The sequence below is a fragment of the Vibrio sp. Y42_MX_L11 genome (assembly GCF_024181785.1).
GTDB lineage: Bacteria > Pseudomonadota > Gammaproteobacteria > Enterobacterales > Vibrionaceae > Vibrio > Vibrio diabolicus.
The window spans coordinates 1-57,671 of the sequence record NZ_JAMZAP010000021.1 but is presented as its reverse complement, the minus strand read 5'-3'; the positions used below and the strand labels follow the sequence as shown (position 1 = coordinate 57,671).

General features: G+C 45.8%; 51 protein-coding genes and 1 pseudogene. 27 read left to right on the top strand and 25 right to left on the bottom strand.

Annotated features, from left to right (window positions below; translation table 11 throughout):
- Window positions 1–144: 144 nt before the first annotated feature.
- Window positions 145–1,412: pseudogene (locus NL643_RS18550) on the top strand (DUF2254 domain-containing protein).
- A 184-nt stretch (window positions 1,413–1,596) separates the two neighbouring features.
- Window positions 1,597–2,076 (top strand): RDD family protein, encoded by a 480-nt coding sequence (locus NL643_RS18545; protein ID WP_005397453.1) that lies wholly within the window; start codon window positions 1,597–1,599, stop codon window positions 2,074–2,076.
- Between the two features lie 87 nt (window positions 2,077–2,163).
- On the opposite strand, the gene lptG is transcribed toward NL643_RS18545, so the two are convergent.
- Window positions 2,164–3,234, bottom strand: a complete 1,071-nt coding sequence (lptG, locus tag NL643_RS18540) for an LPS export ABC transporter permease LptG (RefSeq protein ID WP_046873614.1) — start codon at window positions 3,232–3,234, stop codon at window positions 2,164–2,166.
- 3 nt (window positions 3,235–3,237) lie between these two features.
- Window positions 3,238–4,338 (bottom strand): LPS export ABC transporter permease LptF, encoded by a 1,101-nt coding sequence (gene lptF, locus NL643_RS18535; RefSeq protein WP_006742363.1) that lies wholly within the window; start codon window positions 4,336–4,338, stop codon window positions 3,238–3,240.
- A gap of 200 nt (window positions 4,339–4,538) precedes the next feature.
- Between lptF and pepA the strand changes: the two genes are divergently transcribed.
- From pepA to NL643_RS18510, 5 genes are all read left to right on the top strand, one after another.
- Window positions 4,539–6,047 carry a leucyl aminopeptidase gene (pepA, locus tag NL643_RS18530; protein ID WP_005397459.1) on the top strand — a complete coding sequence of 503 codons (1,509 nt, stop codon included), beginning with the start codon at window positions 4,539–4,541 and terminating at the stop codon, window positions 6,045–6,047.
- 115 nt (window positions 6,048–6,162) lie between these two features.
- Entirely contained in the window at window positions 6,163–6,612 is a 450-nt protein-coding gene (locus tag NL643_RS18525) for a DNA polymerase III subunit chi (protein WP_046873623.1), read from the top strand.
- Between the two features lie 96 nt (window positions 6,613–6,708).
- Window positions 6,709–9,567, top strand: a complete 2,859-nt coding sequence (locus tag NL643_RS18520) for a valine--tRNA ligase (RefSeq protein WP_253644954.1) — start codon at window positions 6,709–6,711, stop codon at window positions 9,565–9,567.
- A 202-nt stretch (window positions 9,568–9,769) separates the two neighbouring features.
- Window positions 9,770–10,174: a DUF2061 domain-containing protein gene (locus NL643_RS18515; protein ID WP_253644953.1), complete on the top strand. Its 405-nt coding sequence runs from the start codon at window positions 9,770–9,772 to the stop codon at window positions 10,172–10,174.
- A 115-nt stretch (window positions 10,175–10,289) separates the two neighbouring features.
- Window positions 10,290–11,195 carry a bifunctional helix-turn-helix transcriptional regulator/GNAT family N-acetyltransferase gene (locus tag NL643_RS18510; protein ID WP_253644952.1) on the top strand — a complete coding sequence of 302 codons (906 nt, stop codon included), beginning with the start codon at window positions 10,290–10,292 and terminating at the stop codon, window positions 11,193–11,195.
- Between the two features lie 19 nt (window positions 11,196–11,214).
- Here the strand turns inward: NL643_RS18510 and NL643_RS18505 are convergent, their stop codons facing one another.
- Entirely contained in the window at window positions 11,215–12,015 is an 801-nt protein-coding gene (locus NL643_RS18505) for a hypothetical protein (RefSeq protein WP_104974782.1), read from the bottom strand.
- Between the two features lie 166 nt (window positions 12,016–12,181).
- Window positions 12,182–12,595: a ribonuclease E inhibitor RraB gene (rraB, locus tag NL643_RS18500; protein WP_005381081.1), complete on the bottom strand. Its 414-nt coding sequence runs from the start codon at window positions 12,593–12,595 to the stop codon at window positions 12,182–12,184.
- Between the two features lie 583 nt (window positions 12,596–13,178).
- On the opposite strand from rraB, the gene arcA reads away from it, so the two are divergent.
- The 6 genes from arcA to NL643_RS18470 all read left to right on the top strand — a co-directional run bounded on the left by arcA (window position 13,179) and on the right by NL643_RS18470 (window position 17,767).
- Window positions 13,179–14,399, top strand: coding sequence for an arginine deiminase (gene arcA, locus NL643_RS18495; RefSeq protein ID WP_006742359.1), 1,221 nt, complete (start codon window positions 13,179–13,181; stop codon window positions 14,397–14,399).
- 156 nt (window positions 14,400–14,555) lie between these two features.
- Window positions 14,556–15,560 (top strand): ornithine carbamoyltransferase, encoded by a 1,005-nt coding sequence (locus tag NL643_RS18490; RefSeq protein WP_012841385.1) that lies wholly within the window; start codon window positions 14,556–14,558, stop codon window positions 15,558–15,560.
- 99 nt (window positions 15,561–15,659) lie between these two features.
- Window positions 15,660–15,755 (top strand): hypothetical protein, encoded by a 96-nt coding sequence (locus NL643_RS18485; RefSeq protein ID WP_031780631.1) that lies wholly within the window; start codon window positions 15,660–15,662, stop codon window positions 15,753–15,755.
- Window positions 15,756–15,842: 87 nt separating this feature from the next.
- Window positions 15,843–16,772 (top strand): aspartate carbamoyltransferase, encoded by a 930-nt coding sequence (pyrB, locus tag NL643_RS18480; protein WP_005397473.1) that lies wholly within the window; start codon window positions 15,843–15,845, stop codon window positions 16,770–16,772.
- Window positions 16,773–16,787: 15 nt separating this feature from the next.
- Window positions 16,788–17,249: an aspartate carbamoyltransferase regulatory subunit gene (gene pyrI, locus NL643_RS18475; RefSeq protein ID WP_005381086.1), complete on the top strand. Its 462-nt coding sequence runs from the start codon at window positions 16,788–16,790 to the stop codon at window positions 17,247–17,249.
- Between the two features lie 128 nt (window positions 17,250–17,377).
- On the top strand, window positions 17,378–17,767 hold the full coding sequence (locus NL643_RS18470; protein WP_005381087.1) for a RidA family protein: 390 nt from the start codon (window positions 17,378–17,380) through the stop codon (window positions 17,765–17,767).
- An 85-nt stretch (window positions 17,768–17,852) separates the two neighbouring features.
- Here the strand turns inward: NL643_RS18470 and NL643_RS18465 are convergent, their stop codons facing one another.
- The 8 genes from NL643_RS18465 to mlaF all read right to left on the bottom strand — a co-directional run bounded on the left by NL643_RS18465 (window position 17,853) and on the right by mlaF (window position 23,294).
- Window positions 17,853–18,578 (bottom strand): 1-acylglycerol-3-phosphate O-acyltransferase, encoded by a 726-nt coding sequence (locus NL643_RS18465; RefSeq protein WP_005381088.1) that lies wholly within the window; start codon window positions 18,576–18,578, stop codon window positions 17,853–17,855.
- A gap of 146 nt (window positions 18,579–18,724) precedes the next feature.
- Window positions 18,725–19,990, bottom strand: a complete 1,266-nt coding sequence (gene murA, locus NL643_RS18460; RefSeq protein ID WP_005396229.1) for a UDP-N-acetylglucosamine 1-carboxyvinyltransferase — start codon at window positions 19,988–19,990, stop codon at window positions 18,725–18,727.
- A 9-nt stretch (window positions 19,991–19,999) separates the two neighbouring features.
- Window positions 20,000–20,254 carry a BolA family iron metabolism protein IbaG gene (gene ibaG, locus NL643_RS18455; protein ID WP_005396230.1) on the bottom strand — a complete coding sequence of 85 codons (255 nt, stop codon included), beginning with the start codon at window positions 20,252–20,254 and terminating at the stop codon, window positions 20,000–20,002.
- A gap of 3 nt (window positions 20,255–20,257) precedes the next feature.
- Window positions 20,258–20,578, bottom strand: coding sequence for a lipid asymmetry maintenance protein MlaB (locus NL643_RS18450; RefSeq protein ID WP_005396231.1), 321 nt, complete (start codon window positions 20,576–20,578; stop codon window positions 20,258–20,260).
- On the bottom strand, window positions 20,578–21,216 hold the full coding sequence (gene mlaC / locus NL643_RS18445) for a phospholipid-binding protein MlaC (RefSeq protein ID WP_005396232.1): 639 nt from the start codon (window positions 21,214–21,216) through the stop codon (window positions 20,578–20,580). Before mlaC ends, NL643_RS18450 begins: the two co-directional genes overlap by 1 nt.
- A 2-nt stretch (window positions 21,217–21,218) precedes the next feature.
- The gene (gene mlaD, locus NL643_RS18440; RefSeq protein ID WP_012841383.1) at window positions 21,219–21,707 is read right to left on the bottom strand and encodes an outer membrane lipid asymmetry maintenance protein MlaD; all 489 of its coding nucleotides are present in this window, start codon (window positions 21,705–21,707) and stop codon (window positions 21,219–21,221) included.
- Between the two features lie 2 nt (window positions 21,708–21,709).
- Window positions 21,710–22,501 (bottom strand): lipid asymmetry maintenance ABC transporter permease subunit MlaE, encoded by a 792-nt coding sequence (gene mlaE, locus NL643_RS18435; RefSeq protein WP_253644951.1) that lies wholly within the window; start codon window positions 22,499–22,501, stop codon window positions 21,710–21,712.
- Window positions 22,491–23,294: a phospholipid ABC transporter ATP-binding protein MlaF gene (gene mlaF / locus NL643_RS18430; protein WP_005396235.1), complete on the bottom strand. Its 804-nt coding sequence runs from the start codon at window positions 23,292–23,294 to the stop codon at window positions 22,491–22,493. The genes mlaE and mlaF overlap by 11 nt, the downstream gene beginning before the upstream one ends.
- A gap of 374 nt (window positions 23,295–23,668) precedes the next feature.
- Here mlaF and NL643_RS18425 point away from each other — a divergent pair, with 374 nt between their 5' ends.
- The 11 genes from NL643_RS18425 to mgtE all read left to right on the top strand — a co-directional run bounded on the left by NL643_RS18425 (window position 23,669) and on the right by mgtE (window position 32,431).
- Window positions 23,669–24,634, top strand: a complete 966-nt coding sequence (locus NL643_RS18425) for a calcium/sodium antiporter (RefSeq protein ID WP_005396236.1) — start codon at window positions 23,669–23,671, stop codon at window positions 24,632–24,634.
- A gap of 29 nt (window positions 24,635–24,663) precedes the next feature.
- The gene (gene kdsD / locus NL643_RS18420; RefSeq protein ID WP_253644950.1) at window positions 24,664–25,635 is read left to right on the top strand and encodes an arabinose-5-phosphate isomerase KdsD; all 972 of its coding nucleotides are present in this window, start codon (window positions 24,664–24,666) and stop codon (window positions 25,633–25,635) included.
- Between the two features lie 86 nt (window positions 25,636–25,721).
- On the top strand, window positions 25,722–26,285 hold the full coding sequence (gene lptC / locus NL643_RS18415; RefSeq protein WP_005396238.1) for an LPS export ABC transporter periplasmic protein LptC: 564 nt from the start codon (window positions 25,722–25,724) through the stop codon (window positions 26,283–26,285).
- Window positions 26,266–26,760 carry a lipopolysaccharide transport periplasmic protein LptA gene (gene lptA / locus NL643_RS18410; RefSeq protein ID WP_005396239.1) on the top strand — a complete coding sequence of 165 codons (495 nt, stop codon included), beginning with the start codon at window positions 26,266–26,268 and terminating at the stop codon, window positions 26,758–26,760. Before lptC ends, lptA begins: the two co-directional genes overlap by 20 nt.
- Before the next feature lies 1 nt (window position 26,761).
- Complete coding sequence (lptB, locus tag NL643_RS18405; protein WP_005396240.1) at window positions 26,762–27,487, top strand: LPS export ABC transporter ATP-binding protein; 726 nt, start codon at window positions 26,762–26,764, stop codon at window positions 27,485–27,487.
- A 50-nt stretch (window positions 27,488–27,537) separates the two neighbouring features.
- Window positions 27,538–29,007 carry an RNA polymerase factor sigma-54 gene (locus tag NL643_RS18400; RefSeq protein WP_006742354.1) on the top strand — a complete coding sequence of 490 codons (1,470 nt, stop codon included), beginning with the start codon at window positions 27,538–27,540 and terminating at the stop codon, window positions 29,005–29,007.
- Window positions 29,008–29,031: 24 nt separating this feature from the next.
- Window positions 29,032–29,319 carry a ribosome hibernation promoting factor gene (hpf, locus tag NL643_RS18395; RefSeq protein WP_005381114.1) on the top strand — a complete coding sequence of 96 codons (288 nt, stop codon included), beginning with the start codon at window positions 29,032–29,034 and terminating at the stop codon, window positions 29,317–29,319.
- Window positions 29,320–29,321: 2 nt separating this feature from the next.
- Window positions 29,322–29,768 (top strand): PTS IIA-like nitrogen regulatory protein PtsN, encoded by a 447-nt coding sequence (gene ptsN, locus NL643_RS18390; RefSeq protein WP_005381116.1) that lies wholly within the window; start codon window positions 29,322–29,324, stop codon window positions 29,766–29,768.
- A 14-nt stretch (window positions 29,769–29,782) separates the two neighbouring features.
- Window positions 29,783–30,646 carry an RNase adapter RapZ gene (gene rapZ, locus NL643_RS18385; RefSeq protein ID WP_253644949.1) on the top strand — a complete coding sequence of 288 codons (864 nt, stop codon included), beginning with the start codon at window positions 29,783–29,785 and terminating at the stop codon, window positions 30,644–30,646.
- A 2-nt stretch (window positions 30,647–30,648) separates the two neighbouring features.
- A complete protein-coding gene (locus NL643_RS18380) occupies window positions 30,649–30,924 on the top strand; it encodes an HPr family phosphocarrier protein (RefSeq protein ID WP_005396244.1) in 276 nt (91 codons plus the stop codon).
- A gap of 148 nt (window positions 30,925–31,072) precedes the next feature.
- Window positions 31,073–32,431, top strand: a complete 1,359-nt coding sequence (gene mgtE / locus NL643_RS18375; RefSeq protein ID WP_006742352.1) for a magnesium transporter — start codon at window positions 31,073–31,075, stop codon at window positions 32,429–32,431.
- A gap of 61 nt (window positions 32,432–32,492) precedes the next feature.
- On the opposite strand, the gene pmbA is transcribed toward mgtE, so the two are convergent.
- Window positions 32,493–33,836: a metalloprotease PmbA gene (gene pmbA, locus NL643_RS18370; protein WP_005396252.1), complete on the bottom strand. Its 1,344-nt coding sequence runs from the start codon at window positions 33,834–33,836 to the stop codon at window positions 32,493–32,495.
- Window positions 33,837–33,946: 110 nt separating this feature from the next.
- Between pmbA and yjgA the strand changes: the two genes are divergently transcribed.
- The gene (gene yjgA, locus NL643_RS18365) at window positions 33,947–34,474 is read left to right on the top strand and encodes a ribosome biogenesis factor YjgA (RefSeq protein WP_005396253.1); all 528 of its coding nucleotides are present in this window, start codon (window positions 33,947–33,949) and stop codon (window positions 34,472–34,474) included.
- Window positions 34,475–34,561: 87 nt separating this feature from the next.
- On the opposite strand, the gene NL643_RS18360 is transcribed toward yjgA, so the two are convergent.
- Together NL643_RS18360 and NL643_RS18355 are read right to left on the bottom strand one after the other, a co-directional pair.
- Window positions 34,562–35,524, bottom strand: coding sequence for a D-2-hydroxyacid dehydrogenase (locus NL643_RS18360; protein ID WP_253644948.1), 963 nt, complete (start codon window positions 35,522–35,524; stop codon window positions 34,562–34,564).
- A 93-nt stretch (window positions 35,525–35,617) separates the two neighbouring features.
- Window positions 35,618–36,370: a pseudouridine synthase gene (locus tag NL643_RS18355; RefSeq protein WP_048626852.1), complete on the bottom strand. Its 753-nt coding sequence runs from the start codon at window positions 36,368–36,370 to the stop codon at window positions 35,618–35,620.
- Window positions 36,371–36,712: 342 nt separating this feature from the next.
- Between NL643_RS18355 and NL643_RS18350 the strand changes: the two genes are divergently transcribed.
- Window positions 36,713–37,978, top strand: a complete 1,266-nt coding sequence (locus NL643_RS18350; protein ID WP_253644947.1) for an NRAMP family divalent metal transporter — start codon at window positions 36,713–36,715, stop codon at window positions 37,976–37,978.
- Between the two features lie 108 nt (window positions 37,979–38,086).
- Here NL643_RS18350 and rapA read toward each other — a convergent pair whose 3' ends face one another.
- Window positions 38,087–40,996 (bottom strand): RNA polymerase-associated protein RapA, encoded by a 2,910-nt coding sequence (gene rapA, locus NL643_RS18345; protein WP_006742347.1) that lies wholly within the window; start codon window positions 40,994–40,996, stop codon window positions 38,087–38,089.
- 560 nt (window positions 40,997–41,556) lie between these two features.
- Between rapA and NL643_RS18340 the strand changes: the two genes are divergently transcribed.
- Window positions 41,557–42,933 carry a PhoH family protein gene (locus NL643_RS18340; protein WP_006742346.1) on the top strand — a complete coding sequence of 459 codons (1,377 nt, stop codon included), beginning with the start codon at window positions 41,557–41,559 and terminating at the stop codon, window positions 42,931–42,933.
- A gap of 67 nt (window positions 42,934–43,000) precedes the next feature.
- On the opposite strand, the gene tldD is transcribed toward NL643_RS18340, so the two are convergent.
- From tldD to NL643_RS18295, 9 genes are all read right to left on the bottom strand, one after another.
- Window positions 43,001–44,446: a metalloprotease TldD gene (gene tldD / locus NL643_RS18335; protein ID WP_253644946.1), complete on the bottom strand. Its 1,446-nt coding sequence runs from the start codon at window positions 44,444–44,446 to the stop codon at window positions 43,001–43,003.
- 11 nt (window positions 44,447–44,457) lie between these two features.
- On the bottom strand, window positions 44,458–45,279 hold the full coding sequence (locus NL643_RS18330) for a carbon-nitrogen hydrolase family protein (RefSeq protein WP_253644945.1): 822 nt from the start codon (window positions 45,277–45,279) through the stop codon (window positions 44,458–44,460).
- A 33-nt stretch (window positions 45,280–45,312) separates the two neighbouring features.
- Window positions 45,313–49,194, bottom strand: a complete 3,882-nt coding sequence (locus NL643_RS18325) for a YhdP family protein (RefSeq protein ID WP_253644944.1) — start codon at window positions 49,192–49,194, stop codon at window positions 45,313–45,315.
- Window positions 49,195–49,206: 12 nt separating this feature from the next.
- Window positions 49,207–50,676, bottom strand: coding sequence for a ribonuclease G (gene rng / locus NL643_RS18320; protein ID WP_005381138.1), 1,470 nt, complete (start codon window positions 50,674–50,676; stop codon window positions 49,207–49,209).
- Between the two features lie 18 nt (window positions 50,677–50,694).
- On the bottom strand, window positions 50,695–51,264 hold the full coding sequence (locus NL643_RS18315) for a nucleoside triphosphate pyrophosphatase (protein ID WP_048626847.1): 570 nt from the start codon (window positions 51,262–51,264) through the stop codon (window positions 50,695–50,697).
- Between the two features lie 4 nt (window positions 51,265–51,268).
- Complete coding sequence (mreD, locus tag NL643_RS18310; RefSeq protein WP_012841380.1) at window positions 51,269–51,757, bottom strand: rod shape-determining protein MreD; 489 nt, start codon at window positions 51,755–51,757, stop codon at window positions 51,269–51,271.
- Window positions 51,747–52,646, bottom strand: a complete 900-nt coding sequence (gene mreC / locus NL643_RS18305) for a rod shape-determining protein MreC (RefSeq protein ID WP_005396268.1) — start codon at window positions 52,644–52,646, stop codon at window positions 51,747–51,749. The genes mreD and mreC overlap by 11 nt, the downstream gene beginning before the upstream one ends.
- 162 nt (window positions 52,647–52,808) lie before the next feature.
- A complete protein-coding gene (locus tag NL643_RS18300) occupies window positions 52,809–53,852 on the bottom strand; it encodes a rod shape-determining protein (protein ID WP_005381144.1) in 1,044 nt (347 codons plus the stop codon).
- A gap of 151 nt (window positions 53,853–54,003) precedes the next feature.
- Window positions 54,004–57,432 carry a DUF6701 domain-containing protein gene (locus NL643_RS18295; RefSeq protein WP_253644943.1) on the bottom strand — a complete coding sequence of 1,143 codons (3,429 nt, stop codon included), beginning with the start codon at window positions 57,430–57,432 and terminating at the stop codon, window positions 54,004–54,006.
- Window positions 57,433–57,671: the final 239 nt, after the last annotated feature.

Below are 57,671 nucleotides of genomic sequence, written 5' to 3'. Positions count from 1 at the left end.
CATTCTTTGAAGCAAGCGGCTTTCTTACTCTCATGATGCATGAAATACCAAGTAGAACGAGGAAGATTTAACCTATGCTTAAGCAAGAATAACTTTCTGAATTTTCTATCGACTTTCGAGTAAGAGCCTAATAGGAGCATACGAATGACTGGGTCAAAATGGCAATGGTTACTGAAGCAAATGACGCGCAAACCGTGGGTTCGCACGTCACTTTATGCCTTACTTGCTGTCGCCACCGCCCTAATATCCATTGTTTTAAACCAGTTCATTACTCTGCCTCCTGCAATCAACGTCAGTAAGGATTTGCTTAACAACATATTAAATATCCTCGCGACTTCCATGCTTGCGGTGACCACATTCTCGCTCAATATAATGGTCTCAGCGTACAGTGCCGCTAGTGCAGGGGTAACGCCACGGGCCACCAAACTGTTGATGGAAGACAGCACAACGCAAAATGCTTTGGCAACCTTTCTTGGCTCTTTTTTATTTAGCTTAGTAGGCATTATCGCGCTAGGCATTGGTGCCTATCATCAACAAGCACAAATTTATCTGTTCATCGTGACCATCGCCGTAATCGTGATGATCATACTCACTCTGCTACGTTGGATTCAGCACCTTTCCGTACTAGGGAGGGTCAGTGAAACCACGTCATACGTGGAGCAAGCCTTGTTAGATGCGATAAGAAAACGGGGCAAAGAGCGTTGGCTAGGTGCTCACCCGTGGAGCCACCCAGAACATAAACCCAGAGGAAGTGCACCTATTTTCAGCCAAGAAATTGGCTACTTACAGCATGTTGATATGCATCATCTCGATAGTATTGCTGAAGCAAACCAATGCACCATCTATCTTGAACGACAACCAGGAAGTTTTGTGTATGTGAGTCAACCATTGGCTTGGGTTTGTGGAGCGTTGCCAGACGAAAACGAAATAACTGCGGCCTTCACGATTCGAACGGAGCGTTCCTATGATCAAGATCCTCGTTTTGGATTGGTCGTCATGGCGGAGATCCCTCACGAGCTCTCTCCCCCGCCGTGAATGATAACGGTACCGCGATTGATGTTCTTGGGCGTTCTGTACGAGCGCTTTCATTATGGGGAGAGTTACTCAGCGAACCTCCCACCAAGACTCGATACCCTAGACTATTTGTGCCCGCATTGAGCTGCCAGGATTTGTTTGATGATGTCTTTTTGCCAATCGCGCACGATGGTGCAGCGCAACTCCAAATACAGATTCGCCTACAAAAAGCCTTGCTGGCTCTTTCTAGTATGCACCCCAAGTTGTTTTTATCACCTGCAACCAAGCTATCAGAAAAAGCTTTAGAGCTCTCCTTGAGCCAGCATTATACCGAAGATGAGAAACACCAACTCTCTCATCTGTCTAATCTAGTTACAGACCAAAAAGCTAATGGTTAGGCAAGTAAAATTCAGTTGAAATAGGTTACCGAAAGGCCTTGTACATCATGGTATATATTCATAACACACAGCAGAAAAGTCACTTCGTTTATGCATTATTAAAGACTCTGTGCGTTAGGTCTCTTTTCTCTTGGTGAGGGAATCTATATTCTGACGCACAATTTTTAAGGTAAGTGATGGAATAATGACAACGTCTACAACTCTTCCACCTGCTGGTCTCTTTCGTCGACTTGCAGCGTTGATTTACGACACATTGATTATTATCGCAATTGAAATGATGGCCGCAGGTATTGTTATGGCCGTTGTATTTGCACTAAATGCAGCAGGGCTGTTGAGCTATGGCGAGTACGCAGATGCCGCTGATATGCTCGGAAAGCACCCTGTATTAAGCCCTCTATTTACACTGTATCTTGCGGTTGTGTGGATATACTTCTTTGTCTTCTTCTGGACGCGAGCAGGACAAACACTTGGGATGCGCGCTTGGAAACTTCGAGTTCGCAATGCCAAAGACGGCGCGCCGATTACAGTCACTCAAGCCCTGATTCGTATTGCAACATCTGGCTTTGGTTTGGCAAACCTGACTGTACCGATTGATCCCAAGAAACGTGGGTTCCACGACATTTGGGCAAAAACAGAGGTTGTTGTGTTGCCTAAGGCAAACTAACTTATCCGGGACTACAAAAAAGGAAGGCATAATGCCTTCCTTTTACATTTAGTCCAATGAAACATGGTTTATTCGGTGATACTTCAGCTACAGCTTTCTTCTCAGCAGCGCAATCGCAATAGCTAAAAACACCAGGCTCGGGGCCAATGCACCAAACACAGGGGATATGCCATACACCAAGCTTAATGGGCCAAAGAACTCACTGGATATATAAAAAGTAAACCCGGCAACCACGCCCGACAATACCCTTGCCCCCATGGTCACACTTCTGAGTGGACCGAAAACAAACGATAGCGCCATCAACATCATCACGGCAATTGAAAGCGGCTGTGTCAACTTACGCCAAAACGCCAATTCATAGCGAGATGCATCTTGCTCTGATGCTTTCAGATAGGTCACGTAATCATACAAACCGCTCAGTGATAACTCTTCAGGCTTTACCGTCACCACAGCTAGCTTATCTGGAGCCAATGACGTATGCCATTCCATCTGTTCGATGTCTTGCTTCGAAATCACGTTTTCATTTTTCATATCCGTGATTTGTACGTCTCGCATCAACCAATTGTTATCTTGTTGATAGTCGACCTCTTCAGCAAAGATAACCTTTTGTAGATTCTTATCATCATCAAAACGCCACATATTTAAAGCATAAAGCTTGTCGTCTTCGACTTTACCTATAAAGATAAAGTCGTTTGCGTCACGAGCCCAAACTCCAGAACGAACTGAGACAATACTACCTCCCGATATCGCAAACGCACGTAAGTCACGCGCCATTTTTTGTGCTTCTGGAGCGCCCCATTGCCCTAACGTCATAACGATAAGCATAAGTGGCACCGCCGTTTTGAGCACCGACAACCCGATATCCAACTTTGAGAAACCAGCAGCTTGCATCACCACCAGCTCAGAGCTTGACGCCAACATACCTAAGCCGATCAGGGCGCCGAGTAATGCCGCCATTGGGAAGAACATTTCGATATCACGCGGCACACTGAGCAACACAAAATACAATGCATGAGTGAGGTCATACACGCCTCGCCCTACTTTACGTAACTGTTCTACGTATTTGATGATGCCCGATAAGCCAACAAACGTCGCTAAAACCAAGGCAGTGGTAGAGATGATGGTTCTACCGATGTAAAGGTCTAAGATTTTGAACACAGCTTACGCGAGCCTCTTCTTACGGAATTTGTCTTTTATTCGTCGAGCAGCAACGCTGTCCATCATATTGGCCATGATTGCGACAATCAGTAACATCGCATTAATAGGCCACATGCCGATTGCCGCCGGAATGTCACCATCTTCTAATGCAGATTTTGTTGCACTAATCGCCAGGAAATACGCTAGATAAATAAGAATCGCGGGCCCCATTTTGGCAAATCGTCCCTGACGCGGATTCACCGCCGACAAAGGAATAACCAGCATCGTTAAGAGTGGAATACACACAAATAACGAAATTCGCCATTGCAGCTCTGCTTGTGCTTCTGGGTCTGGGTGTCCAATCAAATCAACCGTTGGGTACGCTTCCCAATCTCGCCCTTTCTTTTTGACCTCACGCTGGCCGATAACGCCTTCGTATTCATCGAATTTTGTGATCATATATTCAACGCGAGTCGGCACACCTTCATAACGCGTGCCTTCTTTCATGGTGATGACCTGACGGCCGTCCGACAGTTCTTTTACTTCACCAGAGGACGAGAACATCACACTCGGCAATACTGAATCTCTCGGGCGCATCTGCGCGACAAAAACGTTGCTCAATGTATTGTCTTTAATGTCATCAATGAACACAACCGATGAACCATCTGGCGTGCCTTGGAATTGCCCTTTCTTTAGCAAGTCAACGCTGTTTTCTGCCGCCACTTGTTCATAAAGTTGCTCTACACGGTCTTGAGACCACGGCGATAACCACAATGCATTAAAAGCCGCCACAGCAGAAGTAATCAGCGCTAAGTACAAGGCCGCTTGTACCAGGAATTTGTTACCAATACCTGTCGCGTTCATCACGACAATTTCGCTCTCTGCATACAGACGACCAAATGTGATCAATATGCCGATATACAGACTTAAAGGCAGCATTAATAGACCCATTGCTGGCATATTCAAACCAACAATCGAGAAAATCAATCCAGCAGGAATATCCCCATCAGAAGCATCAGCAAGAACACTTATGAATTTCTGGCTTACAAACACCAAAAAAAGTACGAAAAAAATCGCAAATTGGCTCTTGAGTGTTTCGCGGATCAAATATCTAACAATAATCACGCTGAAATTACCTATACAAAACTTGTTTTTTTGGTCGAATCACTATAGTTTCCCGTTGAACCATTTATTTTTTTAAAAATTATAAACTAGATGTTAGTCGCTTAATCAGCTCTGCATGTAAGCCTGGAGCTAAAATTCAACAAGTAAGCGATCATTATCTAACATTTAGAGCAATTTGTCTTCAGGATGTAGGAGTACGCATGGAGTTCAGTGTAAAAAGTGGCAGTCCAGAGAAACAACGTAGCGCATGTATCGTTGTTGGTGTGTTTGAACCACGTCGCCTTTCTCCAGTAGCCGAACAACTTGATAAAATCAGTGACGGTTACATCAGTTCACTACTTCGCCGTGGTGATCTAGAGGGTAAACCTGGTCAGATGCTGCTACTGCATCAAGTACCAGGTGTTTTGTCAGAGCGCGTTTTACTTGTCGGTTGCGGCAAAGAGCGTGAACTTGGCGAGCGCCAGTACAAGGAAATCATTCAAAAGACGATCAGCACACTTAACGAGACAGGCTCAATGGAAGCGGTATGTTTCCTAACTGAACTGCATGTTAAGGGTCGTGATACATACTGGAAAGTGCGCCAGGCTGTAGAAGCGACTAAAGATGGTCTATACACATTTAATCAATTCAAGAGCGTTAAACCTGAGACTCGCCGCCCACTGCGCAAGCTTGTTTTCAATGTACCAACGCGTCGTGAATTAAACTTGGGTGAAAAAGCAATCACTCATGGTCTCGCTATCGCATCTGGTGTCAAAGCCTCAAAAGATCTTGGCAACATGCCACCAAACGTAGCTAACCCAGCTTACCTTGCTTCTCAAGCTCGTCGTCTGGCGGACGATTACGAAACCGTAACCACCAAAATCATTGGTGAGCAAGAGATGGAAAAACTGGGTATGACCTCTTACCTAGCAGTCGGTCGTGGTTCTAAAAACGAATCTATGATGTCTATCATCGAGTACAAAGGTAATCCTGACTCAGATGCAAAACCTATTGTGCTAGTAGGTAAAGGTCTAACCTTCGATTCAGGTGGTATCTCTCTAAAACCGGGCGAAGGTATGGATGAGATGAAGTACGACATGTGTGGTGCGGCATCGGTATTCGGTACAATGAAAGCGCTAGCGAAGCTAAACCTACCAATCAACGTTATTGGTGTTCTAGCGGGCTGTGAAAACATGCCTGGCAGCAACGCTTACCGTCCAGGTGACATCCTTACAACCATGTCTGGTCAAACTGTAGAAGTTCTGAACACGGATGCGGAAGGTCGTCTTGTTCTTTGTGACGCACTGACTTACGTAGAGCGTTTCGAACCAGACTGCGTGGTTGACGTTGCAACGCTAACCGGCGCTTGTGTTATCGCACTAGGTCACCACATCAGTGGCGTTATCTCTAACCACAACCCTCTTTCTCATGAGCTAGTTAACGCTTCAGAGCAAGCGAGTGACCGTGCATGGCGTCTACCAATGGCAGATGAGTACCACGAGCAGCTGAAGAGCCCGTTTGCGGATATGGCAAACATTGGTGGCCGCCCTGCTGGTACTATCACTGCGGGTTGCTTCTTATCTAAGTTCGCGAAGAAGTACAACTGGGCTCACGTCGATATCGCAGGTACTGCGTGGAAATCAGGCGCAGCGAAAGGCTCAACGGGCCGTCCTGTCTCAATGCTTGTCCAATTCCTTTTGAACCGCAGCGGCCAAGAGACAGAAGAGTAATTTCTGAACAAAATCTAAAAGGGCCGCAAGGCCCTTTTTTATTATCCTAATTTTCTAAAATGAAAATGGGATTTAAGATGGTCTTAGGAAGAGACCCAAGGCAAGTGAGAGAATGATGCAAACTGCAACCTTCTACATCATTAACGAAGAGAGCCCGCAAGCAACGGTGGCTGGCTTTGAAGAGTACATTGTGTTTTTGGCGCAGCACTTTGCCCGCCAAGGCGCTAAAGTGTATTTAAACTGCCAAGACAAACCACACGCCGAGCAGCTCGCTGAAGCCTTTTGGCAAGTTGATGCAGACAAGTTCATGGCACATAACCTCGTAGGCGAAGGACCGAAATACGCCACCAATATTGAGATCGGCCATAACGGTGTAAAGCCGTCTTGGAATCGTCAATTGGTAATTAATTTGGCGGAAAATGAGACAACCTTTGCGAACAAGTTTGCTCAAGTGGTAGACTTCGTGCCCTGCGAAGAAAAAGCTAAACAACTCGCAAGAGAAAGATATAAAATTTACCGTCAAGCAGGTTACCAGCTGCAAACGATCGAAATTCAATATCCTTAACGGTCAATCCTTATAGTTAAGGCGATCTTGTTAAGATCCCTCACTTATAAAGATTGACTAAGATTCAACCATCAACGTATCCATTAAAAGAGCGCTATGGAAAAGACATACAACCCAACTTCAATCGAACAAGCTCTGTATCAGACTTGGGAAGAGAAAGGCTACTTTAAGCCACACGGTGACACTACTAAAGAATCATACAGCATCATGATCCCGCCACCGAACGTCACTGGTAGCCTACACATGGGCCACGCGTTCCAAGATACGATCATGGATACGCTTATCCGTTGTGAACGTATGAAGGGTAAAAACACCCTTTGGCAAGTAGGTACTGACCACGCTGGTATCGCAACTCAGATGGTTGTTGAGCGTAAGATCGCTGCAGAAGAAGGCAAAACAAAACACGATTACGGTCGTGAAGCTTTCATCGACAAAATCTGGGAATGGAAAGGCGAATCTGGCGGCACTATCACTAAGCAGCTTCGTCGTCTTGGCGCATCTGTAGACTGGGAGCGTGAACGCTTTACGATGGACGATGGTCTATCTAACGCCGTTCAAGAAGTCTTCGTACGTCTATACGAAGACGATCTAATCTACCGCGGTAAGCGTCTAGTTAACTGGGATCCAAAGCTACACACAGCGATTTCAGATCTAGAAGTAGAGAACAAAGACACTAAAGGCCACATGTGGCACTTCCGCTACCCACTAGCAGATGGCGCTAGAACAGCGGATGGCAAAGACTACATCGTTGTTGCAACGACTCGTCCAGAGACCGTGCTAGGCGATACGGGTGTTGCAGTTAACCCAGAAGATCCACGTTACAAAGATCTTATCGGTAAAGAAATCATCCTTCCTATCGTTGATCGTCGCATCCCAATCGTGGGCGATGAGCACGCCGATATGGAAAAAGGTACTGGCTGTGTGAAAATCACACCTGCGCACGACTTCAACGACTACGAAGTTGGTAAGCGCCACCAGCTACCAATGATCAACATTCTGACTTTCGACGCGAACATCCGCGACGCAGCAGAAGTATTCAACACTAACGGCGAAGCAAGCGACGCTTACAGCACTGAGCTACCAGCTAAATACCACGGTATGGAGCGTTTTGCCGCGCGTAAAGCTATCGTTGCTGAATTCGACGAGCTAGGTCTACTTGAAGAAGTGAAAGATCACGATCTACAAGTTCCTTACGGCGACCGTGGTGGCGTGGTTATCGAACCAATGCTAACTGACCAATGGTACGTACGTACTGCGCCTCTAGCGAAAACAGCGGTTGAAGCAGTAGAAAACGGCGACATCCAATTCGTTCCTAAGCAATACGAAAACATGTACTTCTCTTGGATGCGTGACGTTCAAGACTGGTGTATCTCTCGTCAGCTATGGTGGGGTCACCGCATCCCAGCTTGGTACGACAACCAAGGTAATGTTTACGTAGGTCGCACTGAAGAAGAAGTTCGCAAGAACAACAACCTAGAGTCAGTAATTGAGCTGCACCAAGACGAAGACGTACTGGATACATGGTTCTCTTCTGCGCTATGGACGTTCGGTACTCAAGGTTGGCCAGAGCAAACTGACGATCTGAAAGTATTCCACCCTTCAGACGTTCTAGTAACTGGTTTCGACATCATCTTCTTCTGGGTTGCCCGCATGATCATGATGACCATGCACTTCGTGAAAGACGAAAATGGCAAACCACAAGTACCATTTAAGACAGTTTACGTTACCGGCCTAATTCGTGACGAAAACGGCGACAAGATGTCGAAGTCGAAAGGTAACGTACTTGACCCAATCGACATGATCGATGGTATCGACCTAGAGTCTCTAGTAGAGAAGCGTTGTGGCAACATGATGCAGCCTCAGCTAGCGAAGAAGATTGAGAAGAACACGCGTAAGACGTTTGAAAACGGTATCGAAGCATACGGTACAGACGCACTGCGTTTCACTCTTGCAGCAATGGCATCAACAGGTCGCGATATCAACTGGGATATGAAGCGTCTTGAAGGTTACCGTAACTTCTGTAACAAACTATGGAACGCAAGCCGTTACGTAATGATGAACACAGAAGAGCAAGATTGTGGTTTTGGTGAAGGTGAGATCGAGTACTCTCTAGCAGACAAGTGGATCGAGTCTCAGTTTGAACTCGCAGCGAAAGCGTTCAACAACCATATCGACAACTTCCGTCTAGATATGGCTGCAAACACACTTTACGAATTCATCTGGAACCAATTCTGTGACTGGTACCTAGAGCTAACTAAACCCGTTCTATGGAAAGGTACTGAAGCGCAACAGCGTGGTACTCGCCGTACACTAATCACGGTACTTGAGAAGACGCTACGTCTGGCTCACCCAGTGATTCCTTACATCACAGAAACTATCTGGCAAAGCATCAAGCCACTAGTTGACGGTGTTGAGGGCGAGACAATCATGCTACAAACTCTGCCTCAGTTTGACGAAGCGAACTTCCACCAAGAAGCGCTAGACGACATCGAATGGGTGAAAGCGTTCATCACTAGCATCCGCAACCTACGTGCTGAGTACGACATCAACCCTGGCAAGCCTCTAGACGTTATGCTGAAAGCAGCGAATGAGAAAGACGCCTCTCGTCTAGAAGCAAGCAAACAAGTATTGATGTCTCTAGCGAAGCTAGAAGCAGTACGCGTGCTTGAAGCTGGCGAAGAAACCCCAGCGTGTGCAACGGCACTGGTTGGCAAGTCTGAGCTGATGATCCCAATGGCGGGTTTGATCGACAAAGATGCAGAGCTTGCTCGTCTAGATGGCGAAATCAAGAAGACGCACGGCGAAATCAAGCGTATCGAAGGCAAACTGGGCAACGAAGGCTTTGTAGCGAAAGCACCTGAAGCGGTTGTTGCTAAAGAGCGTGAGAAGCTTGAAGGCTACAAAGAGACACTAGCTAAGCTAGAAGAGCAGAAGACAACGATCGCTGCACTTTAAGCCTCAGTGAAAGAGAAGAACTAACACTTCTCACTTTGAATCCAAAGGTTGGCCATCATGGTCAACCTTTTTTGTATATCTTTCACCAAAAACCATCATCAATAGCTTTCCCCTATCGCAACAATACTCATCATCCATTAGCATTAATGAGAATTATTATCAATAATAAACTCATCGAAACAAACACGATTGAGTAATTATCATGAAAAAGACACTAACTTTCGCAGCACTGCATTTTACTATCGCATTTAGTGTCGCTTACGTACTCACAGGCGACGTTTTAATTGGTAGTTTAATTGCCATGATTGAGCCTTCAGTGAACACCGTAGCCTTCTACTTTCATGAAAAGGCATGGGCAAAAGTCCCAGCACTTAAAGCTCGTCAGTGGATGACCAGATTAAAAACCGCAAGCTTTGCGACCGTGCACTTCAGCGTCGCTTTTACCGTGGTTTACTTACTAACAGGTGATGCATTTGTCGGCGGCGTAATGGCGATGCTAGAGCCGAGTTTGAATACGGTGGCTTACTACTTCCACGAGAAAGTATGGATGCGTAAATCATCAGCAAAAACTCCAGCACCGCAGTTTTGTTTACATCACCACGCTTAAACATGGAGGCTCACTACATCTCCTAACGAGCCAAATGACATTTATCATTGACAACGTTGCGCACCGCAATTAATTTAATTGCGGTGCGCAACTTTATTTTTAGAGGTAAGTGATAATGAACGCTCGTCAACTCCGACACTACTCCCGTCAAGCCGTCCGATTGCTTGGTATGCTCGATAAACAATGCGGCGATGTCGCTCTTACCCCGGTACAAGCGCACGCATTAGGTGAAATCCAATTGCAGCCATTGACCATCAACCAACTGGCGCAGCAGCTTAGTGTCGACAAGTCCAATGCAAGCCGCACCATTACTGGTTTGATTAAATTAGGTTTGGTTGAGAGCATCGAAAACCCGAAAGATAAACGAAGCCAACTCGTAGTGCTCACAATTCAAGGACAGCAGGCGTTAGCGCAACTAGACCAACAGCAAAACAGCTTTTTTGAGCAGTTGCTTACACAACTTGATGACTGTGAGCAAGAACAACTCAAACTTGGTTTAGAGACTTACCTAAAAGGGCTAACAAAAGTGTGTCAGGCTGAGGAATACGTTCTTCGACCTCTTACTAAAGCAGACAACCCGCAAGTCGCAGATGTGATTCGTAAAGTCTCTGCTGAATACGGCTTAACCGCAGACAAAGGTTATGGTGTGGCCGATCCAACGCTTGATGATATGTATTCGGTTTACAATCAATGCGGCGCCGCCTATTGGGTCATTGAACATCGCGGAGAGATCGTTGGTGGCGGTGGCTTTGCCCCTTTAGCTGGTGAGCCAAATGTGTGTGAGCTGCAAAAGATGTACTTCTTACCTCAAACACGAGGACACGGTTTAGCCAAACGCATCGTCGCATTGAGCTTACAACTGGCGAAACAGCTTGGGTATCAGCAGTGCTATTTAGAGACAACAGAATGTCTAAGAGAGGCGGTAGGCTTGTATGAAAAGCTAGGCTTTGAGCATCTCGATGCCCCGCTTGGGCAAACAGGGCATGATGCATGTGAAGTCGTAATGCTTAAGGTACTGTAATAAAAAATATTATCAGACGTTAAAGCACAACGTGGGTAACGCAAAGCTCCTGGCTCAATGCAACAGTGAAGTTTTGGCGTTGCCCATCCAATTCAACAGACAACTGATAGAGATCATTTGGATCAGGGTCATTAAGATCAGCATACTTTGGCGCTTCAATCTGAAAGAGTGCGCTGGCGTGATCTGCACGAACGTCAATTGGGATATGGTAAGTCATGCCATTAAACTTTACCGCTGCTGACACTAGCCCTGGTGCAAATGTCTGGTAATACAAATCGACCTTAAATTCACACCCGCCACCATGGTGCCAAATCTGCTCGGTTGCCACGCGCTCTAAACGCACGTTGCGAATAAACTGCAAGTACGGTTCTTGCCACACGCCCAGTCGCTCATCACTTTTCTTATATTGATGTTCAGAAAGCGGGCACAGCTCTGGCTTATCCTCATCGAATAAAAGATCTTCTTCTTCCTCTAGGAACAATATCTCAAAGCGATTACGCCCCATTTGCATGTATGGGCGAATGTCTTTCTTATACACACTTTGCGAGCCATCACAATCAAACACAGCCACGCCGTTCAAACGTACCTCCGCATGGTAATCAACACCACCCATTACCATTTCCACTGCAGGAAATGCCATCATCGCCTCATCCACTTCAATGTCATGCATCAGGTGCCATTCTTGTTGACGGATCGCTTCCTCCGTCAATTCATCAGGCAGGACCAGACTTAAAGGGGCGGGAAAAGTGATGTCATCCTGTGGAATCGAGAGGTCCGTCAGTGGAGAGACTTGCCATAAACCGGCGAGTGAGAGTTGCATATACACCTTGCGCTAGATCAATTTTCACGCATTATAGGGAGAAATCCCCTATAAACTCAATGTGAATTATTTATCACCTCCACATTCATCTGTTGTTGGATGCCATTTTCAAGGTATAAAAAAACCAGCGTTAAACGCTGGTTTTTCTAAAAGAGGTGAGCTTTGATTACTCGTCGTCTTCATCTTCTTCAGGGTAAAGCGCATCTTCGCCTTCGTAGTACGTACCCCAACCGTCATAGATGATGTCGTATTTTTCTGCCAAGTGAATCAGTTTTTCAACTTGCGCATCAATGGCTTCTGCGTCTAATGCTGATTCCATGGTTGCGTCACAGCAAAGCAACTTGTTGCCATCTTCATCTTCAGTTTCTTCCGCTTCAAGCACTTCAAAACCCATCTTGAATGCTTCAACTACCGCTTTTTCTAGCGTGTCAAAATCTTCTGCAAACAGGTGGTGCTCGATTTCGTATAGCGAATCTGGATCGCTGCCATCTTCTAGCAATGCTGCAATGATATCGCGAGTCTCTTCCTTTTGAATCTCAATTAATTCTTCTACTGATAGATATTCATCTTCGTGAGACATGTTTTGGCTCCAGATTAGTTACTTGATAGAAACACTATACCCGATACTGAGTATGCTGATCCGGTGAAATATGGCATGGATTGCGATGAAAAGCCACAAACAAACATCATACCACCGCGATTCTTATCGGTTATTTGAATATAAATATTAAACCGACCATGCAAAGAAACAAAAAATTAACAAAAAATGGCATTTTTTAATATTCAGAACATCCTAACTGACACTTAATGCGGTTATTTTCTCTTTCTGTGCGTGTTTATGGCGCTTTCTTGAATACACTCACGTGTAAAACGAAGAAGCATAACGAATAAATTTACTTCAATAATGCATAATTGAGAATAAAAATGCACGTTTTATGCACTATGCATGTATTCTTTCTCAATGGGAAAATTAGAATAAAAACGCACGCTCTCCACATTTCACAAAATAGAATTTAAACCCAAATCAAAACTTCATTAGCAAAACAAACAAAACTAAAATCTAAAAAACAATAAAAAATAAGAATATAGGCAAAGCGTAGTGATTTGCATCTTTCTAGGAAGCTTGTCATAACTAACGGCTGGAAAATTTGTAAGGATACAAAATGAGCAAGCTGTACGTTGGATCAGAAGTTGGTCAACTTCGACGAGTTCTATTAAATCGCCCAGAGCGCGCCCTAACCCACTTAACTCCATCAAACTGTCATGAATTACTGTTTGATGATGTTCTTGCTGTAGAAGCGGCAGGTGAAGAGCACGATGCGTTCGCACGCACGCTACGTGATCAAGATGTAGAAGTGCTTCTCCTCCACGATTTACTGGTCGAAACCCTCGCCGTTCCAGAAGCAAAACAGTGGCTGCTAGATACTCAGATTTCTGACTTTCGTTACGGGCCAACCTTTGCGCGAGACCTACGCCAATATTTTTCAGAAATGGATGATGAACACCTTGCCAGCATATTTTTAGGTGGCTTAGCTTACTCAGAGCTGCCGATCACCTCATCTTCTATGCTGCCAAAAATGAAGCGTCCGCTGGATTTTGTTATTGAGCCACTACCTAACCACCTATTTACGCGTGATACCTCATGCTGGGTTTATGGTGGTGTATCGCTCAACCCAATGATGATGCCTGCACGCCAACGTGAGACAAACCACTTACGTGCGATTTATCGTTGGCACCCAATTTTTGCTGGCCAAGACTTTATCAAATACTTCGGTGATGATGATCTGCATTATGATAATGCGAATGTCGAAGGCGGTGATGTGTTGGTTATTGGTAAAGGTGCAGTTCTGATCGGTATGTCTGAGCGCACGACCGCGCAAGGTGTAGAAAACCTTGCAGCGAGCCTGTTTAAGGCAGGACAAGCAACCGAAGTGATTGCGATTGATCTGCCTAAACACCGTTCATGCATGCATTTAGACACCGTTATGACCCATATGGATGTGGACACGTTCTCTGTTTACCCAGAGATCATGCGCAAAGATCTCGACACATGGCGCTTAACACCAAAAGGCAATGGTGAAATGCATGTTGAAGCATCTCATAACTACCTGCATGCGATTGAATCTGCTCTTGGCTTAGATCAGCTGAAAATCATCACCACTGGTGGTGACAGTTATGAAGCTGAGCGCGAACAATGGAATGACGCCAATAACGTTCTTACCGTAAAACCGGGCGTTGTGATTGGTTACGAACGCAATGTATACACCAACGAAAAATACGACAAAGCTGGTATCAAAGTACTGACAGTCCCAGGTAACGAGCTTGGCCGTGGCCGTGGTGGCGCCCGCTGCATGAGCTGTCCGATAGAGCGAGACGATATATAACCAATTCGTCCTTTTACATTAAATGAATAAAAACTAAGGTTGATGTGAGTGCATCAACCTTTTTTAGTTTCACACAAAAATAATTATTCACAAATAAAGCATTTATATGTTTTAATGCATTCTATTAATTCAATCACACGTACTAAGGGACGAGCTATGGCTTTCAATTTACGTAACCGCAACTTTTTGAAGCTATTGGATTTCTCAACCAAAGAAATCCAGTTCTTGCTCGAACTGTCTGCAGAGCTAAAAAAAGCAAAATATGCAGGAACAGAGCAGAAGACACTTCAAGGTAAAAACATTGCACTCATCTTTGAGAAATCTTCGACTCGTACCCGATGTGCGTTTGAAGTCGCAGCTTTTGATCAAGGCGCTCAAGTCTCTTACATCGGCCCTTCTGGTTCTCAGATTGGCCATAAAGAATCAATGAAAGACACCGCACGCGTCTTAGGTCGCATGTATGACGGCATCGAATATCGCGGCTTTGGCCAATCCATTGTTGAAGAGCTTGGCACTTATGCTGGTGTTCCAGTGTGGAATGGTTTGACTGATGAGTTCCACCCAACCCAAATCCTTGCCGATTTCCTTACCATGCAAGAGCACGGACGCGGTAAGCAGCTGCATGAAATGACCTTCGCTTACCTAGGCGATGCACGCAACAATATGGGCAACTCGCTCATGGTGGGTGCCGCTAAAATGGGCATGGATATTCGCCTTGTCGCGCCAAAAGCGTTCTGGCCTGAAGAAGATTTGGTGGCAACTTGCCAAACTATCGCGCAGCAAACTGGTGCAAAAATCACATTAACTGAAAGCGTGGAGGAAGGCGTGAAGGGTTGTGACTTCCTTTACACCGATGTTTGGGTATCTATGGGTGAATCCGCTGAGGCATGGGATGAACGTGTGGCTTTAATGACACCATATCAAATCAATATGGACGTGATTAAACAAACGGGTAATCCACATGTGAAATTCATGCACTGTCTTCCGGCTTTCCACAATGATGAGACCACCGTCGGCAAAGAAGTCGCTGAAAAATACGGCATGAAAGGCCTTGAAGTAACAGAAGAGGTATTTGAGTCAGAATACTCCATCGTATTCGACGAAGCTGAAAACCGTATGCACACTATCAAAGCCGTGATGGTAGCAACATTAGGAAGCTAAACTAGCAAGCCAAAACAGCCGCTAAAAACCATGATGTAATCGCTTGCGCTCACGAAAGTTAAGCGTATAATGCTCGGCAATTTGTCTGAGGATTAAGAAATGACCAAGCTAATTGCCGACATGAAAACGCGATTTGCTCTAGCTAAGCGACTACGCTTACGTGGTGTTATTTTCGTTAATTCTATTGAATTTTAAAACCTCCCCATTTGGGGAGGTTTTTTTATGTCCAAAATTCCTTTCGGCAATTTGGATGTAGTCATCAATGTTATAGGGAAGAAGATCATGGCGAACTCGCTTTACCAGAAGCACATCATCTCTATTCCAGAGCTTTCACGCGAAGAACTGGAACTTATCGTAGAAACAGCAGGTAGCCTTAAAAAAGCACCTCGACCAGAACTGATTAAAAACAAAGTCGTTGCAAGTTGTTTCTTTGAACCATCAACACGTACACGTTTATCGTTTGAAACAGCGATTCAACGCATTGGTGGTGATGTGATTGGCTTTGATAATGATGGTAATACCTCTCTGGCGAAAAAAGGCGAAACACTCGCAGATTCAGTACAGGTCATCTCTTCTTACGTCGATGCCTTTGTGATGCGCCATCCACAAGAAGGCGCCGCTCGCTTGGCCTCTGAATTCTCAAATGGCGTGCCAGTGATCAACGCTGGTGACGGTGCAAACCAACACCCAACTCAAACGCTACTCGACCTATACACCATCGCGGAAACACAAGGTCGTCTAGACAACTTGAACGTCGCGTTCGTCGGTGACCTAAAATATGGCCGCACGGTGCACTCTCTGACTCAAGCATTAGCGAAGTTTAATAACATCCGCTTCTTCTTTGTTGCACCAGAAGCATTGGCAATGCCAGATTACATCTGCGAAGAGCTAGACGAAGCTGGCATTCAATATAGCCTACACACGGACATGGAGAGCGTGATTCCTGAACTAGATATTCTGTACATGACACGAGTACAGAAAGAACGTTTTGACGAATCGGAGTACGCGCACATTAAATCGGCGTATATTTTGACAGCGGCATTACTCGAAGGGGCGCGCGAAAATCTAAAAGTACTCCACCCACTACCACGTGTGGATGAAATCACAACCGATGTTGATAAAACGCCTCATGCTTACTTCTTCCAGCAAGCTCAAAATGGCGTATACGCTCGCCAAGCACTGTTGGCGCTTGTTCTAAACGAAACACTGTAATCGAGGAGAAAACCCATGGCTAAAGAAACTCAATTGCAGGTAGAAGCAATCAAAAATGGCACAGTCATCGACCACATCCCTGCGCAAATCGGCATCAAAGTATTAAGACTGTTCGATATGCACAATTCATCACAGCGCGTTACGATTGGTCTGAACTTGCCATCATCGGCACTCGGTCATAAAGATCTACTGAAAATAGAAAATGTGTTTATTAATGAAGAGCAAGCGAGCAAGTTGGCTCTGTATGCTCCTCACGCGACCGTGAACCAAATCGAAAATTATGAAGTGGTGAAAAAGCTCGCGTTAGAGCTTCCAGAGCGCATTAACGATGTCTTCGAATGCCCAAATTCAAACTGTATTTCTCACAATGAGCCAGTAGAAAGCAGCTTTAGCGTATTCGAAAAGAAACAAGAAATCCGCTTAAAGTGTAAGTACTGCGAGAAAGTGTTCTCACGTGAGATCGTAACCGAACGATAAACACACCGTACGACTAGGCGTGATACGTTTAAAATACCCCGCAATGTCGGGGTATTTTACTCTTTACCTACCACGGGTTTAGAGGCAAACTGAGAATCTTTATTCCCTACAACTGATGGAAAAATCAAATGACGAAAGTACTTCACACTGAATCTGCACCAGCAGCAATCGGTCCTTACGTTCAAGGCGTAGATCTAGGTAACATGGTTCTTACTTCAGGCCAAATCCCAGTAAACCCAGCGACAGGTGAAGTGTCTGCTGATATCGCAGAGCAAGCTCGTCAGTCTCTAGAAAACGTAAAGGCTGTGGTTGAATCTTCAGGCCTTAAAGTGTCAGATATCGTGAAGCTAACGGTTTTTGTTAAAGACCTAAACGACTTTGGCACGGTGAACGAAGTTTACGGCAAGTTCTTTGATGAGCACGGCGTAGCAAACTACCCTGCACGTTCTTGTGTAGAAGTCGCTCGCCTACCGAAAGATGTTGGTATCGAGATTGAAGCAATTGCAGTTCGCAAATAATTGCACTTGCTGACAAACATAAAAAAACGGGTAGCTCAGGCTACCCGTTTTTTATTATCTTTTCGTGATGATATCGCAGTAAAACTTAAGCAGCATTACGCTGTTTGACTTCTTCATCTAACGATTCAAGCTTCTCTTTCATCTGTTCACGACAGATATTCGCTAGCTCGCGAATGCCCTCTTTACCATAGCCTTCTGTACTGATTGGAGGTAACATTTCAACAATCACATGACCATTGTTCCAACGGTTCAGCTTAATTTTATTCGTCGAGCTACATACGATAGGAATGATTGGCACGCCTGCTCCAATTGCTGCATGAAAAGCACCTGTTTTGAATGGCAGCAGACCACGCCCACGAGAACGCGTGCCTTCTGGGAACATCCACACCGAAACATCACTTTCTTTCATGCTGCTCACGACCTGATCGATAGTACCTTTTGCTTTAGAGCGATTCGCTCGGTCAATCAGAATGTTACCCGTAAGCCAGTAAAGTTGACCAAACAGTGGCATCCAAGCCAAGCTCTTTTTACCTACTGTCACAACTTTCGGAGTCACAGCAGCAGAAACAGTAAACATGTCCCAGTTGTTCTGGTGGTTAGCAATGTAAACATGTTGGCCGCGTGAATACGCATCTTCAGGAATACGCAGCTCTAACTTAATCCCAAATACACGAGACATCTTGGCAAACAAGCGGCCAAAAGTGAAAACGTGCTTAGGGTTTCGGGGGCTTAACAGGCAGTAACCACAACCACCAATAAACATAACAATCGCAAAGATAGCGACAGCAAATACACGTAACAGTGCAATCATTCTTGTTCTCCAGGAACCGGCTTTTGCCAGATACAGCTATTAATTTCTCTCTTTCCATAAAGGATAACTATGGTCATGAGAGTGATATAAAAAAGCCGAAACTCAGGTTTCGGCTCTCTTGATATCCAAGTTACCTGCGGTGCAGTTTAACTTGCCTCGCTCACTCGCTCAATATTTGCGCCAAGTGCAGCCAGTTTATTTTCGATTTTGTCGTAACCGCGGTCGATATGGTAAATACGATCAACGATGGTTTCGCCTTTAGCAATACAGCCCGCAATTACCAAACTAGCCGAAGCTCGTAGGTCGGTTGCCATCACTTGCGCACCACTTAATGACTCAACATCACCACAGATAACGGTGTTGCCTTCAATCTCGGCTTTCGCGCCCATACGCATCAATTCTGGTACGTGCATAAAGCGGTTTTCAAAGATAGTCTCAGTGATCACGCCGCCGCCTTTAGCCATCATGTTTAGTAGCGTAAATTGCGCTTGCATATCGGTCGGGAAGCCTGGATGCGGCGCTGTACGTACACTCACTGCTTTCAGCTCGCGATCAGTCATATCAACTGAAATCCAATCGTCACCCGTTTCGACAAGCGCGCCAGCTTCTTCTAGCTTGGCTAAAACCGCTTCAAGCAAATGAGCGTTAGTGTTACGACATACTACTTTACCGCCAGATACCGCAGCAGCGACAAGGAATGTTCCCGTCTCAATACGGTCGGCAACCACGTTGTGTTTACAACCACCTAGGCGCTCAACACCTTCAATCGTAATCGTATCTGTGCCTGCACCAGAAATTTTTGCTCCAAGCTTATTTAGGAAATCCGCTGTGTCTACAATTTCAGGTTCACGCGCCGCGTTGTCTAGCGTTGTAGTGCCTTCAGCAAGTGCTGCAGCACACATGATGGTGATCGTCGCGCCTACGCTGACTTTATCCATCACGATGTGCGCACCTTTTAGACGACCATCAACCTCAGCTTTAACGTAACCATCTTCAAGCGTAATCGTTGCGCCAAGCTGCTCTAGGCCAGAAATATGCAGATCAACAGGACGAGCACCGATAGCACAACCGCCAGGTAGAGAAACCTGACCTTGACCAAATCGCGCTACGAGCGGGCCCAAAGCCCAAATAGAAGCACGCATGGTTTTCACCAAATCATACGGTGCGCAGTATTCAGTAATGCTACTTGGATCGACGTGAACAGAACCATTACGGCTTACTTTCGCGCCTAAACGCTTAAGCAGTTCCATGGTTGTATCGATATCACGAAGGTGTGGCACGTTTGCCACTTCTACAGGCTCTTCCGCCAAGATAGACGCAAATAAAATCGGCAGTGCTGCGTTTTTTGCACCGGAAATGGTCACTTCACCAACGAGTGGTTTATCTGACCCAATAACTCGAAACTTTTCCATCAATAAACCTTAAAGCGACATCAGTTTCTTATCACGAGCCCACTCTTCTGGTGTGAACGCTTTAATTGATAATGCGTGAATGTCGTTACGCTGGATGTATTCCATCAGAGGACCATAAATTAACTGCTGCTTCTTAACGCGGCTCATTCCATCGAAACAAGCATCAACAGCAACCACCTCATAGTGGCTACCTTCACCTTTTACATGCACTTCTTGAAGGTTTAGTGCTTCTTCTAATAACTGTTGTACTTTTGCGCTATCCACAATTTACCCCTGATAATTCTGTATGTGTTTGGCCACTAAAGATTCAACATTGCTCAGTTGAAACAAAGTGCGCAGTTGCGCCGGCACGAAACTGAGCATTATATGACAGTTTTGCTTTTTTGCATGCTCTAATAAGTGGATTAACATCACCATTCCTGCAGAGTCGACGCGCTCTATCTCTTTTAACGAGCATTCCAGCTCAGCTTGAGCTGGTTGCCATTGCTGAGCATACGCCCACAATGAGGGCACCGTATCTCTATCAAGTGCCCCTGTTAGCTTAAGAATGTTTTGATCTAATTGCCACTGAGCGGGAGTCTGGGCCATTATTTCTTCGCCTCAAAGCGAACCGGTTCCGCAGCTAATTTTTCTAGATCTTTCGCGACAGATAGAATGCCTTCTTGACGAATTTTGCTATTCCATTCTGACTGTTTGCTAGAGAGTAAACTAATGCCTTCCGCAATCATATCGAACGCTTCCCACTCACCAGATTTGTTGTCTTTACGCAATTTGAACTCTAGCTTGATGTTTGGACGCGGCGTATCGATGATATCAACTTTAATACTGGTGATACGCTTAGAGTCATCAATGCTAGGCTCAGGACCAAATTCAATTTGTTGGTCACTGTATTGCGTTAGCACTTGGGCATAAGAAGCAATTAAGTACGCGCGAAATGCATCGATAAACTCAAGTACGTCTTCACGTTTCGCTCCTTTTAGGTTTGGACCTAGGAGCTTTAACCCAGCATAGCGGTAGTTGACGTAAGGCATTAGCTCTTCTTCAACAATCACCTTAAGTAAATCTGGGTCTTGTTTGATTTTCGGCTGCTCAGCTTTTAATCTTTCGAACGTGACTTCAGCCACTTGCTTCATCATCTTATAAGGTTCAGTTTTATCCACTTCTGCTGCACTTGTACCAAACGCGCTAAACACAGCACAAACTGAAAGTAATAATCTCGCTAACATAGTTATTCCTTACTTGAATCGTCTGAACCACCTACGCTGTAAAGCACTTGACCAATTAAGTCTTCAAGCACGAGCGCTGATTTGGTGTCTTCGATGGTATCGCCATCGACCAGCATGACTTCATCGTCAAAAACAAAGCCTGGCACTAAACCAATGTATTGCTCACCAATCAAGCCAGACGTCAAAATTTGTACGCTCGACGTTTCTGGGAATTGATTGTATTTGCTATTGATCGATAGAGTTACAACAGGTAATAAGTTATCTGGGTTAAGCGAAATATTGCTTACCCGGCCAATCACAACCCCACCCACTTTTACTGGCGAGCGAACTTTTAAACTACCAATATTATCGAACTCAGCTTTGAGGGTGTAAGTATCACCAGAGCCAATGCTTTTTACGTCAGCAACTTGAAAAATCATCACAAGAATCGCGCAAATTCCCGCTAATACAAAGCTGCCAACCCATAATTCAGTTTTACGTGTTTGTTGCATGATTAATTCCCAAACATCAATGCGGTCAGTACAAAGTCTAGTCCTAGTACTGCTAAAGAAGAATGCACAACAGTGCGCGTAGTTGCTCGGCTGATCCCTTCCGAAGTTGGAATAGCATCATAACCATTAAATAGAGCGACCCAAGTAACCGTAATTGCAAACGCAAAGCACTTGATCATACTGTTACCAATATCCTGTCCTAGTTCAACTGAGGACTGCATCGCTGACCAAAAACTGCCATGGTCAACACCTTTCCAGTCAACACCAACAAGCTGGGCGCCCCAAATACCCACTGCCATGAAAATCATAGCCAGCAATGGCATTGAAATAGCACCAGCCCAAAAACGTGGCGCGATCACTCTTTTCAAAGGATCTACCGCCATCATTTCAAGGCTAGAGAGTTGCTCCGTCGCTTTCATCAAACCTATCTCTGCAGTTAACGCAGAGCCTGCACGACCAGCAAACAGAAGTGCAGTGACAACGGGCCCTAATTCACGTAGCAATGCGAGCGCCACCATTTGACCCAAACTGCCCTCTGCGCCGTAATCCACCAGCACAACATAGCCTTGTAGGCTCAAGACCATACCAATGAACAACCCAGATACGACGATAATCGCCAGAGACTGGACGCCTACGGAATAAAGTTGTTTAACGAGCAGAGGAAAGCTTTTGAGCGGTTGTGGCTTAGTAAACAGTGCCCCAATCAGCATGAAAGTCGCACGACCAAATGCTCCGCAGATGGAGAGCGTTCGTCTACCTAGTGAGGCGACAAAATGCATAAAGTTATCGACCATCAAATAAGTCCTTTTCGATACTTTGAGAAGGAAAGCGAAACGGTACAGGACCATCTGCATCACCTTGTAAGAACTGCTGAACGCGAGGGTCAGGATTCTGATTAAGCTCTTCTGGTGTGCCAAAAGCGATAATTTTGCCATCGGCCATCAGATAAACCCAATCGGCAATACTCATCACTTCAGGCACGTCGTGAGAAACGACTATAGAAGTTAAACCTAACGCTTGATTTAGATTACTAATGAGCTCAACCAAGACACCCATGGTGATTGGGTCTTGTCCGACAAATGGTTCATCATACATGATTAAATCAGGATCCAGGGCGATCGCACGCGCCAACGCAGCGCGTCTAGCCATGCCACCCGATAGCTCGCTCGGCATCAATTGTGCCGCGCCGCGTAGACCGACGGCTTCAAGCTTAAGCAACACCATGGTACGAATCAGCTCTTCAGATAAATTCGTATGCTCTCGCAATGGGAAGGCGACGTTATCAAAGACATTCAAATCAGTGAATAAAGCTCCTGATTGAAACAACATGCTCATTTTCTTTCGAGCATGGTAGAGTTTTTTACGCGAGAGAGAGGGAATATTGTCGCCATCAAACCAGATCTCTCCTTGCTCGGGATACAACTGACCACCAATTAAACGCAGCAGTGTAGTTTTACCTATTCCCGATGGTCCCATAATGGCCGTCACTTTGCCCTCAGGAACATGCAGATCAATACCATCAAAGATCTTGCGCTCTCCCCGTGAAAAAGTGAGGTTGTTCACGGTGACTAAATCGTTGTTCGACATATCATCTCTTCTACTGTCGGAGCGTTGCAACTCACGGCATCATCAACCTGACACACAACGGAGTTGAATTTCACGTTTAATAAAGTAACGTCGGTACATTTATTAGGCTGCAATCATAAGCACATTGGCTTTGAATTTAAAGCACTGTTCAATTAAATAAAGTCGAGTATATACCTGCAATTTTTTATGGATTACGATCAAATCAGCGCAAAGTGTTTAAATCCTAGACAAGAATTGCTGATTTAAATGAACGACATTTGCATACATTTTCGTTACTAACCTTTAATTTATTCGTCGTTTATCTTCCATTTTAGGCCGCAAAAGGTCAAAATTAGCGGTTATTCATTTTACTTATTTAATACTTAGGAATTCTCATGCTCGAAGCCGTAGCGTTGCTTATAGTCGGTCTTGTTTTGCTCGTATGGAGTGCAGATAAACTTGTTTTTGGTTCTGCAGCGATAGCCCGCAACGTCGGTATTTCACCTCTTGTCATCGGCATGACGATCCTTGCGATGGGCTCTTCTGCGCCAGAGATGATGGTTTCTGCAACCGCAGCCTGGGACGGAAAAACCGATACTGCAGTGGGTAACGTTTTAGGCTCAAACATCGCGAACATCGCTTTAATCCTAGGTATTACAGCACTCATCAAGCCTCTGTCGATTAGCTCCGCGGTCATCCGCCGGGAACTGCCATTAATGATTGCAGTAACAGTACTCGCCGGTATTCTGCTTTGGAATAGCCATCTCGGTTTTTATGAAGGTGTCTTATTGTTTGTACTCTTTGGGGCATTTTTATTTGCTATGTTGCAGATCAGCCGCAAAGAACAAAAATCAGGTGATGTTTTTCTTGATGACCAAGAGTCAGAGATCCCAGAAGGCGTCAGCAACCCTAAAGCGATCATGTGGGTGGTTATTGGCCTGATACTGCTTCCTTTGGCAGCAAGCATGCTAGTGGATAACGCGGTGATTATTGCGAAGTATTTTGGCATGAGCGATCTTGTCATAGGTCTGACTATCATTGCCATCGGCACTAGTCTACCTGAGCTCGCAGCATCGCTTGCTGGTGTTTTAAAAGGTGAAGACGACATGGCCGTCGGTAACATTATTGGCTCGAATGTGTTTAATATTCTGGCCGTAATGGGCATTCCTGGCATCATTAATCCATCGGTGCTGAGTGAGTACGCGATGGGACGTGACTTCTGGGTCATGTTAGGCGTTTCACTGTTACTTGTCGCGATGTGTTTGGGTAAATCACGCAGTATTAACCGTATTGAAGGTGCAATCTTGTTTGCATGCTTCCTAGGTTATCAAGTGTACTTATTCGCAAACATGGCCGCTTAATTACCACAATAAATAAGTAGAGAACTGATATGTCCAATCAATTTGATTTTCGCGCTGCTGCTAAACAAGTTCTTGATATCGAAGTTGCTGCTCTGCAAGAGCTGGATACCTACTTTGATGATCAATTTGAGAAAGCGTGCGAACTGATCCTTTCCAACAGCGGCAAAGTAGTCGTTATGGGTATTGGCAAGTCAGGCCACATTGGTAACAAGATTGCTGCGACTCTGGCAAGCACGGGGACTTCTGCGTTTTTCGTTCACCCTGGCGAAGCAGCACATGGCGACTTGGGCATGATCAGCCCTGGAGATATTGTGCTCGCAATTTCTAACTCTGGTGAGTCAAACGAAATTCTGTCTCTATTTCCGGTATTAAAACGCCTGAACATCAAGATAATTAGCATGACAGGCAAGCCAGAATCCAATATGGCAAAACTGTCTGACTTGCACCTGCAAATCACGGTACCTCAAGAAGCTTGCCCACTAGGGTTGGCACCGACCAGCAGTACCACGGCCACATTAGTAATGGGAGACGCATTAGCCGTAGCCCTACTTCAAGCGCGTGGTTTTTCTGCCGAAGATTTTGCCCTATCTCATCCAGGTGGCGCGTTAGGGAGAAAACTGCTGCTTAAGTTGTCTGATATTATGCACTTTGGAGAAGCGTTACCTAAAGTTTCTCCAAACGCATTGATTCGCGATGCCCTGCTTGAAATTTCAGAAAAAGGGCTAGGCATGACCGCTATCGTCGATGAACACGATGCTATGCTTGGTATATTCACCGATGGTGATTTACGTCGCACCTTAGACAAACGCATTGATATTCATACGACCGAGATTGGCGAAGTCATGACGACAAATCCAACCACAGCGCACCCTGATATGCTAGCGGTTGAAGGTTTGAACTTGATGCAGAATAAAAATATTAACGCTCTGATTTTATGTAAAGACGAAAAAATTGTGGGTGCACTGAACATGCACGATTTACTAAAAGCTGGCGTGATGTAATATCAGCACAAACATTTAAATCATTTATTACACAAATAAAGGCAATGGTCAGGGAAGTACTGAGCTAAACGATAGGCCTTCATTATATGAGTTTTACTCGCCTTATTTATTTGCTCTTGATCTTCGTTGTCGCATGGTGCGGTTATTACCTACTGACCCCAAAAGGCAACGACGCAATTCAAGTAGCACCAGATTCTGAACTGCCCATGTTCAGTGGTACTGGACTGGAAAACATCACCTATGGTGAAGATGGTGTCCGCAGTTACATCATCCGCTCCACGAACTTAGACCATTATGCTAAGAGTGGAGATACCATTTTTAATAACCCGACTTTGATGGTTTACCGTGAAGGTAGCGTCATTGAATGGAAGGTGACGGCCACAAGAGCCGTGTTAGATGAAGACCAAGTCTTAACGTTATATGACAAAGTCTTAATGCAAAATCTTCTGCCGGGTGCGAGTTTTGATACCATGGCAACAGACAAGTTAGTCATTAATCTAACCAATCGTGATTTTAAAGCTGATCAACAGGTCATGTTGGTTGGGCCACAATTTGAAACTACTGGAGGCGCAATGCAAGGCAACTTAAAGCAGCATACCGCAACTCTGACAGACGAAGTTCAAGGTCGATATGAAACCGTTACACCTTAGCCTACTGGCACTGGTATTGGCGGCGCCTCAAGCGCTGGCACTTAAGTCGGATACTCAACAACCGGTTTACATTAACTCTGACACCCAACAAGTGGATATGAAGAGTAACCAGGTTATCTTTAAAGGCGATGTATCTCTTAAGCAAGGTAGCATCAATATCGATGCTGATAGAATCGTGGTAACGCGCGATCCTAAAACCGAAGCCATCAAACAGATTCAAGCATTTGGTAAACCTGCGAAGTTTTCTCAGCTGATGGACGATGGTAAGACACTGAGTGGTCAAGCTGTGGAGCTGGATTACCGTATTTCTACAGACGAATTGACCATGAAAGGTCAAGCGCAACTGGCACAAGACAACAACACCATCAAAGGTTCTTCGATTCGTTACCAAATTGGTAAACAAAAGCTAGTCGCTGATAGCTCTAAGGAAGAGCGCGTTACGACCATTTTGCAACCCAATCAGATAGAGAACTAATATGGCAGTACTGAGTGCGAAAAACTTGGCGAAAAGCTACAAAAAGCGCAAAGTCGTAACCGATGTTAGCTTGGAAGTTGAATCTGGTCAGATTGTTGGGCTGCTAGGCCCAAACGGCGCAGGTAAAACCACCTCGTTTTATATGATTGTCGGCTTGGTGCCACGAGATGAAGGCACCATCACCATTGATGATAAAGACATCAGTATTCTGCCGATGCACAGTCGTTCGCGTCTCGGGATTGGCTACCTTCCGCAAGAAGCGTCGATTTTCCGTAAGCTGTCGGTGGAAGATAACATCATGGCCGTACTCGAAACTCGTCAAGAAATGACACGTGAAGAGCGCCAAGATAAGCTGGAAGATTTGTTGGAAGAATTCCACATTCAGCACATCAGAACCAGTGCAGGTATGGCACTATCAGGGGGTGAGCGACGCAGAGTGGAGATCGCTCGCGCTTTAGCAGCCAACCCTCAATTCATTTTGTTGGATGAACCTTTCGCTGGTGTTGACCCAATCTCGGTTAATGACATCAAGAAAATCATCGAGCATCTACGCGATCGCGGCCTCGGAGTGTTAATCACTGACCATAACGTGCGTGAAACACTGGACGTATGCGAAAAAGCCTATATCGTAAGCCAAGGGCACCTAATTGCATCGGGAACTCCGGCAGAAGTTCTCAATAATGAACAGGTGAAACAAGTTTATCTCGGCGAACAATTCCGTCTATGATTATATTAGGAACGGTAAGATTCTGAGCATTACAAGGTAAGTAACACTGAATGAAACCTTCATTACAACTCAAGCTAGGTCAACAGTTAGCCATGACGCCACAGTTGCAACAAGCGATTCGCTTACTGCAACTGTCGACACTCGATCTTCAACAGGAAATCCAAGAAGCCTTGGATTCAAACCCATTATTGGAAGTTGAAGAAGGCCAAGATGAGCCTGTAGCAAACGGTGAAGATAAATCAGCGGTCGAGGCTGCTGATAGCAACAGTGCTAACGAACCAGCAGACATTGACGTTCCAGACAGTTCAGACGTAATTGAGAAGTCAGAGATCAGCTCTGAACTTGAAATCGATACCACTTGGGATGACGTCTACAGCGCGAATACCGGTAGCACTGGCTTAGCTCTTGACGATGATATGCCCGTCTACCAAGGCGAAACCACGGAATCATTGCATGACTACCTAATGTGGCAGCTTGACCTGACACCATTCAGTGAAACCGATCGTACGATTGCATTAGCGATTATTGACGCTGTTGACGACTACGGTTACCTAACCCTATCTCCTGAAGAAATTCATGAGAGCTTCGATAACGAAGAGATTGAGTTAGACGAAGTAGAAGCCGTTCGTAAACGTATTCAGCAGTTCGATCCGCTCGGTGTGGCATCACGCAACTTACAAGAGTGCCTACTGCTACAGCTGGCGACTTTCCCAGAAGACACGCCATGGCTTGCTGAAGCCAAAATGATTCTTGCGGATCATATTGATCACCTGGGGAACCGTGATTACAAGCTCGTCATCAAAGAGACTAAGCTGAAAGAAGCCGATCTCCGTGAAGTCCTCAAACTTATCCAGCAGTTAGATCCTCGTCCCGGTAGCCGTATCACACCGGATGATACCGAGTACGTAATTCCAGATGTGTCCGTTTTTAAAGACAACGGCAAATGGACTGTTTCTATCAACCCAGATAGCGTTCCAAAATTAAAAGTTAATCAACAATATGCTCAATTAGGCAAAGGCAATAGCGCGGATAGCCAGTACATCCGCAGCAATTTGCAAGAGGCAAAATGGTTAATTAAGAGCTTAGAGAGTAGAAACGAGACGCTACTCAAAGTTGCAAGATGTATTGTTGAACATCAACAAGATTTCTTCGAGTATGGTGAGGAAGCCATGAAGCCAATGGTACTAAATGATGTAGCCTTGGCAGTGGACATGCATGAATCCACGATTTCTCGTGTAACAACACAAAAATTCATGCATACACCACGTGGCATTTTTGAATTGAAGTACTTCTTCTCTAGCCATGTTAGTACTGACAACGGCGGAGAATGTTCGTCAACAGCAATTCGCGCACTCATTAAAAAACTGGTCGCAGCAGAGAATACTGCTAAGCCATTGAGTGATAGCAAGATTGCTGCTCTTCTGGCTGACCAAGGGATTCAGGTCGCAAGACGTACGATAGCCAAATATCGAGAATCCTTGGGAATTGCCCCTTCAAGTCAGCGTAAACGCCTATTATAAGGCACTAACTGAAAAGGAAAGTCTATGCAAATCAATATTCAAGGCCATCACGTTGATCTTACCGATTCAATGCAAGACTATGTAAATTCTAAGTTTCAGAAGCTCGAAAGGTTCTTCGACCATATCAATCAAGTACATGTTGTACTAAAAGTTGAAAAAATCACTCAAATCGCGGAAGCTACGCTTCATATAAATCAAGGCGAAATCCACGCATCAGCTGATGACGAAAATATGTATGCCGCGATCGATTCGCTGGTAGATAAATTGGTTCGCCAACTCAATAAGCACAAAGAAAAACTAAACAGTCATTAATCATGCAACTGAGCGAAATACTGTCATTGGACTGCACCAAGAGTGCGGTCCACTGCACGAGTAAAAAACGCGCCCTTGAAATGATCAGCCGCATCGTGGCTGATCAAACGGGCCAAGATTCTACCGAACTGTTCGAGTGCATGCTCAACAGAGAGAAAATGGGCAGTACTGGTATCGGAAACGGTATTGCGATCCCACACGCTAGAATGCAATCGAGCGACAAGGCTATTGCTGTCTTGCTGCAATGTGATGAAGCAATTGAATTCGATGCGATTGATAATCGACCTGTCGACCTTCTTTTTGCGCTCCTTGTACCAGAAGAACAGTGCAAAGAGCACCTCAAGACTCTATCCTCTATGGCAGAACGTCTGAGCGATAAGCAAGTATTGAAACTACTGCGCAATGCTCAGAGTGATGAAGAACTTTACGACATCATGATTCACCAATAAGCAGGACGGACATCATGCGACTAATCGTGGTTAGCGGGCACTCAGGTGCCGGTAAGAGTATTGCGCTGCGCGTACTGGAAGACTTAGGTTATTACTGTGTTGATAACCTCCCAGTGAATTTGCTGGACGCATTTGTTCACTCTGTTGCTGACAGCAAGCAGAATGTTGCGGTAAGCATTGATATTCGCAATATCCCTAAAAAGCTAAAAGAACTGACTGGTACACTGGAGCAGTTGAAAACAGAGCTTGATGTGACCGTGCTTTTCTTGGACGCCAATAAGGAAACGCTACTCAAACGCTACAGCGAAACACGCCGAATCCACCCTTTATCTTTAGGTGGCACCTCTCTCTCCCTTGACCAAGCCATCGAGCGTGAGAAAGAAATTTTAACACCACTTAAAGCGCATGCCGATCTTGTACTGAACAGCAGCGGACAATCTTTGCATGAGTTGAGTGAAACCGTGCGTATGCGTGTTGAAGGCAGAGATCGCAAAGGGCTTGTTATGGTATTTGAGTCTTTTGGCTTCAAATATGGCCTGCCTTCCGATGCCGATTACGTATTCGACGTTCGCTTCTTGCCCAACCCACATTGGGAACCAGCGTTGCGCCCACTTACGGGTTTGGATGCCCCTATCGCCGCATTTTTGGAGCAGCACCGATCGGTGTTAAGTTTGAAATACCAAATTGAAAACTTTATAGAGAATTGGTTACCTCTGCTCGAGAAAAATAACCGCAGCTATTTGACCGTTGCAATAGGTTGTACCGGAGGTAAACATCGTTCGGTGTACTTAACTCAGCAAATCGGTGAGTACTTCGCCAATAAAGGACACCAAGTGCAAATTCGTCATACCTCACTAGAGAAAAACACTAAGGAGTAGCTGTGGAGTTAAGTCGTAAAGTATTGATTCAAAATCGCCTTGGCTTACATGCTCGCGCAGCCGTCAAACTGGTCGAACTGGCCCAGAGCTTTGAAGCGGTCATCACTATCGACAATGAAGAAGACAAAACCGCCACAGCAGACAGCGTAATGGGTTTATTAATGCTTGAGTCTGCTCAAGGACAGTACGTCACAATCCACGCTGCGGGTGAGCAAGCAGAAGAAGCACTGGATGCCGTTTGCCACTTAATCGAAGATAAATTTGATGAAGGCGAGTAATTTACTCGCTTTTTTATTACCTCTCACTCTCCTTCCCCTCACTGCGCCAATAAATAAATTTGCTTAGTATCATAAGTTGTTATTAAAAGGCGCCTAGAATTAAGTTATTATTCAACGCATTGTAAATATCAGGAATTGGGAGGAATGAATGGCAGAGCAAATTGAATTCGACCAAGCTCACCAAGCCCTCCAAGAAGTCACAGAAGCGCTAGAAAATGGCCGCTTCGTCCATGTTCGTCGTCAGTTACAGGACATGGAACCTGAGGATATCGCTCACCTTTTAGAAGCCTCTCCACGAAAAAGCCGTGAAGTTCTCTGGCAACTCACCGACCCTGAAGACTACGGTGAAATCCTCGACGAACTGAACGAAGACGTCAAAGATAGTCTCGTATCCAAAATGGCACCAGAAGCGCTTGCAGAAGCGACAGAAGGCATGGATACCGATGACGTGGCTTATGTACTGCGTAGCTTGCCAGACAACCTGTCACGCGAAGTCCTGTCGCAAATGGACTCCTCTGACCGTCTGCGTGTCGAAACCGCCCTGTCCTACCCAGAAGACACTGCAGGTGGGCTGATGAACACCGACGTTATCACGATTCGTGGTGACGTAGATGTGGACGTGGTTTTACGTTATCTGCGTATGAAAGGTGAACTACCAGAAGCAACGGATGCACTTTATGTCATTGATGAAGAAAGCAAACTGATTGGTGAACTACCCATTACTCTACTGATCACGACCCAGCCTGATGTCAAAATTGTCGACATCATGGAAGATGCTGACGAAGCGATCACTGTCGATACCAGTGATTCAGATGTCGCTAGTCTGTTCGAACGTCGTAACTGGGTCTCTGCTCCTGTCGTAGACGAGAATCAGCATCTCGTTGGCCGTATCACTATCGATGACGTAGTTGACGTTATCCGTGAAGATGCCGAGCACTCGATGATGAGTATGGCAGGTATGGACGATGACGAAGATACCTTCGCACCCGTTGTAAAATCAGCTCGCAAACGTAGTATCTGGCTTGGGGCTAACGTGTTGGCCGCACTCGCTGCCGCTTCTGTTTCTAACATGTTTGAAGCCACGCTAGACCAGATGGCGGCCATTGCCGTATTGATGACGATTGTTCCTTCCATGGGTGGTGTCGCTGGTAACCAAACCGTCGCACTAGTGATTCGTGGTCTTGCTCTTGGTCATATCGGTGACTCGAACAAACGAGAACTGTTGATGAAAGAAGCCTCGATCGGTTTACTCAACGGCATCATGTGGGCGCTGATTATTGGCGGCATTGTTGTCGCTTGGAAAGGTAACTGGATGCTAGGGGGAATCATTTCCGCCGCGATGCTGACCAACTTATTGGTCGCTGGGGTTGCCGGAGTAACGATTCCAATCCTCTTAAAGAAAATGAACATCGACCCAGCTTTAGCTGGTGGTATGGCGTTAACGACCGTAACGGATGTAATTGGTTTATCAGTATTCTTAGGGCTTGCCACAATACTGATTACCTAACTGCAAAAACTAAAAAGCCTGATGAACACATCAGGCTTTTTTAATTCTGAATTAGGAGAACTTACTCACCCGCAACTTTCATCGCATCCAGTAAGATTGAACCCGTTTGAATTTGCGAGCGCGTTTCAACGTCGCTACCTACGGCAACAATCTTATTGAACATGTCCTTCAGATTACCAGCGATGGTAATTTCCGATACTGGGTATTGGATTTCACCGTTCTCAACCCAGAAGCCTGCAGCACCGCGAGAGTAATCCCCTGTTACCACGTTCACGCCTTGCCCCATCACTTCTGTCACTAACAAACCAGTGCCGAGCTCTTTGAGCATTTGTTCGAAGTTTTGACCAGTCGATTTCACGTACCAGTTATGGATGCCACCAGCGTGACCTGTCGGCGCCATCTTCATTTTACGTGCGGCATAACTGGTTAACAGATAAGTTGCTAGCACACCGTCGGTAATGATCTCACGGTCTTGAGTGTACACACCTTCACTATCGAATGGACTTGATGCCAAACCACGCAATACATGCGGACGTTCTGAGATATTGAACCATTCAGGAAGCACTTGTTTGCCTAGATGGTCAAGTAAGAAAGAAGATTTTCGGTACAGGTTACCACCGCTGATCGCCATAACGAGATGGCCAATCAAGCCAGTTGCAACATCAGCGGCAAACATGATTGGGTATTTACCTGTCTTTAGGCGCTGCGCATCTAAGCGGTTAATCGTATTCTCTGCCGCCTTACGACCCACTGTTTCTGGTGTCCATAAGTCATCGCGATGACGTGCCACTGTGTAGCTGTAATCACGCTCCATTTCGCCATTTTGACCAACGCCAATCACACAACAGCTGGTACTGTGGCGGCTAGACGCATAGCTTGCTAATAAGCCATGGCTGTTACCATACACTTTTACACCGTAGTGGCTATCATAACTCGCGCCATCACTTTGTTTGATTGCACTGTCATAACTTAACGCTTCTTTCTCAGCGGCGATCGCCACATCGGCAGCATAATCGGGATCAGGGGCGTCTGGGTGGAAAAGATCAAGCTCAGGGATCTCTTGCACCATGTATTCTTTGGCTGCGGGCCCTGCAAATGGATCTTCAGATGTGTAATGCGCAATATCCAGCGCCGCAATAACGGTTTGCTCGATAGCAGCTTCACTTAAATCAGACGTGGAAGCACTGCCTTTACGTTGACCTCGGTAAACGGTAATGCCCAGCGCACCATCGCTGTTGAACTCGACATTTTCTACCTCGCCCATGCGAGTAGATACACTTAAACCAGTGCTTTTGGTAATTGCGACTTCGGCGGCGTCAGATTTTGCCGATGCAAGCTTTAAGGCTCTTGCGACGGCTTGCTCTAGCTCGGTACGTTGCTCAGCAACCTGCTGTTTAATATCCATTGTCTTTCACATCTTGTCTTTGATGAACAATAGGATAACAAGAATTTCGCTTTCTCCCCACGATTCTTGTTAAAATAGTCATAATATTAATCAAAACACAGGCAACTGAAATGGCACGTAAGAATCAAAAAGCGCCATGGGAACCAGAAGAAGAGATCATCTGGGTAAGCAAATCCGAGATGAAGCGAGACATGGAAGAACTGCAAAAGCTAGGTGAGGAGCTTGTCGGCCTCAAACCTGCAGTTCTAGAAAAGTTTCCATTGAGCGAAGACCTGCGAGAAGCAATTGCAGACGCACAACGCTTTAAAAACGAAGCACGTCGTCGCCAATTACAACGTATTGGTAAGTTGATGCGTTATGAAGATCCAGAGCCAATCCAAGCGGCGTTGGATAAGATTCGTAACAAGCACTCTCAATTAACGGCGGTATTCCACAAGCTTGAAGCTCTGCGTGATCGCGTGGTGGAAGAAGGCGACAAAGCCATTGATGACGTAATGGAAATGTACCCAGAAGCGGATCGTCAGCGTCTACGCCAATTGGCTCGCCAAGCAGCGAAAGAGAAAAAGGCTGGGAAACCAGCAAAAGCGTACCGCGAAATCTTCCAGATCCTAAAAGGTCTGAACGAAGAAGAGTTTTAATTAGACGGTTCGATGCCAACGAGCATTCAATTAACGAAAAAAGCAGACATGATGTCTGCTTTTTTATCTTTTACTTAAATGTCAGCGTTACACCAAGCGATTAATACGCTCTCCGCGCTCGAAAGCGTTAATGTTCTCAATCAAGATTTCCACTAAACGTTGAATCGATGAGTCGCTGCCCCATGCAACATGCGGTGTCAGTAACAAATTAGGTAAACCCATATTGGCAATCAGCGGATTGCTCTCATCAGCTGGTTCTTGGGTAAAGACATCAAAGCCAGCCGCAGCGATTTCTCCCTGCTTTAGGGCATCCACCAGCGCTTCCTCATTAACCAAGCCTCCACGCCCCGTATTAATTAGAATGGCGTTGGACTTCATTTGTTGCAACTCTGCTTGACCAATTAAATTCTGAGTATGCCCGTTGAGCGGACAGTGCAAAGTCAACGCATCAGAACGTTTCAACACTTCTTCAAACGGTACATAACCAGGTCGACATTCCGGTGCACCTTTACGCTCAGAAAAGATCACCTGCATGCCTAGCGCATTAGCTAACTGTGCTGTCGCTTGCCCTAAAGCGCCGCTGCCAATAACACCTAGTGTGCTACCACCTATATCCCCGATTGGGTGCGTAAAAAAGCAGAACTGCTTATTACGCTGCCATTCGCCAGCGGCAATATCTTGATGGTAACCAAATAAATTTCGGCGTAAAGCAAACAGCATCGCCATCACGTGCTCAGGTACCGAACGCGTCGCGTAACCACGTACATTGGCAACCGCAATATCATGCTTAGCACAGTAGTCCACATCGACGTTGTTAAAACCAGTTGCGGCAACCGCGATCATCCGCAATTGTGATAGTTGCTCTAATACATTTTGGTCAAGCAGGACTTTATTGCTAATCACGATATCTGCATCTGCTAACCTTTCTATTACCTGCTCTGGCGCGGTTAAGTCGTACTCACGCCAGTGGTGCTGAAAGCTAGGTCGTGGGATCTCAATATGTTCTGGGATGGTCGCTCGGTCCAAAAATACGATGGTCGGCAAAGACATAACAACTCCTTATTCACGGCTGAAAGACAGGATACATCAACCACAGTAACGAAATAGCGAACTAGAAAGAACCGTTGTTGACTGCGGTTGGCATTAAGGGTGTGGCAACGTTTTATAATCAGGCAATGTACGTTCTGGCGAAAAATGGTTAAAGATCGCCGCCTCGGCTTCAGGATAAAAGTCACAAGGTACAAAAATACTACTCAGCTGATCCGTGGCTGGGTGATAAAAACTTAGCTCCGCAGCGTGCAGCTCTAAACGTTCTGAAAACTGATACGCCTCTTCAGTTGCATAAAATTCATCACCCACAATTGCATGACCAATCGCCATCAAATGCACGCGCAACTGATGCGATCGACCAGTAATGGGGAGTAACCGCACAACGGTCGTATGGGTGCCATCTGGATGCACTTCACGCTTCACCACTTGGAATAAAGTTTGAGATGGCTTGCCGTCGTCGAAGCATACTTTTTGTCGCGGACGATTTGGCCAATCACAAATTAATGGAAGGTCAATATTCCCTTCTTGCGGCTCGACATGCCCCCAAACACGTGCGTAATACACCTTGTGGGTGAGACGATATTGGAACTGCTTTTTTAATGCTCGCTCCGAAGGTTTGTTTTTCGCCAGCAGCATCAACCCTGATGTCGACATATCCAAGCGATGCACTACTTGGATTTCTGGATGCACTTCCTTGAGGCGGCTCCACATGCTGTCGTAATGCTCTGCAAGTCGACCAGGAACAGACAGTAACCCAGATGGCTTATTCACTGCCAGAATGTCGTCATCCTCAAAAACGATATCGACCCAAGGATCGGTGGGAGGGGTATATTCAAGCATTGCCATGGGAGATCTCTACAAAATAAAAACGCCGCGATTATATACCCAAATAGCACCCAAATGCAGGGAGCTGAAGAAAAGTTCAAACCAATAAAACAAAGTCAATCCTTTAGCATAAAAACTAAAAATAGCACGTTGTAAATTTAGTTTGACAACAAGACGCATAACTGAATAGAGTGCTAGATGCACACAGCATGATATTCGCAAAGAATACTTAAAATAAATACATCAAAACACAGCATTTAAAAGATATTACCGTTGCGCAGTATAGGGCGAGCGCTCAGCTTGTCATGTACTGCGGTATGTATCTCTTTAGAAAGATACATAAGATAAAAAGGACAATAAGCAATGGACTCCGCCGTTATAGATAAACCCCAATCCAAACTTTCCTTATTTTTTCGTTCGCTAGGCCCCGGCATATTAATGGCATCTGCTGCGGTCGGTGGCTCTCACCTCGTCGCATCAACCAAAGCTGGTGCGATTTATGGCTGGCAATTGGCTGCACTGATTCTGCTCGTAAACCTGTTTAAATACCCTTTTTTCCGAGCGGGCGTACAGTACACCATGGGGACAGGGCTCACCTTGGTTGAGGGCTACGCGAAATTAGGTCGGCCTTATCTATGGCTATTTCTATTTCTGAGCGTGGTCTCAGCCGTAATCAATACCGCCGCTTTGTTGATGTTTAGTGCTAGCTTGCTGGGCTACTTCATTCCGTTTTCACTATCAATGGCATCACTCAGTATCATTGTGATTGTCACCTGCCTGATCATATTATTTGCTGGCCATTACAAAGCGCTCGATACGCTATCTAAGGTGATCATGTCGGTGTTAACCATCGCGACTTTACTTGCCGTTTTTATCGCCTTTGGTAACCCTGTTGAGCAAGTGGCCAACTTCGAGCCACCGTCACCTTGGTCGATTGCGGCAATTGGCTTTATCGTCGTAACAATGGGCTGGATGCCAGCACCGATAGAGATCTCCTGCTTGACCTCTGCGTGGTTAAAACGCCAATCAAGCCAGCAAGAAGTAACGTATCGCTCTGCTCTATTTGACTTTAATGTCGGTTACATTGGCACGGCTTTTCTTGCCATTATCTTTGTATCATTAGGTTCTTTGATGCTTTATGGCTCTGGCGTTGCGCTTGAAAGCTCTGGCGTTGGCTTCTCCCACCAATTGGTTGGCTTATATGCGGCAACAATTGGCGAATGGTCTCGCTATTTGATAGCGGTAATTGCGTTTTTCTGTATCTTTGGCAGCACGATTACCGTTATTGATGGCTACTCACGCGTTATTTCTGACTCTCAACGTCTACTGCGCTCACAACCAGACACTAACCCTAAAGCCACGTCGGCGATCATGCTGGTGGTCGCCTTACTTGCATTAGGTATTGTGGTTTTCTGGGCTTCTGCGTTATTGCCTATGCTGAACTTTGCGATGATCCTCGCCTTTATGACCACGCCATTCTTTGCTCTGCTAAATTACACATTAGTGAGCAAAACCGAGTTACCTGAACCTTTGGCTGTTGGACCTAAATTGAAGTGGTTGTCGATTGCAGGCCTGATTTACTTGTTTGGCTTCTTGGCTGTATTTATCTGGTGGAAATGGTTGATGTAAATGAGTTAGCTATGAGTGAGTAATGCATTCTGCATAAAGAAACTAAACCGCAAATAAAGAAAAAGGTCTTCAACTGAAGACCTTTTTTAATGAACAATAAATGCTTACTTAGTTGTGGCTCACCACAATCAAACGTAGCGAGTCGAGCTGCACTTGAGCTTGGTTGATGTAACCAGTGAGCTCCTTAATTTGTGCATCAATGGCTTCAATTTCTTCATCACGAATATTTGGGTTTACCGCTTTCAGTGCTTGCAAACGCTCAAGTTCTGCATTCAAGCTATGCTGCATATCTTGATGAGCTTGCTTGCGTACTTCCTCAACCTTCGCTTCGATAAGATTGTCCCCCGCTTCGATCAAGCGGTGTACGTCTTTCTGTACCGACGTGACCAACTTGCTGCCTAAGTGACGGTTTACAGGGCTGAGCTGGCGGTTAAAGCTTTCAAATTCCACTTGAGCAGACAAATCATTACCACGCGAGTCCATCATCAAACGGATTGGCGTTTTCGGTAAGAAGCGCGCGATGCCACTGCGTTTTGGTGCTTGCGCATCTACCGCATAAATCAGCTCAAGAAGAATCGTACCTACTGGTAGCGCTTTGTTTTTCAGTAGAGATACCGCAGACGTACCCACTCCTTCACTCATCAGAAGATCGATACCACCTTGGATCATTGGGTGCTCCCAACTGATAAAGTGCATATCTTCACGAGATAAAGCCGTATCACGATCAAACGTGATCGTCGCCCCTTCGTATGGCAGGCCTGGGTAGCTTGGTACCATCATGTGCTCAGATGGGGTCACAATCAGTGCGTTTTCACCTTTGTCGTCTTGGTTCAAGCCAATCGTATCAAAAAGAGAAAGTGCGAAGGTGACCAGATTGGTATCGCCGTCGGTTGATTCAATTTTCTCAACGATTTGTTGTGCTTTTTCCCCGCCATTTGAATGCATTTCTAACAGGCGATCACGGCCTTGCTCCAATTGGGATTTCAGCTCTTTATTCATTTTTGCTGACGCTTCAATGATCTCATCTAGCGTGCTGGTGTCACCAGAAGCAAGGATTTCAATCAGATCATCAGAGTACTTATCGTAAACGGCACGGCCTGTTGGGCAAGTTTCTGCAAAAGCGTTTAAACCTTCATCAAACCAGCGAGCAAGAATGGCTTGCGAGGTACCTTTCAGGTAAGGAATATGAATGTCGATGTCGCGGTTTTGGCCGATACGGTCCAAACGACCGATACGTTGCTCAAGCAAGTCAGGGTTGAACGGCAAGTCAAACATGACTAATTGGTTGGCAAACTGGAAGTTACGACCTTCAGAGCCGATTTCACTACAGATAAGAACCTGTGCACCACCTTCTTCTTGCGCAAAGTAAGCGGCTGCTTTGTCACGCTCAAGGATCGACATACCTTCATGGAAGACGGTCGCACGAATACCTTCACGCTCACGCAGTGCTTGCTCCAATTGCAGAGCCGTGCTTGCACGAGAGGCAATCACCAGAATTTTCTCGCTGCGCTTCTCTTTTACCTTTTCAAGTAACCAATTCACGCGCGAGTCAAACTGCCACCAGCTTGCGTCATCGCCTTCAAATTCTTGGAAAATTTCTTCCGGGTAAAGGTTCTTCATCGCACGTGCTTCAGAACTCATCTTACCGCCGATCATCCCAGCAACACGCATTGACGTGGTGTATTGCGGTGGAATATCCATTGGCATCAGGTGCACGTTACGCGCAGGGAACCCTTTGATAGCCGCACGTGTGTTACGGAACAGAACTCGTCCCGTACCGTGACGATCCATCAAGTTGTCGATCAACTCTTGGCGCGCTGACGCTTTCGCTTCTTCGTCCGCTTCACTCTCGATTATGCGGAAAAGTGGTTCTACGTCTTGTTCAGACAACAATTCAGTAATCTGGTTTTTCGCTTCATCAGGCAGTTTTTCACCAGAGAAGAGTGACGTAATCGCATCTGCTACAGGCGCGTATTGCTCTTCTTCCTCGACGAACGCTTCGTAATCGTAGAAACGGTCAGGATCCAGCAAACGCAGACGAGCAAAGTGGCTTTCACGACCAAGCTGTTCTGGCGTTGCCGTCAGTAGCAGTACGCCCGGAGTGCGTTCAGCCAAGCCTTCCACTACTTGGTATTCACGGCTCGGTTTATCTTGGCTCCACTCAAGGTGATGCGCTTCATCGACAACTAATAGGTCCCATTCGCCTTCCAGTGCTTGTTCAAAACGCTTGCGGCTCTTGCGTAGGAAATCCAAAGAACACAGCACGTATTGCTGGGTATCAAATGGGTTTTCTGCATCCGCGAATGCTTCGATACAACGCTCTTCGTCAAAAATAGAGAAATGCAGGTTGAAACGACGCATCATCTCAACCAGCCATTGATGCTGCAGTGTTTCAGGCACCACAATCAAAATACGTTCTGCACGGCCAGACAACACTTGCTGGTGGATGATCATGCCCGCTTCGATGGTTTTACCCAAACCAACTTCATCCGCCAGTAATACGCGTGGCGCGTGGCGACGGCCAACTTCGTGCGCGATATAAAGCTGATGAGGGATCAAACCTGCACGCATACCACACAAGCCACGCATTGGACTCTTATGCTGCTCAAACTGGTTGGTTAGCGCACGGTAACGCAGAACAAAGTTGTCCATGCGATCGATTTGACCGGCGTACAACTTATCTTGAGGTTTATTAAAACGAATTTGGTTGCTCAGAAAAATCTCACGCAGAACAACGGCGGTTTCTTGCGTGTCTTCACGAGTACCGAAATAGGTGTATAGACCTTCATCTTCCAGTACTTCTTCAACTTTTAGAGACCAACCTTCTTGGCAGTCGATGACATCACCAACGTTAAAGGTGACTCGGGTAACAGGCGCATCGTTACGTGCGTAAACTCGGTTTTCCTCTGACGCTGCAAACATCAATGTCACAGTACGAGCATCCATTGCTACAACGGTACCTAAACCTAAATCGCTTTCCGTATCGCTAATCCAGCGCTGCCCCAAAGCAAATGTCATGAATTGACTACCTCGTTATTAGTTCTTGATTCGTGTTTCTTGTTGGTCTACTCATGCCCATAGGCATGGATAATAGTTTAGATCTGATTCTGGCTTCTGCTATGCCGATAGCATTCGTCATTCTAGTATGAACTGAGTATTTTTAAGCCAGCTCAACATGATAAATCGGACGTAGCCTATACGCAGAAAAAGGTCGCTAATCTTACTTGAAGCTGTGATTTAGGTCACGCCGAAACCGCATCAAGCGGAAACTTTTTTTCCCAAACTATAAATGCAATCAAATTGTAAAATACTCATGCCAATTATTAAGTTGTAGAACGTAAATATTACGTATACTTCTAGTGAGGGGCGTTTAAAACCATTGCATATGATTTAAGCGCGTTAGTACACGATTAGGATCAACACGGGTTTGCAGTAAGTTGTCTTGCTACTCGGTTGCACACTAACCGACATCAGCCCGACAACCTCTATTGCAAGCAATCAGAGTTAGGCCGCTTCACACCTATTTGAGAACGACCTAACCACTCGCATGCAGAGCCGTATTACGGCAAGGAGACGCTATGGGCGATACCGATCGGAAACTGTTTGTACTTGATACCAACATTCTTCTTCATGAACCCTTTGCCATCTTCTCTTTCCAAGAACACGATGTCGTTATCCCCATGACCGTGTTGGAAGAACTCGACCGAATCAAAGACAGCAAACGCGATGTCGCAAGAGACGCTCGCGTGGCTATTCGCGCTTTGGAAGATTTGTTTAAAGAAGCAACGCCCGATGAAATTTCTGAAGGTATTCCTGTTTCTAAAGACAGCCCCGACCAAGGCACCATTTCCATTTTGGCGGATTTTGAACTGCAGGAAACCGTCAAAGCCTTCGCCGACAAAGCCGGTGACAACCGCATACTCAATGCGGTGCTTTATCTGCAAAACAAACGAGCACCACGTGAAGTGGTACTGATCACGAAAGACATTAACATGCGTCTGCGCGCCAAAGGCGCTGGCGTACGCTTTGTTGAAGACTACCGAACCGATCAACTGATTGACGACATTCAATACCTCACCAAAGGTTTTCAACTGCGTGAGGGGGACTTCTGGAGTGATATTGAGGAAGTGGAAAGTTATGCGCTGGGCGGAAAAACCTATCACAAGCTCAGTCGTGAACCTTTTGAACCAACCTTTATTAACCAATATGTGATTGATGAAGACAGCGACTTTGCTGGCCGCGTGGAAACCATCAATGAAGACAAATTAACGCTACTCGACCTGAGCCGAGAACGCATGATGCACCGTAAGGCTTGGGACATCACACCAAAAAACATCTACCAAGGAATGGCGTTGGATGCCTTGCTTGACCCGGATATTGACCTGGTGATTTTAACCGGTGCCGCTGGTAGTGGTAAAACGCTATTAGCCATGGCAGCAGCACTGGAGCAAACCATTGAAAAAGGCATGTTCGATAAAATTATCGTGACGCGTAACACGCCAGACATCGGTGAATCCATCGGCTTCTTACCCGGCTCAGAAGAGGAGAAAATGATGCCGTGGTTAGCGGCGGTGACCGATACCTTGGAAGCGCTACATAAACACGATCACTGCACTGAAGGCTCATTGAAGTACATCTGCGATAAAGCCAATATTCAGTTTAAATCGATCAACTTTATGCGTGGCCGTTCTATTCAAAATGCGTTTGTGCTGCTTGATGAGTGTCAAAACCTCACCGCTTCACAAATCAAAACCATCATCACCCGCTGCGGCGAAGGAACCAAAATCGTCTGCTCCGGTAACTTGGCGCAGATTGACTCCCATTACCTCACCCCTGTGACCTCTGGTTTGACCTACATGGTTGAACGCTTCAAGAACTTTGAAGGCAGCGCGAATATTCACCTTAACGGCGTGGTTCGTAGCCGATTGGCAGAGTTTGCCGAAGAGAACCTGTAGTCGACATCGACTCACAAAAACAAAAGAGCGCTCTAATGAGCGCTCTTGTTATAACGATTCGAATGAGTTACTCAGTGCCACCCACCGTCAGTGAGTCTAATTTCAAGGTCGGCTGACCAACACCAACTGGCACACTTTGACCTGCTTTACCACATACGCCAACGCCCTTGTCGATACTTAGGTCGTTGCCGACCATCGATACTTGCTGCATAGCTTCAATACCAGAGCCAATCAACGTCGCCCCTTTAACTGGGCGCGTAATTTTGCCATTTTCAATTAAGTACGCTTCCGATGCGGAGAACACAAACTTACCCGAAGTAATGTCCACCTGACCGCCACCAAAGTTTGGCGCATACAACCCTTTCTCGACCGTCGAGATGATTTCTTCTGGCGTATGTTCACCTGGTAGCATGTAGGTGTTGGTCATACGCGGCATTGGTAAATGTGCATAAGACTCACGACGACCGTTACCTGTTGGGTTCACACCCATTAACCGCGCGTTTAGCTTGTCTTGCATGTAACCTTTCAGCACGCCATTTTCGATGAGCGTGTTGTACTGGCCATTCACCCCTTCATCATCCATATTCAGTGAACCACGAAGGTCTTTTAATGTACCGTCATCAACAATGGTACACAGTGAAGACGTCACTTGTTGACCCATTTTGCCAGAGAAAACCGAAGATTCCTTACGGTTAAAGTCACCTTCTAAGCCATGACCTACCGCCTCATGTAGCAATACGCCTGGCCAACCTGAGCCCAATACCACTGGCATCATGCCTGCTGGCGCGGCTTCTGCTTCAAGGTTAACCAACGCCATGCGAATCGCTTCGTCTGCATAATGGAAAGCTTGTTTCACACCATTGCTTTCCGTTAAAAAGAAATCGTAACCAAAACGGCCACCGCCACCAGCGCTACCTCGTTCACGTCGTTCACCTTTTTGAGCGAGCACGCTAATAGACAAACGTACCAAAGGACGAATATCGCCTGCATAAGTACCGTCTGTTGCCGCAACAAGCATCTTCTCATGCACACCGCTGATGCTGATCGAGACTTCTTTAATCAATGGTTCTTTAGTGCGGATGTAAGCATCTAGAGACTTAAGTAATTCTGTTTTTTGCTGCTTTTCCCATTCAGCTAGTGGATTCACAGCCGCGTAGTACGCTTGGTTCTCCGTACGTTTAAACGCATGAACTTTGCCATTTTGCCCTTGCTGAGCAATACCGCGCGCCGCCATTGCACTCTGCTTCAGGCCTTCAGGCTGGATTTGATCAGAGTAGGCAAAGCCTGTTTTTTCGCCAGTTACGGCGCGGACACCAACACCACAATCAATGTTAAAAGAGCCATCTTTGATGATGCTGTCTTCTAGAACCAGAGACTCATGCCAGCTGGACTGAAAGTAAATGTCCGCATAATCGATCTGGCGTGTCGCAATGCTGGCAAGCGTGTCAGCAATGTCTTGCTCTGTCAGACCATTTGGGGCAAGGAGTGCCTGTTCTATTTGGTTTGTGCTCATAGTTAGCTCTTTTATTTCCGTCTCAATTCATTTTGAAAGCGACTGTGTTGAGTCAGCGGCATATTCTGCCTTACTTGTTGGCTCTGTGACAAATCTATCTCTGTCACCAATAAGCCTACTTCATCCTGAAGCTGTTTATGAATACGTCCCCAAGGGTCAACGACCATTGAGTGTCCCCATGTTTTTCGTCCACATGGATGCGTTCCAGTTTGTCCGCTCGCCAAAATCCAACATTGTGTCTCAATCGCTCTAGCTCGCAATAATACTTCCCAGTGAGCTTGCCCCGTCACAGCGGTAAACGCAGCAGGCACCACAATGATATCCGCGCCTTCTTGGCGCAATACTTTATAAAGCTCAGGGAAACGAAGATCGTAACAGATGCTCAATCCAACGCTGCCGATATCGGTTTCCGCCACGACTATTTGATTACCCGCCATAAACGTATCCGACTCACGATAACTACCATAACCATCGGCTACGTCGACATCAAACATATGCAGTTTGTCATAGTGAGCAATGCATTTACCGTGCGGCGGCAATACAAGCGTTGTGGTCGTGACACCTTTTGCGGTTTGAATGGGCATGCTTCCGACAATCAGTGTTAACTGGTTCTTTCTTGCGATTTCAGAGAGCCGCTGTTGAATCACGCCACTCCCAAGTGGCTCTGCATGTTGATGGTACGCTTCGCGGTTGGCAAACAGCACCGTATTTTCAGGGGTAAGGACAAGCTTGGCACCTTGCTTACTCGCCAAAGCACACTGTTTTTCAATAAAGTCCAGATTCGCGATGATATCTGGACCCGATGTCATTTGAATAATGCCAACACGTTCCATGTGTTTCCTCCCTATTCCATTTTAGTCGGTGAGTTATTTCGCCTGTTCACGCAGCTTTTCTGGTAGTTTGTATTCACCTTTACTTCGCGAAATTTCTTTCACCGTTGGTGAATCTAGTGGGCCTTTCACTTCATAATTGACTTGAGTGAAGACCTCAACCACCGGAGAAATCACTGTTGAGATGGCTAAAACATACAACGCGGTTTGTGGCGCTACTGCAAACGCGGTCAGCATTGGTAGGCCTGATGTGATGTCTGGGGTGAACTTCACTTCCGCATCGACCATTCTGCTGTTCATATTGGCGATGCCGCGGATCTGCATTTCTCCTGCTAAGGCATCCATCACGATATCGTTGGTGATAAACACGCCATCTTGGATTTTGCCCGTGCCCGTGATCGAGTTAAACGCCATGCCTTTATCGAATACGTCGGTAAAATCGAGCTGCATCTTACGGATGATAGAATCCAAACTGAACAAGCCTAACAAGCGTGCGGCACCACTGACTTCACTGATCACGCCTTTACCAAATTCCGTTGAGACATTCCCTTGCAAGGTTTGTGTCTTCATCGACCAAGGCGCGCCGTCCCATTCCATATTGGCATTGATCTCAAATGGTGCCTGCTGAATACCCGATGTGATACCAAAGCGCTCCATAAGGTCAGTGTTGTTATCACCTTTCATTTTCATGGTTAAGTTGGAATGGCTACTCTCTTTTGTCAGATCCCACCAACCGCTCATATCAATGCGGTTTTTGCCGCTGCTAAAGGTGATATTTTTCCACTCCAAACGGTTCTCGCGACGCTGCAAATCAACATTCACCTTCCCCACTTTGTAACCTTGCAACCAGAAATCATCGATGTTCAAAGTTAAGTTTGGCATCTCAGCGTGAAACTGGCGGTCAAAATTGGTAATCAAAGGTGCGTTTTGATCCTCACTGGCAAAGAGCGAGCTACGCTCTTTGGTCATCTCTTCAAACCCTGGAATATACAAGTGCAAGTGTTCCAAAGAGACCGATAAGTCATACGGTTTCAAGTAGTTAGCCTTACCTTTAACCTCTTGACTGTCCACATCGAGTTGCCAGCTCAAATTCTTCTTGCTTGCGGAGAAGTCCACATCATGAAACTCAATCCCACCAAGCTGCAAGTTTGGCGTTTCAACATCAATCCGTGTCGGCAATGGAATACTCGGCGTCTTCATGCTTGCCAGAACAGATGAGGATTGCTTACCTTCCGAGCCCTGAAGCAGCTCTGCCCACTGGTCTAAATTAAGCTCACCGACACGCACTGATGCATCGTGTCCGACAATAGGGCTGATCCTGAAACCACCTTTGCCGACCATTAAATGAGTCGCCGTCAGAACAGGTACATCGCCAGTTATATCTATCTCGGTTTGATACTTAGCATTTGGGATCTGTAGTCTTGCTGAAATGCTTTCTTGGTTGCCGGATGCCTGTAGTTTTGCTTGCCCGGACTCGCCAACTTGTTTCGCTAGCGGATAGGGATATTGACTCGCTAAACGATTTAGCTGCGCCAACACATCAAGTTGATAGGTGAAGCCTACATCATTAAGTTGTAAGTCAATGTCCATTTGCCACGGCGCATGCCCAGAAACAAGCTTTAACCAACGCTCACCAACATAAGGTTTGAGAGGCTCAACGTCCCAATCCCCTAATGTGTTAATCGTCACATTGTAGCCCTGTTCCGCACTCTCACCACGAAAATCGAGGGATATAGGCTGGGTAAGCAACTCTGCAGACAAACCCGATGTGGTGACCACATCATTATCGAAGTGGATACGCCCTGTGGCTTTCTCCAGCGTCATTGGCGGCGCTTCAATATCGACACGATTTTCTGTTAAATCGGCATAACCCCAAGCACGGGACTCTTTTTCAAAATCAAACGGAATGTTGAGCTGGAACTCAGAGTAAACCGGACCACTCACTTGCAGCGCCGTCAACGCTGCCCCGACCGAGTCCACCAATGGCGTCGCCATCATGTAGTCACGAACTTCATTGCCCGGCGCGCTCGCTTTGGCTTCAATCTCAATGTGTCCACCTTCCGCCAACTCAGGGATTCGCCCGGTAATACGCTTGGCATGAACACCATTTAGCGTGGCGGACTTTGAATCCAAATACATGGCATCATTTTCAAACAGCAAGTCCAGCTGCAGATCCGTGATGGTTGGCCACGCCGTATCAAAGCTAAATTTCGCGTCTTTTAAACCGACCCACGCCTGAAACATGCCATTATGATCTTTGTAAGGAAAATCCCCTAACTCGCCATACCACAACAGCTTAGCCGTATTCACTTTTCCGCCTTGAATCGCAGTCGATAGGTAATCCGTTAAGTCTTGTCCCAGTGCCAGAGTCGGCAGGTAACGCCATGTTTCACCTGCGTTATAAAGATCCGCCTCAGCATAAAACGATAAAAATGGGCTTTGTTCTTTTGGAAAATCAAGACGAAATGCTCCTAGTACTTGAAGATCCGGTGTCGCTGCCGTCACTTTATCAGACCACAAGCGCCAGCCGCTCTCATCTTGCTGCCAGATAATATCGACTTCACCTTGTTTGATATTCAGCGGAGCTTGAAATACGTCACCGTACGGAAATACATCATCAATGACGGTTACTTTCGCTTTGGCTTGATCTAAATCACCAGATACACTGCCCTGTACATGATGGAATCCTGGTAGCAGTTCCCATTGCGTCATCGCAAGCTCATCCAGTTCCGCGGAGTAGCGTAACGTATCTAAGCCACCTTTCATGGACAAGCGAACATCTTCAACTCGGCCTTTCGGTGCCAGTTTGTTGATAAGATCACTGGTCGATTCCGACTCTGGAGCCAATTTGATGAGCGGAATAAGTGCTTCGATATCGAGTTGAGAAAGGTTGAGCGTCCAACCATTCGGTTGCCAATCAAACGCTGCGTCTAATTCCGGCCAAGGGGTGTTGTCGGTTCGGATCCGAAGTGAGTGACCATTTACTTTCCAACCTTGTTTATCTGGTCGAAGATTGAAAATACCTGACTCGATAAACAGCTCATGACGACCGTTTTCATTCCACACCAGCTCAGAAGGCAACAGTTCAACATACGCATCATTCGGTTGGCTGTGTTTCAGCGTCAGCCAAGTGTTTAAGCTGACCTTACCCGACTCAGCACCCGACTCTTCTTGCATGTAAGTGGTTAACCAAGGCGTCACTGAGACATCTTGGGCACTTACGTAAAACTCACCAGACACATCACGCAGCGAACCATGGTCTTTAAAGTTAGCGCTCACTAACAATGAATTCAGACGAACATCGGCAATGTTCACGGTGCCTTCGGCTAAGTGGTGCTTGCCTTGGTTGCTCCAACGGAGCTGCTCGATATCTAAACGGCGAGTCTCACCAGATACCGATTTATACCAAATCCGTGAGTCGGTAATGGTGAAGTCTTCAAACTGACGTAAAAGAAGTGAGTCGAGTTGGTCGATGAGCTTCACTTCGCTCTTGTCCACACTCGGTTCCTGCTCTTGACGACTAGAGGTCGGCAGAATGTCTACGGTGTGAATATCCAGAGCGAGGTTATGGATGGTGAGGTCTGCGACCACCGGTTTGAGTTGCAAAAGAGATTGAATGAGATCGAATTCAATTTGGATTTCTTCAACGGCAAAGCGTGCATCCTGAATATTCGGCAGGTTCGCCTCTAAACCGAGTAGCGCGATCGAGGGGTGATTATTGCGCCACGTCCCTGCGACGTTGGCGATAGAAAAGTCAAAACCTGTGTCCTGCTTGACCCAGGTTTTGATCTCATCTTGGAAGTGGTTAAGTTGTGGCAATGTGACGCGCAGTGTGGTTACTAATATGGCCAATAACACCAGTACAGTAACTAAACTCCACGCACAAAAACGCCCAAAACGGTTAACACCAGAATTCACAAATGTTCCAAATTACATCATTACGACGTCAAACTGTTCCTGAATGTACAGGGGCTCAGCCTGAACTCGCACTTGCTTGCCAATAAATACTTCGAGCTCAGCCAATGCATGCGACTCATCACCCAACAGCGCTTCAGCAACAAACGGCGATGCGTACACAACAAAATTATCGGCGTCGTAAGCACGGTTTACACGAGTAATCTCGCGTAATATCTCAAAGCACACGGTTTCAACCGTTTTCACACTGCCACGGCCCTCACAAGTAGGACAGCCAGAACACAAGATATGTTCAATACTTTCTCGTGTGCGCTTACGCGTCATCTCGACTAAGCCGAGCTGAGTAAAGCCGTTGATGTTGGTTTTTACTCGGTCTTTAGCCAGTGCGGTTTCCAATGAGGTAAGTACTCGCTGACGGTGCTCTTCAGACGCCATATCGATAAAGTCGATGATGATGATGCCGCCAAGATTACGCAAACGCAGCTGACGCGCAATAGCTTGCGTCGCCTCAATGTTGGTATTAAAGATGGTCTCTTCAAGATTACGACGACCAACAAATGCACCAGTGTTGATGTCGATAGTTGTCATGGCTTCAGTTTGATCGATGATCAAGTAGCCACCCGACTTTAGCTCAACCTTGCGCTCTAAAGAACGCTGAATTTCATTCTCGGTGTCGTACATGTCAAAGATTGGCTTGTCACCTTCGTAAAGCTCAAGCTTGTCTGTTAACTCAGGTACATACTCAGAAGTGAATTCTTTCAGGTTTTCATATTCGAGGCGGGAGTCGACCATGATTTTATCGAGCTCTGTGCCGACAAAATCACGCAGAATGCGCTGGGCCAAACCAAGCTCACCGTAAAGCGTTGAACGCGTTTTGTATTTTGAACGACGCTCCATGACTTTTAGCCACAAGCGCTTAAGAAATGCCGCATCTTGAGAAAGCTCTTTTTCATCTGCGCCTTCCGCGGCGGTACGAATGATAAAACCACCATGCTCATCACAGTAATGATTCACCACTTTTTTCAGACGCTCGCGCTCTTTCTCACTCTCAATACGCTGCGAGACACCAACATGGCTGGCACCCGGCATAAAGACAAGATAACGTGAAGGCAATGTGATATCCGTCGTTAAACGCGCGCCTTTCGTGCCGAGCGGATCTTTGACCACTTGTACAACAATGTCTTGCCCCTGACGTACCAGCTCAGAGATATCACGGACTTGAAACTGCTGTTTTTCGTTCTCTGCCACACATTCGGTATGCGGGACAATATCTGACGCATGTAAAAATGCCGCTTTATCTAAACCGATATCGACGAAAGCCGCTTGCATACCTGGCAGTACTCGGCTGACTTTGCCTTTGTATATATTGCCCACAATGCCGCGACGCGATTCGCGCTCGATATGTATTTCTTGTAGTACTCCACCTTCAATCATGGCCACACGAGTTTCACTCGGGGTCACGTTAAGCAGCAATTCTGCACTCATGTGCACACCTCAAAACAATTATAAAAATTCTTGAATTAGCTGATCGGTTTCGAACAAAGGTAAGCCTACTACAGCGTGATAACTGCCTTCGATTCGGGTGACAAATCGCCCTCCGAGTCCCTGAATACCATAACTTCCAGCTTTATCGCATGGCTCTCCTGACTGCCAATATTGTTCGATTTCTTCGTGAGTCAGTTGTTTGAACCACACGTCAGTGGTGACGACCACTGAATGTTGTTGTTCCGATGATACGACGCTCACCGCTGTCATCACTTGATGACGACGACCGGATAAGTCAGTAAGCATACGCTTTGAATCTTCAAAACTTTTTGGTTTTTCTAGCACACGGTCATCGCATACTACGACCGTGTCAGAGCCCAATACAACGGAATCAGGCTTAGCTAATGCTAAGCCTGCCTGAGCTTTTTCCAAAGAAAGACGCAGCACGTACTCTCGTGCCTGCTCATGAGCCTGTTTAGCTTCCTCAATATCAGGCAATACGATCTCAAAGTCATAACCTAGTTGAGCAAGCAACTCTTTTCTTCTCGGAGAACCCGAAGCGAGAACGAGAGATAAGCTTTTCTTCACCGCTTTACCTTACGTGCCATGCACGACGAACTCGTCGCATTAATAAAAACATCCATGGCCAAAGTATACAGTTTATTGCTGCCGTCCACAGAGATAATGGATTAAATACTACGTCCTGGTTCAAATATTCCCCACAGAATATCAAAACTTCCAATAACGCAGTAAAAAAGGCAATTAAAATCGACTGTTGCCACAATGCCATGTTACGAATCAACAGGAAATTCAACGCCACCAGATAGATGACAATCGACATCATCATGCCGCGAATTCCAAGCGTTGAGCCGATCAAGATATCCCATAATAAGCCCAGCACTAGCGCGGTGCCAACGTTCACTCGGTGCGGCAGTGCCAACACCCAATAACACGTTACAAGGAACAACCATGATGGACGTAAAACATCTAACACACCTGGCCACGGAATGGTTTGCAACACCAGCGCAACGAAGAAACTGACACCAATCACCATTCGGCTGCTCACTACATTATTGGCCATCAGTTACCTCTTGTTCTTCTTGCTCTAACCCTTCATCCACATTGGATCGCAGCACTTTGTGTTGACGATCTTCATTCGGCCAAATCAGCAGTAGGTAACGTAAGCGATCAAACTCTACAACTGGCTCAGCTTTGATTGACGCAAACTCTTGGCGCGTATCGTGATCCACATTGGTAACCGTCGCGACTGGATATCCCTCTGGGTAAATTCCACCTAGGCCGGATGTCACCAATAGATCGCCAACCTGAATATCAGTACTGGTTGGAATGTGCTCCAGTTGGATTTCATCCATTTCACCATTGCCCGACGCGATCACTCGAATATCGTTACGGATCACTTGGACAGGAATCGCATTTTTCGCATCCGTTAGCAACAGAACACGTGCGTTGTGCGCTGCGACAAACGTGACTTGACCAACAATGCCTTTTTCGTTGATCACTGGCTGTCCGACGTACACACCGTCTATTTGTCCTTTATCAATCACCACTTGATGACGATAAGGTGAGGTATCAACCGCCATCACTTCTGTTACGACTTTCTTTTCATCCCGGACAAATGAAGAACCTAACAATTTGCGTAGACGTTGGTTTTCTTCTTTATATTGATCGAGCAAGATTAGCTCGCTTTTCAGGCGTAGCACTTCTCGCTTTAAGTTGCGATTGCCTTCAACTAATGCCTGACGAGTATTAAAACGTTCAAATACGCCATCGAACATGCTGCGAGGCAAATTGGCTGCGTATTGAATGGGCGCAACCATACTGTTCAATAAGTATCGGACGTTGGAAAACGTATCTAGACGACTATCAGCCAGCATTAAGCTCGCCGACACGATGACAGCAAAAAACAGACGTAATTGCAGAGACGGTCCTCTGCCAAAAATCGGTTTCATCTTGTTTTTGACCTGATTGCTTCCATGATTATTGAGCCTTACTTGGCAACCTAAAAATACTTAAATAAATACTTAAAGAAATACTTTTAGGTATGGAGCATGTTTGAATTACAGAGAGAGCAGAAATGAAGGTGAAGCCCGACATGAGCTTCACCTAAACCTTTATTCTTCAGAGAACAGATCGCCACCGTGCATGTCGATCATTTCTAGTGCTTTACCGCCACCACGCGCAACACACGTTAGTGGATCTTCCGCGATAACCACAGGGATACCGGTTTCTTCCATTAATAGACGATCGAGATCTTTCAGTAGCGCGCCACCACCAGTCAGAACCATGCCGTTTTCAGAAATGTCTGAAGCAAGCTCTGGTGGACACTGCTCTAGTGCAACCATGACCGCTGAGACGATGCCAGATAGCGGCTCTTGAAGCGCTTCTAGGATCTCGTTTGAGTTCAGGCTAAAGCTGCGTGGTACACCCTCTGCAAGGTTACGACCGCGAACTTCAATCTCTTGAACTTCATCACCAGGGTAAGCAGAACCGATTTCGTGTTTGATCTTTTCAGCCGTGGCTTCACCAATCAAGCTGCCGTAGTTACGACGTACGTAGTTAATTACCGCTTCATCAAAGCGGTCACCACCGATACGTACAGACGATGAGTAAACCACACCGTTTAGAGAGATAACGGCAACTTCAGTTGTACCACCACCGATATCAACCACCATTGAACCAGTCGGCTCAGACACGCGCAGGCCAGCACCGATTGCTGCCGCCATTGGCTCGTCGATTAGGTAAACTTCACGCGCGCCAGCACCGAGAGCTGATTCACGAATTGCGCGACGCTCAACTTGGGTAGAACCACAAGGAACACAAACAAGAACACGTGGGCTTGGCTTTAGGATGCTGTTGTCATGCACTTGTTTGATAAAGTGCTGAAGCATTTTTTCGGTTACGTAGAAATCAGCGATTACGCCGTCTTTCATTGGGCGGATAGCGGAAATGTTGCCAGGTGTACGACCAAGCATCTGTTTTGCTGCGTGACCGACTGCAGCAACGCTTTTTGCAGAACCTACACGATCTTGACGAATAGCAACTACAGAAGGTTCATCAAGGACAATTCCTTGCCCTTTTACGTAAATTAGAGTGTTGGCTGTACCTAAATCGATAGATAGATCGTTAGAAAACATGCCACGAAGTTTCTTAAACATACTCTTCGCTCATCCTGCAAAAATATAGAAGACAAAAATTGCTCTAAATGTACCAATGCCTCGCTGTCACAGCAAGGTATTGGTACACAAACATGAGCAGAAAGCCTCAATTTCTTGCAGTTTCCTAACTTAAGGGCAAAAACCTAAGTTGTTACTGTCCGGTTAACCCTGGCTCACCACGGTAAATCACGCGATCGTTACCACGATGAATACCGAAGGTGACGACGGTGGATGGGTTTTCTTCACCAGCTTTCTTATTATCCCAGTTGTACTTGAGCCAAGGTAAGCCATTTTTTGAATCATCAAGATCTAACCAAACGCGTGTTTGCTGACGGTATGGTTCAGCTTGAGTTGCAGTTACAGAACGAGAAGAACCAGAAGACACTTCACCACCAGCTCCTAATGTAACCGCTTTAGGATCAGCATCAGTACCTGTTGGCCAGATATGCGTTTCAGCGGCAGTGACACCTTTCACATCGGTTTGATTGTCATCAGGGTTGGCGATAAAGCGGCTACCATTCCAGTATTCAACTCGGAGTGGCACTCTCAACGTCGAACCCTGGTTGCCACCAACATCATCTAGGTCTATACGACCAAAGCGGATGTCAGGTTGAGTAGGCAATAACCCCTCACTACCATCGATAGATACTGGATCCTTATTATCATCCGCAGGTTTGATTGATATCGCCGTATCTTTCGCGTTCTCGTTAAAGTTGAGCGGACCATCTGGGTAACTTGAGCCAGAACCTTTTAATAGCTCTAACCCATCCGTCGTTGAACCAGTAAACTTACCTAGACTTCTTGAAGTGACATAAGCAGCACCATTATTCACCCAAGTTCCCGTATAGGTTTTGTTCAAAATAAAACGAGATTGATAAGAGCTAGTATCTTTCAAACCAAACTTTGCTTGTAAGCCACTAGAGAAGAAGGCGTAGTTTGTTAAAGCGCCTTTATCCGCATTTAATGCCTCAACATAAAACTCCTCGACGCCAAAGCCTTGTCCCATATAAGCAAAGTTTTCTTTATGTGGGTAAGCCCATTGATTTCCTTTCGCGTCATCAACTCGGAAATACTTAGGGTAGAAACGACCAATATTTTCTTCTGCTGGCGTAATGGTGAAAGCTTTACTGCCGAGATACGTTTCAGGTGGTGTAATCTTAAAATCAAAAGCACCAACTTCGGATACAGTTTGCGTCACTGACCCCGTACCATTAGTTAGATTGATATGATCGTATGTGGTCGTCCCTAAAGTGCCAGGAATCGCACTATCAAACTGCGGGTAAGATACTTTATGACTAATCGTTAAACCTGATTGCTGATAGTTTTGTGCTGGCTTCTTATTACCACCAAATTGGTAGGCAGTTACTTTCATCGTAAACGGCTCTCCAGCGGCAACAAAACTCTTATCACATGAATCGGATGCCCCACAAAGACCACCATCAACCGTCAACTGAAGATAAGCAGGAAAACTAACAAAGCTATTTTGACCTAATGAATCCTTCTCACCTTTGATTTTCGCCTTCAGCGCAACTTTACCTGCTTCGGGGTATCTCAAGTTAAAGTAAGCCTTGCCTTCGCTGTCAAAGTAAACATCGTCAATTTCCATACTCTCTGTGTTGTCGATAGCAACCTCTTCACTAAACTTGCCATCTTCCTTTAGAAAAGAAACGTATGTTTCAACTTGCACTGCATTTTTCTCAGGTTCAACACGTTCTACTGAAAGAATCACATTGCGATGTTGACCAACTCCATCTTGCTGACTAGGTGCACTACAAAACTCAAGGTAAGGTCTATTTTCAATTCCATATAAAGGGGTTCCATCAGTAAAAAATGGTTTGCCCGCTACCTTATCTGGAATATTTACGCCCAACGCGGCAGAGTTAAACAAGATATTACAGTTTTGCTCAGATAGCGGACCACCAGCGATACGACACTTAGCGCCTTCAAATCCGAACTGTGGAACTGAACTACTCGCAATGCCAAGTTTTGCAGAGCCAGATTGATAAGCCTGCAATTTTAACGAAATAGAGTCAGAGAATGTGGCACTATCTCCTTCCTCCCACTTAACCAAAGAGGAAGATTGAGGCAACAACGATACCGTGACGGGCTCAATACTCGCCCCAGGATTACTAGACAACACTGATGCTGGATATGTTTTCGAGCAAGAGTCATTCATACACGCTCGAAGCGTTACTTCCGATGCCTGACAAATACTGCCAGTTCCAGCATAGTCAAACTCGAAGTGGTGAATGCCTTCCGTTATTTTTTGATACTTATCAGCACAAACTTGGAAGTTATCCATTTCGTGTATATTGGTAATGTCACCGGTCGAGGCGGTAATTGACACACGGAAGTTTTCTGGAGGAGTGGTTTGCCCAAAACCTCTCATGACATCAAATTTCGAGATCAATGTTGTCCAAGAATTCGCGCTACCGATCTTACGCTGAATCGTAATGTAGACTTTACCTTGTTGTTTAGAATCAATGATAACTTTATATCTATGGTTTTGATTGCTACGTCCATCTAAGTCACCAACATTGTGATTACCTTTGATATAGCGATAGCCTCCCATCCAATGCCCTGAGTCATTCTTAATCCCAGAGCCACGAATCGCGACTGTATTTGGCTTAAACCCTGGTCGGTAATTACTATCCTCAAAACTACCTTCTCTTGAGTAGTTGCCGTATTCATCGATACCAAACCCAAGCCAACCACCAGCAAAGCCTTGTATGTTAGGTTTCACGCCATAGCCAAGTGGACCACCAAATGCCCCAGTTTGTGGCGGAACATTTGCGTCAGATAAAACCAATGCTACACCATCAGCCCCAGAGCCGGAGTGTGCATAATGGTCAAATTCCACTTCAAGGTAGTTATCTTTCGAAGGGAATAGATAGTTGTATGCCGATGCAGTTGCTTGATTTCTTTGAGACGAGTTTAAAACGAATCGACCACCAGACGGTTTAGGTTTGATGCTTTGCCCAAAGCCAATAACAGACCAGTTACTAATATCATTAGCGTTGAAGTCTTCCATTGGAAGTAAATTACATTGTGTTGGCTCTGGGGTCATATCGGGACAAACAGACTGAATAACATCGATAGGACAAGTGCCATCTGTATCGGATGGAGTACAGCTTGGATCATTCACGCCGCAGTAGATTTTTTCATTATCAAAGTCATATGAATGACCAACAACAGAACCACACACACTTGAGTTCTTTACTGTTGCCTTATGACTTGCTTGGATAGCGTTTTTGTAGGCGTAAATGCCCCTATTTTTATTTTCTTTGGAGTTCTCGAGTTTAACTTCTGAACCTATGGAGGTAACTTGACCACATACTAGGGATTTTTTAATTTCAACTTTGTGTAAAGCTGTCAAATTTCCGTAAACGGAGTTACCGTCCCCCGCCTCTTCAAGCTTTATTTCTTCACCGAGGCTTTGGATGTCTCCAACAACTGTCGTTCCTTTCAACACCACTTCGTGTGATGCTTCGATGTCACCGTAAATTTGATTATTCGAGTTTTCTGTTTTTACGGAACCACCTTTACTTTTTACATCCCCACGAACTACAGTCTGCTTCAATATAACATCGCCATGAGCTACCACATCACCGTCAATGGTGTTGTTATTCCTCTCCGTTTTTATTTGCCCTCCAGCACTGGTAACGTCACCTTTGACAGTAACTTTGGAGAGTACGATATCAGGGAAAGATTACGAAACCCCTTGCCCTGCAAGGACTTGCGAAAGGTAGCTGTTGCTACGGTTCGCTTTTTTCTGCTTTCTTTTGATCCCAGCTTTGAAGCTGGTTTCTTCCGTCAGCA

Bases quoted from the DNA above. Each gene is read 5' to 3' on its own strand.
- mreC (WP_005396268.1), bottom strand. From the start codon at position 52,646: ATGAAACCGATTTTTGGCAGAGGACCGTCTCTGCAATTACGTCTGTTT.
- lptC (WP_005396238.1), top strand. From the start codon at position 25,722: ATGAGTTTTACTCGCCTTATTTATTTGCTCTTGATCTTCGTTGTCGCA.
- NL643_RS18340 (WP_006742346.1), top strand. From the start codon at position 41,557: ATGGGCGATACCGATCGGAAACTGTTTGTACTTGATACCAACATTCTT.
- mlaD (WP_012841383.1), bottom strand. From the start codon at position 21,707: ATGCAACAAACACGTAAAACTGAATTATGGGTTGGCAGCTTTGTATTA.
- NL643_RS18525 (WP_046873623.1), top strand. From the start codon at position 6,163: ATGCAAACTGCAACCTTCTACATCATTAACGAAGAGAGCCCGCAAGCA.
- mreD (WP_012841380.1), bottom strand. From the start codon at position 51,757: ATGGCCAATAATGTAGTGAGCAGCCGAATGGTGATTGGTGTCAGTTTC.
- pmbA (WP_005396252.1), bottom strand. From the start codon at position 33,836: ATGGATATTAAACAGCAGGTTGCTGAGCAACGTACCGAGCTAGAGCAA.
- lptA (WP_005396239.1), top strand. From the start codon at position 26,266: ATGAAACCGTTACACCTTAGCCTACTGGCACTGGTATTGGCGGCGCCT.
- NL643_RS18465 (WP_005381088.1), bottom strand. From the start codon at position 18,578: ATGATTGCACTGTTACGTGTATTTGCTGTCGCTATCTTTGCGATTGTT.
- pyrB (WP_005397473.1), top strand. From the start codon at position 15,843: ATGGCGAACTCGCTTTACCAGAAGCACATCATCTCTATTCCAGAGCTT.
- mlaC (WP_005396232.1), bottom strand. From the start codon at position 21,216: ATGTTAGCGAGATTATTACTTTCAGTTTGTGCTGTGTTTAGCGCGTTT.
- ptsN (WP_005381116.1), top strand. From the start codon at position 29,322: ATGCAACTGAGCGAAATACTGTCATTGGACTGCACCAAGAGTGCGGTC.
- NL643_RS18470 (WP_005381087.1), top strand. From the start codon at position 17,378: ATGACGAAAGTACTTCACACTGAATCTGCACCAGCAGCAATCGGTCCT.
- NL643_RS18450 (WP_005396231.1), bottom strand. From the start codon at position 20,578: ATGGCCCAGACTCCCGCTCAGTGGCAATTAGATCAAAACATTCTTAAG.
- NL643_RS18515 (WP_253644953.1), top strand. From the start codon at position 9,770: ATGAAAAAGACACTAACTTTCGCAGCACTGCATTTTACTATCGCATTT.
- rapZ (WP_253644949.1), top strand. From the start codon at position 29,783: ATGCGACTAATCGTGGTTAGCGGGCACTCAGGTGCCGGTAAGAGTATT.
- NL643_RS18350 (WP_253644947.1), top strand. From the start codon at position 36,713: ATGGACTCCGCCGTTATAGATAAACCCCAATCCAAACTTTCCTTATTT.
- tldD (WP_253644946.1), bottom strand. From the start codon at position 44,446: ATGAGCACAAACCAAATAGAACAGGCACTCCTTGCCCCAAATGGTCTG.
- lptB (WP_005396240.1), top strand. From the start codon at position 26,762: ATGGCAGTACTGAGTGCGAAAAACTTGGCGAAAAGCTACAAAAAGCGC.
- NL643_RS18520 (WP_253644954.1), top strand. From the start codon at position 6,709: ATGGAAAAGACATACAACCCAACTTCAATCGAACAAGCTCTGTATCAG.
- rapA (WP_006742347.1), bottom strand. From the start codon at position 40,996: ATGACATTTGCTTTGGGGCAGCGCTGGATTAGCGATACGGAAAGCGAT.
- NL643_RS18360 (WP_253644948.1), bottom strand. From the start codon at position 35,524: ATGTCTTTGCCGACCATCGTATTTTTGGACCGAGCGACCATCCCAGAA.
- murA (WP_005396229.1), bottom strand. From the start codon at position 19,990: ATGGAAAAGTTTCGAGTTATTGGGTCAGATAAACCACTCGTTGGTGAA.
- rng (WP_005381138.1), bottom strand. From the start codon at position 50,676: ATGAGTGCAGAATTGCTGCTTAACGTGACCCCGAGTGAAACTCGTGTG.
- NL643_RS18425 (WP_005396236.1), top strand. From the start codon at position 23,669: ATGCTCGAAGCCGTAGCGTTGCTTATAGTCGGTCTTGTTTTGCTCGTA.
- NL643_RS18330 (WP_253644945.1), bottom strand. From the start codon at position 45,279: ATGGAACGTGTTGGCATTATTCAAATGACATCGGGTCCAGATATCATC.
- rraB (WP_005381081.1), bottom strand. From the start codon at position 12,595: ATGTCTCACGAAGATGAATATCTATCAGTAGAAGAATTAATTGAGATT.
- NL643_RS18510 (WP_253644952.1), top strand. From the start codon at position 10,290: ATGAACGCTCGTCAACTCCGACACTACTCCCGTCAAGCCGTCCGATTG.
- arcA (WP_006742359.1), top strand. From the start codon at position 13,179: ATGAGCAAGCTGTACGTTGGATCAGAAGTTGGTCAACTTCGACGAGTT.
- hpf (WP_005381114.1), top strand. From the start codon at position 29,032: ATGCAAATCAATATTCAAGGCCATCACGTTGATCTTACCGATTCAATG.
- pyrI (WP_005381086.1), top strand. From the start codon at position 16,788: ATGGCTAAAGAAACTCAATTGCAGGTAGAAGCAATCAAAAATGGCACA.
- mlaE (WP_253644951.1), bottom strand. From the start codon at position 22,501: ATGGTCGATAACTTTATGCATTTTGTCGCCTCACTAGGTAGACGAACG.
- NL643_RS18485 (WP_031780631.1), top strand. From the start codon at position 15,660: ATGACCAAGCTAATTGCCGACATGAAAACGCGATTTGCTCTAGCTAAG.
- mgtE (WP_006742352.1), top strand. From the start codon at position 31,073: ATGGCAGAGCAAATTGAATTCGACCAAGCTCACCAAGCCCTCCAAGAA.
- yjgA (WP_005396253.1), top strand. From the start codon at position 33,947: ATGGCACGTAAGAATCAAAAAGCGCCATGGGAACCAGAAGAAGAGATC.
- NL643_RS18505 (WP_104974782.1), bottom strand. From the start codon at position 12,015: ATGCAACTCTCACTCGCCGGTTTATGGCAAGTCTCTCCACTGACGGAC.
- NL643_RS18355 (WP_048626852.1), bottom strand. From the start codon at position 36,370: ATGGCAATGCTTGAATATACCCCTCCCACCGATCCTTGGGTCGATATC.
- kdsD (WP_253644950.1), top strand. From the start codon at position 24,664: ATGTCCAATCAATTTGATTTTCGCGCTGCTGCTAAACAAGTTCTTGAT.
- mlaF (WP_005396235.1), bottom strand. From the start codon at position 23,294: ATGTCGAACAACGATTTAGTCACCGTGAACAACCTCACTTTTTCACGG.
- NL643_RS18300 (WP_005381144.1), bottom strand. From the start codon at position 53,852: ATGTTTAAGAAACTTCGTGGCATGTTTTCTAACGATCTATCTATCGAT.
- pepA (WP_005397459.1), top strand. From the start codon at position 4,539: ATGGAGTTCAGTGTAAAAAGTGGCAGTCCAGAGAAACAACGTAGCGCA.
- NL643_RS18400 (WP_006742354.1), top strand. From the start codon at position 27,538: ATGAAACCTTCATTACAACTCAAGCTAGGTCAACAGTTAGCCATGACG.
- NL643_RS18490 (WP_012841385.1), top strand. From the start codon at position 14,556: ATGGCTTTCAATTTACGTAACCGCAACTTTTTGAAGCTATTGGATTTC.
- NL643_RS18545 (WP_005397453.1), top strand. From the start codon at position 1,597: ATGACAACGTCTACAACTCTTCCACCTGCTGGTCTCTTTCGTCGACTT.